The sequence below is a fragment of the Streptomyces sp. 8N706 genome (genome assembly GCF_052245415.1).
Classification (GTDB): Bacteria; Actinomycetota; Actinomycetes; order Streptomycetales; family Streptomycetaceae; genus Streptomyces.
The window spans coordinates 1-57,671 of the sequence record NZ_JBQQBW010000021.1; the positions used below are offsets into that span (position 1 = coordinate 1).

43 protein-coding genes and 1 tRNA gene are annotated in these 57,671 nt (G+C 70.5%); 15 read left to right on the forward strand and 29 right to left on the reverse strand.

The genetic code is table 11. The annotated features are described in order from the left end of the window. The coding region (locus ACTWQE_RS10840; RefSeq protein ID WP_443328653.1) for an ATP-dependent helicase C-terminal domain-containing protein at positions 1 to 701 on the forward strand (701 nt) is incomplete at its 5' end. 218 nt (positions 702 to 919) lie between these two features. On the opposite strand, the gene ACTWQE_RS10845 is transcribed toward ACTWQE_RS10840, so the two are convergent. Together ACTWQE_RS10845 and polA are read right to left on the reverse strand one after the other, a co-directional pair. Further along, positions 920 to 2,680: a lytic transglycosylase gene (locus tag ACTWQE_RS10845; protein WP_443328654.1), complete on the reverse strand. Its 1,761-nt coding sequence runs from the start codon at positions 2,678 to 2,680 to the stop codon at positions 920 to 922. A gap of 689 nt (positions 2,681 to 3,369) precedes the next feature. Next, on the reverse strand, positions 3,370 to 6,102 hold the full coding sequence (polA, locus tag ACTWQE_RS10850; protein ID WP_443328655.1) for a DNA polymerase I: 2,733 nt from the start codon (positions 6,100 to 6,102) through the stop codon (positions 3,370 to 3,372). Positions 6,103 to 6,394: 292 nt separating this feature from the next. Here polA and ACTWQE_RS10855 point away from each other — a divergent pair, with 292 nt between their 5' ends. The 7 genes from ACTWQE_RS10855 (at position 6,395) to ACTWQE_RS10885 (ending at position 16,122) form a co-directional block, all read left to right on the forward strand. Next, positions 6,395 to 8,698, forward strand: coding sequence for an FdhF/YdeP family oxidoreductase (locus ACTWQE_RS10855; protein WP_443328656.1), 2,304 nt, complete (start codon positions 6,395 to 6,397; stop codon positions 8,696 to 8,698). Between the two features lie 56 nt (positions 8,699 to 8,754). Continuing rightward, positions 8,755 to 9,228 carry a PaaI family thioesterase gene (locus tag ACTWQE_RS10860; protein ID WP_443328657.1) on the forward strand — a complete coding sequence of 158 codons (474 nt, stop codon included), beginning with the start codon at positions 8,755 to 8,757 and terminating at the stop codon, positions 9,226 to 9,228. A 993-nt stretch (positions 9,229 to 10,221) separates the two neighbouring features. Next, on the forward strand, positions 10,222 to 11,448 hold the full coding sequence (locus ACTWQE_RS10865) for a branched-chain amino acid ABC transporter substrate-binding protein (protein WP_443328658.1): 1,227 nt from the start codon (positions 10,222 to 10,224) through the stop codon (positions 11,446 to 11,448). Between the two features lie 102 nt (positions 11,449 to 11,550). Beyond that, positions 11,551 to 12,483 carry a branched-chain amino acid ABC transporter permease gene (locus ACTWQE_RS10870; protein WP_443328659.1) on the forward strand — a complete coding sequence of 311 codons (933 nt, stop codon included), beginning with the start codon at positions 11,551 to 11,553 and terminating at the stop codon, positions 12,481 to 12,483. A gap of 5 nt (positions 12,484 to 12,488) precedes the next feature. Next, positions 12,489 to 14,225, forward strand: coding sequence for a branched-chain amino acid ABC transporter permease (locus ACTWQE_RS10875; protein WP_443328660.1), 1,737 nt, complete (start codon positions 12,489 to 12,491; stop codon positions 14,223 to 14,225). Continuing rightward, positions 14,222 to 15,409 carry an ATP-binding cassette domain-containing protein gene (locus ACTWQE_RS10880; RefSeq protein ID WP_443328661.1) on the forward strand — a complete coding sequence of 396 codons (1,188 nt, stop codon included), beginning with the start codon at positions 14,222 to 14,224 and terminating at the stop codon, positions 15,407 to 15,409. Before ACTWQE_RS10875 ends, ACTWQE_RS10880 begins: the two co-directional genes overlap by 4 nt. After that, positions 15,406 to 16,122: an ABC transporter ATP-binding protein gene (locus tag ACTWQE_RS10885; protein ID WP_443328662.1), complete on the forward strand. Its 717-nt coding sequence runs from the start codon at positions 15,406 to 15,408 to the stop codon at positions 16,120 to 16,122. Before ACTWQE_RS10880 ends, ACTWQE_RS10885 begins: the two co-directional genes overlap by 4 nt. Positions 16,123 to 16,207: 85 nt before the next feature. Here the strand turns inward: ACTWQE_RS10885 and ACTWQE_RS10890 are convergent, their stop codons facing one another. Continuing rightward, positions 16,208 to 16,852 (reverse strand): ANTAR domain-containing response regulator, encoded by a 645-nt coding sequence (locus tag ACTWQE_RS10890; RefSeq protein WP_443328663.1) that lies wholly within the window; start codon positions 16,850 to 16,852, stop codon positions 16,208 to 16,210. A 91-nt stretch (positions 16,853 to 16,943) separates the two neighbouring features. On the opposite strand from ACTWQE_RS10890, the gene ACTWQE_RS10895 reads away from it, so the two are divergent. Then, a tRNA-Leu gene (locus ACTWQE_RS10895) sits at positions 16,944 to 17,027 on the forward strand. Between the two features lie 87 nt (positions 17,028 to 17,114). Next, a complete protein-coding gene (locus ACTWQE_RS10900; protein ID WP_443328664.1) occupies positions 17,115 to 17,903 on the forward strand; it encodes a helix-turn-helix domain-containing protein in 789 nt (262 codons plus the stop codon). A gap of 273 nt (positions 17,904 to 18,176) precedes the next feature. Here the strand turns inward: ACTWQE_RS10900 and pyk are convergent, their stop codons facing one another. From pyk to ACTWQE_RS10950, 10 genes are all read right to left on the reverse strand, one after another. Continuing rightward, positions 18,177 to 19,610 (reverse strand): pyruvate kinase, encoded by a 1,434-nt coding sequence (pyk, locus tag ACTWQE_RS10905; RefSeq protein ID WP_443328665.1) that lies wholly within the window; start codon positions 19,608 to 19,610, stop codon positions 18,177 to 18,179. Positions 19,611 to 19,757: 147 nt separating this feature from the next. Beyond that, positions 19,758 to 20,309 carry a GNAT family N-acetyltransferase gene (locus ACTWQE_RS10910; RefSeq protein ID WP_443328666.1) on the reverse strand — a complete coding sequence of 184 codons (552 nt, stop codon included), beginning with the start codon at positions 20,307 to 20,309 and terminating at the stop codon, positions 19,758 to 19,760. After that, positions 20,306 to 22,054 (reverse strand): IucA/IucC family protein, encoded by a 1,749-nt coding sequence (locus ACTWQE_RS10915; RefSeq protein WP_443328667.1) that lies wholly within the window; start codon positions 22,052 to 22,054, stop codon positions 20,306 to 20,308. The genes ACTWQE_RS10910 and ACTWQE_RS10915 overlap by 4 nt, the downstream gene beginning before the upstream one ends. Continuing rightward, a complete protein-coding gene (locus ACTWQE_RS10920; protein WP_443328668.1) occupies positions 22,051 to 23,454 on the reverse strand; it encodes a lysine N(6)-hydroxylase/L-ornithine N(5)-oxygenase family protein in 1,404 nt (467 codons plus the stop codon). The genes ACTWQE_RS10915 and ACTWQE_RS10920 overlap by 4 nt, the downstream gene beginning before the upstream one ends. Positions 23,455 to 23,820: 366 nt before the next feature. Continuing rightward, complete coding sequence (locus ACTWQE_RS10925; RefSeq protein ID WP_443328669.1) at positions 23,821 to 24,522, reverse strand: SIMPL domain-containing protein; 702 nt, start codon at positions 24,520 to 24,522, stop codon at positions 23,821 to 23,823. A 199-nt stretch (positions 24,523 to 24,721) separates the two neighbouring features. Further along, on the reverse strand, positions 24,722 to 26,116 hold the full coding sequence (locus ACTWQE_RS10930) for a lysine N(6)-hydroxylase/L-ornithine N(5)-oxygenase family protein (RefSeq protein ID WP_443328670.1): 1,395 nt from the start codon (positions 26,114 to 26,116) through the stop codon (positions 24,722 to 24,724). Then, positions 26,113 to 27,534, reverse strand: a complete 1,422-nt coding sequence (locus ACTWQE_RS10935) for a pyridoxal phosphate-dependent decarboxylase family protein (protein WP_443328671.1) — start codon at positions 27,532 to 27,534, stop codon at positions 26,113 to 26,115. The genes ACTWQE_RS10930 and ACTWQE_RS10935 overlap by 4 nt, the downstream gene beginning before the upstream one ends. Positions 27,535 to 28,120: 586 nt before the next feature. Further along, positions 28,121 to 30,673, reverse strand: a complete 2,553-nt coding sequence (gene pepN, locus ACTWQE_RS10940) for an aminopeptidase N (protein WP_443328672.1) — start codon at positions 30,671 to 30,673, stop codon at positions 28,121 to 28,123. A gap of 285 nt (positions 30,674 to 30,958) precedes the next feature. Next, complete coding sequence (locus ACTWQE_RS10945) at positions 30,959 to 31,321, reverse strand: chorismate mutase (protein WP_443328673.1); 363 nt, start codon at positions 31,319 to 31,321, stop codon at positions 30,959 to 30,961. A gap of 285 nt (positions 31,322 to 31,606) precedes the next feature. Then, complete coding sequence (locus ACTWQE_RS10950; RefSeq protein WP_443328674.1) at positions 31,607 to 32,407, reverse strand: S1 family peptidase; 801 nt, start codon at positions 32,405 to 32,407, stop codon at positions 31,607 to 31,609. 370 nt (positions 32,408 to 32,777) lie between these two features. On the opposite strand from ACTWQE_RS10950, the gene ACTWQE_RS10955 reads away from it, so the two are divergent. From ACTWQE_RS10955 to ACTWQE_RS10965, 3 genes are all read left to right on the forward strand, one after another. Next, on the forward strand, positions 32,778 to 33,698 hold the full coding sequence (locus tag ACTWQE_RS10955; protein ID WP_443328675.1) for a hypothetical protein: 921 nt from the start codon (positions 32,778 to 32,780) through the stop codon (positions 33,696 to 33,698). Positions 33,699 to 33,858: 160 nt separating this feature from the next. After that, positions 33,859 to 34,332, forward strand: a complete 474-nt coding sequence (locus ACTWQE_RS10960; protein ID WP_443328676.1) for an SRPBCC family protein — start codon at positions 33,859 to 33,861, stop codon at positions 34,330 to 34,332. Beyond that, entirely contained in the window at positions 34,311 to 34,748 is a 438-nt protein-coding gene (locus ACTWQE_RS10965; RefSeq protein ID WP_443328677.1) for a CBS domain-containing protein, read from the forward strand. The genes ACTWQE_RS10960 and ACTWQE_RS10965 overlap by 22 nt, the downstream gene beginning before the upstream one ends. A 215-nt stretch (positions 34,749 to 34,963) precedes the next feature. Here ACTWQE_RS10965 and ACTWQE_RS10970 read toward each other — a convergent pair whose 3' ends face one another. The 14 genes from ACTWQE_RS10970 to clpS all read right to left on the reverse strand — a co-directional run bounded on the left by ACTWQE_RS10970 (position 34,964) and on the right by clpS (position 52,098). Beyond that, positions 34,964 to 36,424 (reverse strand): glutamate synthase subunit beta, encoded by a 1,461-nt coding sequence (locus ACTWQE_RS10970; protein WP_443328678.1) that lies wholly within the window; start codon positions 36,422 to 36,424, stop codon positions 34,964 to 34,966. Beyond that, positions 36,417 to 41,027, reverse strand: coding sequence for a glutamate synthase large subunit (gene gltB, locus ACTWQE_RS10975; RefSeq protein ID WP_443328679.1), 4,611 nt, complete (start codon positions 41,025 to 41,027; stop codon positions 36,417 to 36,419). The genes ACTWQE_RS10970 and gltB overlap by 8 nt, the downstream gene beginning before the upstream one ends. A gap of 296 nt (positions 41,028 to 41,323) precedes the next feature. After that, complete coding sequence (locus ACTWQE_RS10980; RefSeq protein ID WP_443328680.1) at positions 41,324 to 42,055, reverse strand: VIT1/CCC1 transporter family protein; 732 nt, start codon at positions 42,053 to 42,055, stop codon at positions 41,324 to 41,326. A gap of 526 nt (positions 42,056 to 42,581) precedes the next feature. After that, the gene (lgt, locus tag ACTWQE_RS10985; protein WP_443328681.1) at positions 42,582 to 43,739 is read right to left on the reverse strand and encodes a prolipoprotein diacylglyceryl transferase; all 1,158 of its coding nucleotides are present in this window, start codon (positions 43,737 to 43,739) and stop codon (positions 42,582 to 42,584) included. Between the two features lie 79 nt (positions 43,740 to 43,818). Continuing rightward, the gene (locus ACTWQE_RS10990; RefSeq protein WP_443328682.1) at positions 43,819 to 44,616 is read right to left on the reverse strand and encodes a DsbA family protein; all 798 of its coding nucleotides are present in this window, start codon (positions 44,614 to 44,616) and stop codon (positions 43,819 to 43,821) included. Positions 44,617 to 44,697: 81 nt separating this feature from the next. Beyond that, positions 44,698 to 45,501: a tryptophan synthase subunit alpha gene (gene trpA, locus ACTWQE_RS10995; protein WP_443328683.1), complete on the reverse strand. Its 804-nt coding sequence runs from the start codon at positions 45,499 to 45,501 to the stop codon at positions 44,698 to 44,700. A gap of 29 nt (positions 45,502 to 45,530) precedes the next feature. Beyond that, entirely contained in the window at positions 45,531 to 46,796 is a 1,266-nt protein-coding gene (trpB, locus tag ACTWQE_RS11000; protein ID WP_443328684.1) for a tryptophan synthase subunit beta, read from the reverse strand. A 509-nt stretch (positions 46,797 to 47,305) separates the two neighbouring features. Then, positions 47,306 to 48,256 carry a PLP-dependent cysteine synthase family protein gene (locus ACTWQE_RS11005; RefSeq protein WP_443328685.1) on the reverse strand — a complete coding sequence of 317 codons (951 nt, stop codon included), beginning with the start codon at positions 48,254 to 48,256 and terminating at the stop codon, positions 47,306 to 47,308. Then, positions 48,256 to 48,534, reverse strand: coding sequence for a MoaD/ThiS family protein (locus ACTWQE_RS11010; RefSeq protein WP_443328686.1), 279 nt, complete (start codon positions 48,532 to 48,534; stop codon positions 48,256 to 48,258). Before ACTWQE_RS11010 ends, ACTWQE_RS11005 begins: the two co-directional genes overlap by 1 nt. Positions 48,535 to 48,626: 92 nt before the next feature. Then, positions 48,627 to 48,749, reverse strand: a complete 123-nt coding sequence (locus ACTWQE_RS11015; RefSeq protein ID WP_443328687.1) for a putative leader peptide — start codon at positions 48,747 to 48,749, stop codon at positions 48,627 to 48,629. Between the two features lie 129 nt (positions 48,750 to 48,878). Next, positions 48,879 to 49,304, reverse strand: coding sequence for a Mov34/MPN/PAD-1 family protein (locus tag ACTWQE_RS11020; RefSeq protein ID WP_443328688.1), 426 nt, complete (start codon positions 49,302 to 49,304; stop codon positions 48,879 to 48,881). Between the two features lie 81 nt (positions 49,305 to 49,385). Next, positions 49,386 to 50,849 carry an amino acid permease gene (locus tag ACTWQE_RS11025; RefSeq protein WP_443328689.1) on the reverse strand — a complete coding sequence of 488 codons (1,464 nt, stop codon included), beginning with the start codon at positions 50,847 to 50,849 and terminating at the stop codon, positions 49,386 to 49,388. A 329-nt stretch (positions 50,850 to 51,178) separates the two neighbouring features. Then, complete coding sequence (locus tag ACTWQE_RS11030; protein WP_443328690.1) at positions 51,179 to 51,766, reverse strand: DUF2017 domain-containing protein; 588 nt, start codon at positions 51,764 to 51,766, stop codon at positions 51,179 to 51,181. After that, positions 51,766 to 52,098 (reverse strand): ATP-dependent Clp protease adapter ClpS, encoded by a 333-nt coding sequence (gene clpS / locus ACTWQE_RS11035; RefSeq protein ID WP_443328691.1) that lies wholly within the window; start codon positions 52,096 to 52,098, stop codon positions 51,766 to 51,768. Before clpS ends, ACTWQE_RS11030 begins: the two co-directional genes overlap by 1 nt. 154 nt (positions 52,099 to 52,252) lie before the next feature. On the opposite strand from clpS, the gene ACTWQE_RS11040 reads away from it, so the two are divergent. After that, complete coding sequence (locus ACTWQE_RS11040) at positions 52,253 to 53,581, forward strand: nicotinate phosphoribosyltransferase (protein ID WP_443328692.1); 1,329 nt, start codon at positions 52,253 to 52,255, stop codon at positions 53,579 to 53,581. Between the two features lie 338 nt (positions 53,582 to 53,919). Beyond that, the gene (locus tag ACTWQE_RS11045; protein WP_443328693.1) at positions 53,920 to 54,504 is read left to right on the forward strand and encodes a nicotinamidase; all 585 of its coding nucleotides are present in this window, start codon (positions 53,920 to 53,922) and stop codon (positions 54,502 to 54,504) included. 211 nt (positions 54,505 to 54,715) lie between these two features. Here the strand turns inward: ACTWQE_RS11045 and ACTWQE_RS11050 are convergent, their stop codons facing one another. Then, positions 54,716 to 55,108 carry a hypothetical protein gene (locus ACTWQE_RS11050; RefSeq protein WP_443328694.1) on the reverse strand — a complete coding sequence of 131 codons (393 nt, stop codon included), beginning with the start codon at positions 55,106 to 55,108 and terminating at the stop codon, positions 54,716 to 54,718. A gap of 125 nt (positions 55,109 to 55,233) precedes the next feature. After that, a complete protein-coding gene (locus ACTWQE_RS11055) occupies positions 55,234 to 57,642 on the reverse strand; it encodes an immune inhibitor A domain-containing protein (protein WP_443328695.1) in 2,409 nt (802 codons plus the stop codon). Positions 57,643 to 57,671 lie beyond the last annotated feature (29 nt).

Sequence of the window (57,671 nt, forward strand, 5' to 3'; positions counted from 1 at the left end):
GCGATGTCGTGGCCCGGCGCGTGGAGCGGCTCGGCGCGATCGAGCTGCTCGTACGGCCGCTGGGCGCGCCGGACCCCGCTCTGGTACGCGCTGCGCTGCTGGAGGGGCTGCGGCGCGAGGGGCTGGGACTGCTGCGCTGGTCGCGGGAGGCGTCCGAGCTGCGGCAGCGGATGGCGTTTGTGCACCGGGAGTGGGGAGAGCCGTGGCCGGATGTGTCGGAGGCCGTGCTGCTGGATCACCCGGACGAGTGGCTCGGGTGTGAACTCGACCGCGCGCAGAAGCGCCGAGATCTGGAGCGGATCGACGCGGGCAGGGCTCTGGCCCGGCTGCTGCCGTGGGCCACGGGTGACGCCGCCCGGTTCGACGAGCTGGCGCCGGAGCGGATGGAGGTGCCGAGCGGTTCACGGATCCGTATCGACTACGGCGGTGAGCAGCCGGTGCTCGCGGTGAAGCTCCAGGAGGTGTTCGGTCTGCGGGAGACACCGCGTATCGCGGGCGGGCGTGTGCCGTTGCTCGTGCATCTGCTCTCCCCCGCCGGGCGCCCCGCCGCCGTCACCGCCGACCTGGCGTCCTTCTGGCGCGACGGATATCGCTCCGTACGGGCCGAGCTGCGGGGCCGTTACCCCAAGCACCCGTGGCCGGAGGACCCGGCCTCGGCCGAGCCGACGCGCCACACGAAGGCCCGGCTCGAACGGGGCTGATGCCTCGGGGCCCTGGGTCCGGCACAGGGCGCCGTCCGCCGCAGGCAGGGCCCATGGCGGCGACGGCTGCGAAGGCGCCAGATCGGCCTCCCGGGGCAGCAACCTGATGGAGCGTCAGGGCTGAGGCGCCGTAGCAACGGGAGGGCGAGGTGAGAACTCATTTCACCGCTCCCGCGCGCCGACGGCACGAGGAGCGGTGTCCGCGGTGGAAGCCGGGGTTACTGGGCCGGGGGCGCCGGCTCCTCCACGGTCAGCTCGATGTCCAGCGACGTGCCGTCGGCGGTGGTGAGGCGCAGGAGGAAGGTGCCCGTGTGGTCGTCGGTGAAGATCTTCGGCAGCTTCAGCAGACCGTTCGCGTCGGTCGTGAGGGCTTCGAGGGTACGGACCGTCCTGCCGTTCTGGTCCTTGAAGTACGGGCCCTTGTCGTTCTCCACCGGCTGGTCGGAGTCGGAGGTGAGCATGGCAGCGGTGACCGGTACGCCCGCCGCGGACTTCCCCTCGTAGGTCGCCCCGACTTCGACCGGGTCGGCGAAGGCACTGTCGGTGTCCGCCTTCAGCGGCTCGTCGCTCGTCCGGGCGAGAGCGTCGGCCCGCGGGTCCGGCGCGGGAGCGGCCTCGACGGTGGCGGTGAAGTCGGCGGAGCGCAGATCGCGGCCGACGACCGTGGCCCGGACGGTGAACTGACCGGCCTTCTCTCCGGCGAGCAGCTTCGGAGCGAGAGATGTGCCGTCGCTGCCGGTGACGACCGTGGCACGAACGGCCTTGTCGGGGAAGCGCGCCCCGGTCTCGCCGCGGATCTCGTACTGCACGCGTACGCCCGCGACAGGCGTGCCCGCCGCGTCCCTCGCCCGGGCCCGGGGCCGCTCGGTGAACTCCTCGCCCGCCACGGCCCTCAACTCCCGGGCGGCGGCGCGCTCCAGGCCGGTGACCCTGGCGGCCGGGGCGGGCTGGTCCGGGTCCCCCGGCCCGGGCGTGGGCGTGCCGCCTTCGCCGTGCCCTCCGGTCTTCGGCGGCACGGGGCCGGGGCTCCGGCGCGGGCTGTTTTCCTCCTCAGCCGGCGAAGCGCCCGGTGCTCCCTCGCCCTTCCCCTCCCGGTGCCCCTTGCCGCCGTCCCTGGGCCGGTCCTTGTCCTTGCCCGTGTCCTTCGGGACGTCGTCGTCGCCGTCCGTGCCGGTTCCGACGGGGAGTACGCCCGTGCCGTCGGGCACCTCGTGCGTGCCCTTCTTGTAGTACTCGAACCAGGAGAGGACCGTCCGCAGATACTCCCGCGAGTGGTTGTAGCCGAGGATGGCACGGTCGAGGTCCGCCTGGACCGACAGATCGCGGCCGCCCGCGCACAGGTAACGGCCGGCGGCCAGTGCCGCGTCGTAGATGTTGTTCGGGTTCATCTCGCCGTCGCCGTTGCCGTCCGATCGCCAGTTCGCCCAGGTGGACGGGATGAACTGCATCGGGCCGACCGCGCGGTCGTGCGTGGTGTCACCGTCGTACGCGCCGTCGTCGGTGTCCGTGATCCGGGCGAAGCCCTTGCCGTTGAGCTGGGGGCCGAGGATCGGCCTGAGGGTGGTGCCCTCCGTGTCCACCGCACCGCCCCGCGCCTGGCCGGACTCGACCTTGCCGATGGCGGCGAGGAGTTCCCAGGGGAGGTTGCAGCCGGGATTGCTCGACGCGAGGGCGGATTCCGCCTTCTTGTACGCGGCCAGGACTGTGGCCGGGAGGCCCGCCTCCGCGGGGCCCTTGGCGCCGGGGAGATCCGGGGAAGTGCCGGGCTTGCCGGGGCTGTTCAGCGGGGGGAGGTCGGTGTGGTACGGCGAACCGCCGTCGATCGGGGTGTCGTTCGCGGGTTGCGATCCGCCCGCGGAGTGCCGTTCCGAGCCCAGCAGGGCGGGTGCCTGGGACGCGGTCAGCGCCGCCATCGCGACTGCCGTCACGGCTGTCGTGGCGGCTCCCTTGCGTAGCCGCCGGCCGAATTGCGCTGCCATGACATGCCCTCCCCTGGGTTCCCGCCGCGCGGCCAGGGGAGGTCGGGCAGGGATCCGCCCCGCCGGGTGTGCTGCCGTGCGTCCCCGAGCGCCACAACTCAGCTGACACTACGACATCTTGGGACGCCCGGCCATCGGCCCCCCGGCCATGTTTCACCCCAGGTCCGCACATGCGCACCTGACCGCTGTCCCCGGCGGGCTCCGCGCCTGCTGCATCCGGACGTCACCGGTCAGGGGAAGGGAAAGCAGGAGAACGACGGTTCCTGCGGCGGCGGTACGGATCCGCCCCCGCGCGGAACGGACCGGCATCCAGGAGCCGGAAAGGCATGCACCAGCCGGGACGAACCGGCACCCAGGAGCCGGAAAGGCATGCGCCGGGCCGGGCGGACCGCAAGAGGGCAGGCCGGACGCCCCGGCCGGACAGAGCCGACCCGACTCGTAGCCCACCGGACCTGAGCCGGTCCGGGCGGGCCGGGACCGGCCGGAAAAGGATCGGACGCATCAGAAAGGGCCCGAACAGGGCCGGTCCAGGCCGGTCCAGGCCGGATCGACCGGGCCGAGCCGGTCGGGTCGGACGGGTCGGACGGGTCGGACGGGTCGGACGGGTCGGACGGGTCGGACGGGTCGGACGGTTGGGCCGGACTGGTTGGGCCCAGGCCGGACCGGTGGGGTCGGGCCCGGCCGACACGTCAGTGCGCGGCCGACTCCCAGTCCGCCCCGAAACCGACCGACACATCGAGCGGTGCCCGCAGTTCGGCCGCACCGCACATCTCGCGGCGTACGAGCTCTTCCACCCGGGCTCGCTCGCCCGGCGCGACCTCCAGCACGATCTCGTCGTGGACCTGGAGCAGCATCCGGGTGTTCAGCTTCTCCCGGGTCAGGGCCTCGTCCACCCTAAGCATGGCGACCTTCACAATGTCGGCCGCGGTGCCCTGGATCGGGGCGTTGAGCGCCATCCGCTCGGCCATCTCCCGGCGCTGCCGGTTGTCGCTGTTGAGATCGGGCAGGTAGCGGCGCCGGCCCAGGATCGTCTGGGTGTAGCCGGTGGCCCGCGCCTCCTCGACGACCCGCTGCAGATAGTCGCGCACTCCGCCGAAGCGCTCGAAGTAGGTGTCCATCAACTTGCGTGCCTCGTCCGGCGCGATGCTCAGCTGCTGGGAGAGGCCGAACGCCGACAGCCCGTAGGCCAGGCCGTACGACATGGCCTTGATCTTGCGCCGCATCTCCGCGTCGACCTCGGTCTTGCCGACGGAGAACACCTGGGAGGCAACGGTGGTGTGCAGGTCCTCACCGGAGGTGAACGCCTCGATCAGGTCCTCGTCCTCGGAGAGATGCGCCATCACCCGCAGCTCGATCTGGCTGTAGTCGGCGGTGAGCAGGGACTCGAAGCCCTCGCCGACGACGAAGCCGCGACGGATCGCCCGGCCCTCGTCGGTACGGACCGGGATGTTCTGCAGATTCGGGTCCGTGGAGGAGAGCCGGCCGGTCGCCGCCACCGTCTGGTTGAAGCTGGTGTGGATCCGTCCGTCGGGCGCGATCGTCTTGATCAGGCCCTCGACGGTGGAGCGCAGCCGCGCCTGCTCCCGGTGGCGCAGCATGATCACGGGGAGGTCGTGCTCGGTCTGGGTTGCGAGCCAGGCCAGTGCGTCAGCATCCGTGGTGTAACCGGTCTTGGTCTTCTTGGTCTTGGGCAGAGCCAGCTCGCCGAAGAGCACCTCCTGGAGCTGCTTGGGCGAGCCGAGGTTGAACTCATGGCCGACCGCGGCGTGCGCCTCCTTCACGGCCTGCTGCACCGCGCCCGCGAACTGCTGCTCCATGCGGGCCAGCCAGTCGCGGTCCGCGGCGATACCGGCGCGCTCCATCCGGGCCAGCATCGCGGACGTGGGCAGTTCCACCTCGCGCAGCAGCCCGGCCGCGCCGACGTCGGCCAACCTGCCCGTGAACGCCTCGCCGAGGTCCAGGACGGCGCGCGCCTGGGACATCAGCGCGTCCTTCTCGGCCTGCTCATCGGCGCCGAAGGCGAGCTGCCCGCTCTCGTCGGCCGCCGGCGCCAGCTCGCGGCCCAGGTACTCCACCGACAGCGCGTCCAGCGCGAAGGAACGGCGGCCGGGCTTCACGAGATAGGCGGCGAGGGCGGTGTCCATGGTGACGCCGGCCACCTGCCAGCCGTGCTCGGCGAAGACCCGCATCACGCTCTTGGCGTTGTGCAGCACCTTCGGACGGTCCGGGTCGGCGATCCAGGCGGCGAAGGCCTGCTCGTCCGCCTCGTCCAGCTCCGCCGGGTCGAACCAGACCGCCGGTCCGGAGGCCTGCGCCAGCGCGATCTCGCTGACGCTGCCGCTGCCCAGCGCCCAGGCGTCGACCGACGCAAGGCCGAGCGGCTCCGCCCCGTGCCGCTCGAGCCAGGGCGCGAGCTCACCGGCGCCGAGCACCTCGCCGTCCAGCTCCACGCCGGGGGCCGGCGCCGACTCCTCCTCCGCCGCGCCGGGGTCGGCGGCCATCAGCCGGTCACGGAAGTTCTGGTGGCGGAACTCCAACGCGTCCAGCATCACGCCGAGCGCCTCCCGGTCGTACGGTGCGCGCGCCAGCTCCTCCGGAGCCTTCGGCAGGTCCACGGTCCGCACCAGCTCCGTCAGCTGCCGGTTGAGCTTGACCGCCTCCAGATGCTCGCGGAGCTTCTCCCCGACCTTGCCCTTGACCTCGTCGACCCGCTCGACCAGCTGCTGGAACGAACCGAACTGGTTGATCCACTTCGTGGCGGTCTTCTCGCCGACGCCCGGGATGCCGGGGAGGTTGTCCGAGGGGTCGCCGCGCAGCGCCGCGAAGTCCGGGTACTGCCGGGGGCTGAGGCCGTACTTCTCCTCGACCTTCGCCGGGGTGAAACGGGTCAGCTCGGAGACGCCCTTGGTCGGGTAGAGCACGGTGACATGATCGCTGACCAGCTGGAACGAGTCCCGGTCACCGGTGACGATCAGCACCTCGAAGCCCTCGGCCTCAGCCTGTGTGGCAAGGGTGGCGATGACGTCGTCGGCTTCGTAGCCCTCCACCGCGAAGCGGGTGACGCTCATCGCGTCCAGCAGTTCACCGATCAGCTCGACCTGGCCCTTGAACTCGTCCGGTGCCTTGGTGCGGTTCGCCTTGTACTCGGCGAACTCCTCGGAGCGCCAGGTCTTGCGGGAGACGTCGAAGGCGACCGCCAGATGCGTGGGCCGCTCGTCGCGCAGCGTGTTCGCCAGCATCGAGGTGAAGCCGTAGATCGCGTTGGTCGTCTGTCCCGTGGTGGTGCTGAAATTCTCCGCGGGCAGCGCGAAAAATGCCCGGTATGCCAGGGAATGCCCGTCCAGGAGGAGCAGACGGGGCCGGTCCCCCTGCCCGGCGGCGGGAGCTGTTGCTGCGGACTTCTTCGATGCTGTCTGTGCCACGTCCCCGATCCTGCCACGCCCCACTGACAGCGGACGCCCACCGGCCCCGGGAAGCAGTCCCGACCCACGCCGGCGAAGCGCCACTGTCGGTCAGGCGTGGCAGGATCGGCACCGTACCCGCGCACCGGCCGGCGCCGTACGTCCCGGCAGGCCGTCGCCACCGTACGCACCGGCCGGGCCGCAGGCGGCAGGCAGGGCAGCCGGTCGAGGCGGGGACGCAACGGCGGAGCCGGCGGCCCCCGGCGGGACGCGTGCGCGAGGACACGGACGAGAGCACACAGGAGGCAGCGACATGGCAGGCAAGCCGCCCGCAGGCGACCCGGTCCAGGACGCACCCGACGTCACGCTCCCCCAGCGTGCCGCCGCGGGGCTGCCCGCCGTCGGCCACTCGCTGCGCATGGCGCGGCAGCAGATGGGCGTGCGGCGGACCGCCCTCACCCTCCTCAAGGTCAACCAGAAGGACGGCTTCGACTGCCCCGGCTGCGCCTGGCCCGAGCCGGACAAACGCCATACGGCGGAGTTCTGCGAGAACGGGGCGAAGGCCGTCGCCGAGGAGGCGACGCTGCGCCGCGTCACGCCCGGCTTCTTCGCCGAGCACCCCGTCTCGTCCCTCGCCGCCCGCAGCGGCTACTGGCTCGGGCAGCAGGGCCGGATCACCCAGCCGATGTACCTGCCCGAGGGTGCCGACCGCTATGAACCGGTGCCCTGGGAACGGGCGCTCGACATCGTCGCGGAGGAACTGGCCGCCCTGGACTCGCCGGACGAGGCCGTCTTCTACACCTCGGGGCGCACCAGCAACGAGGCCGCCTTCCTCTACCAGCTCTTCGCCCGCGAATTCGGCACCAACAACCTCCCCGACTGCTCCAACATGTGCCATGAGTCCTCGGGCTCCGCGCTCACCGAGACCCTCGGCGTCGGCAAGGGCAGTGTGCTGCTCGAGGATCTCCACCGTGCCGACCTGATCATCGTGGCCGGGCAGAACCCGGGGACGAACCACCCCCGGATGCTGTCGGCGCTGGAGAAGGCCAAGCAGGGCGGTGCGCGCATCATCACCGTCAACCCCCTGCCCGAGGCCGGTATGGAGCGGTTCAGGAACCCGCAGACCTCGCGTGGCCTGGCCGGCGCCGGCACCGCCCTCACCGACCTCTTCCTCCAGATCCGGCTCGGCGGCGACCAGGCCCTCTTCCGCGCCCTCAACCGGCTCGTCCTGGAGACGCCGGGAGCGGTCGACGAGGAGTTCGTACGCGAGCACACCCACGGCTTCGAGGAGTTCGCGGCCGCCGCCCGCGCCCACGACTGGGACGGGACGCTGCGCGCGACCGGCCTCGACCGGGAGGCGATCGACCGGGCGCTCGGCATGGTCCTCGGCTCCCGGCGCATCGTCGTCTGCTGGGCGATGGGCCTCACCCAGCACAAGCACGCCGTGCCCACCATCAAGGAGGTCGTCAACTTCCTCCTGCTGCGCGGGAACATCGGCCGCCCCGGAGCCGGCGTCTGCCCCGTCCGCGGGCACAGCAATGTGCAGGGCGACCGGACCATGGGCATCTTCGAGCGCCCCGCCCCCGCGTTCCTCGACGCCCTGGAGAAGGAGTTCGGCTTCGCTCCGCCGCGCGAACACGGCCTGGACGTCGTACGGTCCATCCGGGCGCTGCGCGACGGCGCGGCCAAGGTGTTCTTCGCGATGGGCGGCAACTTCGTCGCCGCGACGCCCGACACCGAGGTGACCGAGGCGGCGGTGCGCCGGGCCCGGCTCACCGTCCATGTCTCCACCAAGCTCAACCGCTCCCATGTGGTGACCGGCGCGCGGGCCCTCATCCTCCCCACTCTCGGCCGCACCGAGCGCGATCTGCAGGACGGCGGCGAGCAGTTCGTCACCGTCGAGGACTCGATGGGCATGGTCCATGCCTCCCGCGGCCGACTGGAGCCCGCGAGCGGCCATCTGCTCTCCGAACCCGCCATCGTCTGCCGGCTGGCACGGCGGGTCCTGGGCGAGAACAGCCGCACGCCCTGGGAGGAGTTCGAGAAGGACTACGCCCGCATCCGGGACCGCATCTCCCGGGTCGTGCCCGGCTTCGAGGACTTCGAGACCAAGGTGCGCCGCCCCGGCGGCTTCACGCTCCCGCACGCCCCGCGCGACAACCGCCGGTTCCCCACCGCCACCGGCAGGGCCAACTTCACCGCCGCGCCCGTCGAGTACCCGGAGGCGCCCGAGGGACGGCTGCTGCTCCAGACCCTCCGCTCGCACGACCAGTACAACACCACCATCTACGGGCTCGACGACCGTTACCGCGGCATCAGGAACGGCCGCCGCGTCGTGCTCGTCCACCCCGAGGACGCCCGCTCCCTCGGCCTTCCCGACGGCTCGTACACGGATCTGGTCAGCGAGTGGCAGGACGGCAGCGAGCGCCGCGCACCGGGCTTCCGGGTGGTCCACTACCCGACCGCACGCGGCTGCGCCGCCGCCTACTACCCGGAGACCAACGTCCTCGTCCCGCTGGACGCCACCGCCGACACCAGCAACACCCCCGCCAGTAAGTCCTTGGTCGTGCGCCTGGAGAAGACCTCCCCCGAGAGCGGGGTCACAGCGCACTCCTGATAGGACGGTGCACACTACAACGACACTTGCGTCACAGAACGATCGGAGCCCGCGCCATGGGTGAGCAGAGCAGCACGAAGTTCCCGCAGGAGGTCCTCGACCAGTGGACCGGGCTCGGGCTGGACCTTCCCTCGCTGTTCTCCGCCGGGCACCTGGGCGACCGTATGGGGCTGGAGATCCTCGAGGCCGCGCCCGAGCGCGTCGTCGGCACCCTGCCCGTGGAGGGCAACACCCAGCCGTACGGGCTGCTGCACGGTGGCGCGTCCGCGGTCATCGCCGAAACTCTGGGCTCCGTCGGCGCGATGCTGCACGGCGGGCCGGGCAAGCTCGCGGTCGGTGTCGATCTGAACTGCACCCACCACCGCGGCATCCGGTCGGGTCTGGTGACCGGCGTCGCCACACCCGTCCACCGCGGCCGCTCCACCGCCACGTACGAAATCGTCATCACGGACGAGCAGGACAGGCGTATCTGCACGGCCCGGCTGACCTGCCTGCTCCGCGAGGCCCCCCTGGACGGCGCCGCGGGCTGACGGAAAAGCCGGACGGACGGCGCGTGCCCGAGGGGCCGCCGCACCGCCCCGTACGCCACCGCGCGTACGCCGTCGGGTGCCACGGCTACCCGGATCGTACGGCCCGCCGCGCGACCGCACGCTCCCCTCGCCGGCGCCGTTGCCACCCGGGCGGAAGCGGACCGGCATGCCCTCGTGAAGGCTGGGGCCGCGCACCGGGAGGCAGACGGCGGCCGCCGTGGACGGGCGTCCTCTCGCCGCGGGCCCGCTCCGGCCCCTCTTCGCCGGGCCGCACGCCACCGGCGTCCCGGCCCGCACCCCCGGCAGAACTCCGCACCACCCTGGTCCGGTGCCGGGCCGGGTGATGCCCCGTCAACCGCCCTGGCACGGGCCACCCGGGAGCAGAAGGGGCGCTTGACCGTCCAAGTCGGGCATTCCGGACGATGCCCTCGCCGCCGCACCGGCCGTACGCGGCCGGCGCAACACCTCCCCCGCCAGAGGCCCTTACCGACCGCCGGACACGGCAGCGATGCGCCGCCGAAGGCGACGGGACCGGATCAGCGGCGGACGGCGGCGGAACCGGCGGTCGTAACACTCCGTAACATTCGCGCAATGAGGAACGCAGCGCGGCACCTTCATGGCACATACATGCAGTGCCCCCATGTGACACCGTCGGCCACATTCCGGACGCTGTGACCCACGTCACCCCGAACTCCTTAGCGAAGCTGCGGATTCTCGCCTCACAGACCGCTCGGTATGGCAATCAATGGGCGTTTTAAGAGCATTTATTCACTACACCGACGCCCCGTCCTGACCTGGGTCATAACAAGACAGTCACATCATGGCCTGCACCTCTGCCCCCCGCCGCTGCACACGCTTAGAGTCACGGCGAGTCACGGCGCCGCCGGATGTCACACAGCACTTTCACAGTTCAGCCATACAGGACCGGCATACGCCCGGCACGCGACACGGCACCCCTCAGCAGAGGGCGCCGCGCCAGGGAGAGGACACAACGTGCGACAGCGTTCCTTGCTCATCTTCACCACCGCGATCACGGCAGGGGCCCTCACCCTCACCGCTTGTGGCTCGCGCGACGACAAAGGCGGAGGCAGTGGCGGCAAGACCACGGTGGTGATCGGCGTCGACGCTCCGCTGACAGGTTCTCTGTCCGCGCTCGGCCAGGGCATCAAGAACTCGGTGGACCTCGCCGTCAGGACGGCCAACAAGAACAACGAGGTCGACGGAGTCACCTTCAAGGTCGAGGCCCTCGACGACCAGGCCGTGCCGGCCTCCGGTCAGCAGAACGCCACCAAGCTCGTCGGCAACAAGGACGTCCTCGGCGTCGTCGGCCCGCTCAACTCCGGCGTCTCCCAGTCCATGCAGGGCGTCTTCAACAAGGCCAACCTCGCCCAGGTCTCCCCCGCCAACACCAGCCCGGACCTGAGCCAGGGCTCCGACTGGGCCAAGGGCGAGCTCAAGCGCCCGTTCAAGACCTACTTCCGCACGGCCACCACGGACGTCGTCCAGGGCCGCTTCGCCGCGCAGTACTACTACAAGGACGCGAAGAAGAAGAAGGTCTTCGTCATCGATGACAAGCAGACCTACGGCGCCGGCCTCGCCTCGATCTTCGCCAAGGAGTTCAAGCGCCTCGGCGGAAAGGTCGTCGGCACCGACCACCTGACCGTCAAGGAGACCGACTTCTCCAGCGTCGCGGACAAGGTCAAGAACTCCGGCGCCGACTCCGTCTACTACGGCGGCCAGTACCCCGAGGGCGGCCTCCTCTCCGACCAGGTCAAGAAGGCCGGTGCGGAGATCCCCCTGATGGGCGGCGACGGCATCTACGACCCCGAGTTCATCAAGGCCTCCGGCGAGAAGAACGACGGCGACCTCGCCACGTCCGTCGGCTACCCCGTCGAGGAGCTCGACTCCGCCAAGAACTTCATCAAGGACTACGAGGCAGCCGGTTACAAGGACCCGTACGCGGCCTACGGCGGCTACTCCTACGACGCCGGCTGGGCCATCATCCAGGCCGTCAAGGCAGTCGTGGCCGACAACGACGGCAAGCTCCCCAGCGACGCCCGCGCCAAGGTCACCGAAGCACTGAGCAAGGTCTCCTTCGACGGAGTCACCGGCAAGGTCTCCTTCGACCAGTACGGCGACACCACGAACAAGCAGCTCACCGTCTACGAGGTCAAGAAGGGCGCCTGGACAGCCGTCAAGAGCGAGACGTTCAAGGACTGACCTCCGCGATCTCGGCCCACCTCACCTGAACACGACCGCGCGAGGGCGCACACAGCGCCCTCGCGCGGTCTCACATCCGACACGCTCATCGGAGGCCCTGCGGTGCACGAACTGCCGCAACAGCTGGTCAACGGCCTGGCCCTCGGTACCCTCTACGGCCTCATCGCCATCGGGTACACCATGGTCTACGGCATCGTCCAGCTCATCAACTTCGCCCATGGCGAGATCTTCATGATCGGGGGCTTCGGCGCCCTCACCGTCTACATCTGGCTCCCCGCCGGGACCTCGCTGTGGACGGCCATACCCCTCATGCTCATAGGCGGCGCCCTCGCCTCGATCGCCGTCGCCACCGCCGCCGAACGCTTCGCCTACCGCCCGCTCCGCGGCGCACCCAGGCTCGCCCCCCTGATCACCGCGATCGGCCTGTCCATCGCTCTGCAGCAGATCGTCTGGGCGTTCTACCCCGACGCCAAGAAGGCCCGCAGCTTCCCGCAGATCGAAGGCAAGTCGTTCGAGATCCTCGGCAATCTGCACATCCAGCGCGGTGATGTCTTCCTCCTGGTCGCCGCGCCCCTGTGCATGCTCGCCCTCGGCATCTTCGTCTCCAAGAGCCGCACCGGCCGCGCCATGCAGGCCACCGCCCAGGACCCCGACACCGCCAAGCTCATGGGCATCAACACCGACCGCATCATCGTGATGGCCTTCGCCATCGGCGCCGTCTTCGCCGCCGTCGCCGCCGTCGCCCACGGACTCCGCTACGGCCAGGTCCAGTTCGAGATGGGCTTCATCGCCGGACTCAAGGCCTTCACCGCCGCCGTCCTCGGCGGCATCGGCAACATCTACGGCGCCATGCTCGGCGGAGTCGTCCTCGGACTCGCGGAAGCGATGTCCATCCACTACATCCAGGACATCCCCGGGATGGACCAGCTCGGAGGCGGCGCCTGGGCCAACGTCTGGGCATTCGTACTTCTCATCCTCGTGCTGCTGTTCAGGCCACAGGGCCTGCTCGGCGAGCGCGTAGCGGATCGGGCGTGAGACCGATGAGCACCCTGAAGACCACCGAGAACACCCCGGTCATCCCGCTGCCCACCGGCCTCGCACGGACCCTGACCGCGGCCGGAGCCGTACTCGCCCTCGCGTCCACCTTCCTTGCCTGGACCTGGACGGCCGACTTCCCCGGCGACCTCACCGTCACCGGCTACCCCGGCGGCCTCCAAGTCCTCACCCTGACCGGCGCGCTGCTCACCCTGATCTACGCCGTCTCCGGCCACGGCGTACGCGGCCTCGGCTGGCTCAACCCCGCCGGCGGCAGCCACGCCGTCCGCTACTTCGCCCTCGGCACCTTCGGCACCACCTGGTTCACGGTGGCGGCGATCTCCGTCGAGCTCGGCGGCCTCGTCAACCTCGAACCCGGCGCCTACGCCGCGGCCGCCGCCTCGCTCGTCGCCGCCCTCGGCGCACTCGGCCTCCCCTCCGGCGCAAGCACCGGGCGCGCCCTCCCCCCGGCCCGCCCCCTCCCCTCCTGGGCCGAGATCCTGATCATCGTCGCCGGATTCGGCGCGGGGCTCCATGTCTTCACCTACGGCATCGGCACCGAGGACCCCGAGCTCTTCGTCGGCTACATGATCCTCGTCGTCTTCGGAGTCCTCGCCCTCATCAAGGCCGGAGTCCTCGCACGGCTCTCCGCCCTGACCGCCAAGCACCGCTCGGTGACCCTCGGCGCGGCGTTCGCCGCCGCGGCCGTCTTCCCCCTCACCCAGAGCAACGACCAGTACACCCTGGTCGGGGTCAACATCCTCATCTTCGCGACCGTCGCCCTCGGTCTCAACGTCGTCGTCGGCCTCGCCGGACTCCTCGACCTGGGATACGTCGCCTTCCTCGGCGTCGGCGCCTACACCGCCGCCCTCGTCAGCGGATCGACCGCGTCCGTCTTCGACGTCCAGTTCCCCTTCTGGGCCGCCGTCCTCACCGGCGCCGCCGCGTCCCTCGTCTTCGGCGTCGTCATCGGCGCCCCCACCCTGCGACTGCGCGGCGACTACCTCGCCATCGTCACCCTCGGCTTCGGAGAGATCTTCCGCATCGCCATGGGCAACCTCGACGGCGTCTCCGGACCCCAGATCACCAACGGCCCCAACGGCATCCCCAACATTCCCGACCTCGTCGTCCTCGGATACGACTTCGGCGAAACCCACGCCGTCGGCGGCCTCGAAATCCCGCCCTTCGCCAGCTACTTCCTGCTGATGCTCCTCGTCACCGCCCTGGTCGTCCTGGTGTTCAGCCGGGCCGGCAACTCCCGCATCGGACGCGCCTGGGTCGCCATCCGCGAGGACGAGACCGCCGCCACCGCCATGGGCATCAACGGCTTCCCCGTCAAACTCATCGCCTTCGCCCTCGGCGCCACCCTCGCCGGAGTCGCCGGAACCGTGCAGGCACACGTCTCCTACACCGTCGTACCCGAGCAGTACGTCTTCGCCGGGCCCGTCCCGCCCAACTCCGCGTTCCTCCTCGCCGCCGTCATCCTCGGCGGCATGGGAACCATCAGCGGCCCCCTGCTCGGCGCCTCACTCCTCTACCTCATCCCCGCGAAGCTGCAATTCCTCGCCGACTACCAGCTCCTCTTCTTCGGGCTCGCCCTCATCCTGCTGATGCGCTACCGCCCCGAGGGCCTGATCGCCGACCGCAGGAAACAGCTCGAGTTCCACGAGACCGGACAACTCGACGTGCCCGAACAACGCCTGCCCGAAGGGGCCGTCGGCATCACCAAGGCGGAGGCGTGACCGATATGACCACCACCGACACCACCCCGGTCAAGACCCCCGCCGACGGACCCGTGCTCAGCGCGACCGACGTCACGATGCGCTTCGGCGGACTCACCGCCGTACGCTCCGTCGACCTCGAAGTCCGCCCCGGCGAAATAGTCGGCCTCATAGGCCCCAACGGCGCCGGCAAGACGACCTTCTTCAACTGCCTCACCGGGCTCTACATCCCCACCGAAGGCAAGGTCACCTACAAAGGCACCGTCCTCCCACCCAAACCCCACCTCGTCACCAAGGCCGGCGTCGCCCGCACCTTCCAGAACATCCGGCTGTTCGCCAACATGACCGTCCTGGAAAACGTCCTCGTCGGCCGCCACACCCGCACCAAGGAAGGCCTCTGGTCCGCCCTCCTCCGCGGCCCCGGCTTCAAACGAGCCGAAAAGGCCTCCGAGAAGCGGGCCATGGAACTCCTGGAATTCACCGGCCTCGCCGCCAAGAAGGACCACCTCGCCCGCAACCTCCCCTACGGCGAGCAACGCAAGCTGGAAATCGCACGGGCCCTCGCCAGCGACCCCGGCCTGCTGCTCCTCGACGAACCCACCGCGGGCATGAACCCCCAGGAGACCCGGGCCACCGAAGAACTGGTCTTCGCCATCCGCGACCAGGGCACGGCCGTCCTCGTCATCGAGCACGACATGCGCTTCATCTTCAACCTCTGCGACCGGGTCGCCGTACTCGTCCAGGGTCAGAAGCTCGTCGAGGGCACCCCCGAGGTCGTGCAGAGCGACGAGCGCGTCATCGCCGCCTACATCGGAACGCCGTTCGAAGGCGAACCGGGCGCCGAGGAAGCCGCCGAGGTCGAGGCCGCCGAGGAAGCGGCGGAAGCAGCGAGCCCCACCGAGGCCGCGGACGAGGCACGGGCCGAAACCCCGGACAAGGCCTCGTCCGACGCCCCGGGCGAAACCGCGCACGAAACCGCGGCCGACGCCCCGGGCGAGGCGTCGGACGAGGCACCGGTCGAAGCCATGGCCGAGGCCTCGGACGAAACCTCGGACGAAGCCACGGCCGAGGCCACACACGAGGCACCGGACGAGGCACCGGCGGAAACCCCGGACGACGCCACGACCGACACCGCGGACGGCGCCACCTCCGAGGCACCGGACGAGGACCCCAGCACCAACGCCCGTAAGGAGGGCGGCCAGTGACCGCACTGCTCGAAGTCGAGGACCTCCGGGTCGCCTACGGCAAGATCGAAGCCGTCAAGGGCATCTCGTTCAGCGTCGACGCAGGCCAGGTCGTCACCCTCATCGGGACGAACGGCGCAGGCAAGACCACCACGCTGCGCACCCTGTCAGGGCTGCTCAAACCGCTCGGCGGCGCGATCCGCTTCGACGGCAAGCCACTGAGCGGAGTCCCCGCCCACAAGATCGTCGCGCTGGGCCTGGCCCACTCGCCCGAGGGACGCCATATCTTCCCCCGGCTGACGATCGCCGAGAACCTCCAGCTCGGCGCCTTCCTCCGGAAGGACACGGACGGGATCGCCAAGGACATCCAGAAGGCGTACGACCTCTTCCCCATCCTCGGCGAGCGCCGCAACCAGGCGGCGGGCACCCTGTCGGGCGGTGAGCAGCAGATGCTGGCGATGGGCCGGGCGCTGATGTGCCGGCCGAAGCTGCTGATGCTCGACGAACCGTCGATGGGACTCTCGCCGATCATGATGCAGAAGATCATGGCGACGATCTCCGAGCTGAAGTCCCAGGGCACCACGATCCTGCTGGTCGAGCAGAACGCCCAGGCGGCGCTGTCGCTCGCCGACCACGGCCATGTGATGGAGATCGGCAAGATCGTTCTGTCCGGATCGGGCCAGAAGCTGCTCCACGACGAGTCCGTGCGCAAGGCGTACCTCGGCGAGGACTGACGGGCGTCACATCACGGAGAGGGCCCGCACCGTATGCGTATGGTGCGGGCCCCTCCGTGTGTCCTCCGGCTGCGCCGGCGCGGGGCTACTGCCCCTGCTTCTTCTCCTCGGCGTCCTCGATCACGGCCTCGGCCACCTGCTGCATGGACAGCCGCCGGTCCATGGAGGTCTTCTGGATCCACCGGAAGGCGGCGGGTTCCGTCAGCCCGTACTGCGTCTGCAGGATGCTCTTGGCCCGGTCGACGAGCTTGCGGGTCTCCAGGCGCTGCGAGAGGTCGGCGACCTCCTTCTCCAGCGTCCTCAGCTCCGTGAACCGGGACACCGCCATCTCGATGGCGGGCACGACGTCGCTCTTGCTGAAGGGCTTCACGAGGTACGCCATCGCACCGGCGTCCCGCGCCCGCTCCACCAGCTCGCGCTGTGAGAAGGCGGTGAGCATCAGGACCGGGGCGATGCTCTCCTCGGCGATCTTCTCGGCGGCGGAGATGCCGTCGAGGATCGGCATCTTGACGTCGAGGATCACCAGATCGGGCCGGTGCTCGCGGGCCAGCTCGACGGCTTTCGCCCCGTCCCCGGCCTCGCCGACGACGCTGTAGCCCTCCTCCTCGAGCATCTCTTTGAGATCGAGACGGATGAGGGCCTCGTCCTCGGCGATGACGACCCGGGTCGTCAGCGGGGGGACGTGCGACTGCTCGTCGGCGACGGGCTGCTCGGGCTCGGCGGCGCTCACGGGACTCCTCGTTCCAGGCAGGTGGTGCCCCACGAGCCTACCTGCGCGACGGCGGCGGCTCCCACACGGTAAGCTAACCGCGGCGCGACAGGCCGGGTTGGCGCAATTGGTTGACGCGGAGGCCTCAAAAGCCTCTGTCCGAAAGGACGTGTGGGTTCGAATCCCATACCCGGCACTTTTCCTTTTGAAGCGGATTCTCACGTTCTCGTGAAATGCACCGATTCGCTCCACGCGGACACGATGAGTCGCGCAGAGTTATTCCATGCAGACACATGGTACTGAAGTTCGCCAGATGGCCTTGGCCCTTCTCCATTCCGGCGTCAAGAACGCCGACGTCGCACGGCAGCTCCGTGTACCCGTTGGAACCGTCGGCTACTGGCTCCACATCGAACGATCCCGGCGGGGGCAGTGTCCAGGGCGCCATCAACCGAAGTGCCCGCGATGCGACGGCCGCGAACTCGACGAAGCAGCCTACTCGTATCTGCTCGGCCTTTATCTCGGCGATGGGCACATCATCCAGCACTCGGAGCATCGCGCCCCCAGTCTCATGATCGCCTGCAGCGAGACCTGGCCCGGCCTGATGAACGCATGCGAGGAAGCGATGCGCGCGGTCTTTCCGGACAATTCCGTCTGCCGTGTCCGCAAAACCGGCTGTCGCAATGTGAAGGTCTATTCCAAACACTTATGGTGCTTGTTCCCCCAGCACGGCGAGGGCAGGAAGCATGAGCGCAGCATCGCTCTCGAGACCTGGCAGCAAAAGATCGTGGACACGCACCCCTGGGAATTCATCCGCGGTCTCATCCACTCCGACGGGTGCCGGGTGACGAACTGGACGACGCGCCTCGTCGGCGGAGAGCGGAAGCGTTATGAATACCCTCGGTACTTCTTCACCAACAAGTCCGACGACATCCGGGAGCTCTGCACCGACACCCTCACCAGAGTCGGAGTCGAGTGGACCACGCTCCTGCGGAACGGCGTGCCGTGGAACATCTCCGTCGCCAAGCGCGCCTCGGTCGCGCTGATGGACCGGCATATCGGGCCGAAGTACTGATCCGGCCCGGGGGCTCAGGCCCCTGTCCGGCGTCCTTCGAGGACCAGCGCCCACGCCCCCAAATGCCAGGGAGGGGCCGCTGCCGAAGCCCCGGGCAACTCGGACGGCTCCGATCGGTCAGTGTGGGGTTACTCCCCCGGCGACCACTGGTGGGCCCCATGGTCGAAGGCAGGGGGTTGCCGTAGCTCGGGGTGCTCTCCCTGGCATTCGCCGGGGCCCCATCCCGACGGAGTCCGGGCAGTCGCGGCCGGAAAAGATCGCCCGGACAGGGCGCTACCGCTGGTAGTCGTCCTCGCCGATGTGGTGGACGCGGACCAGGTTCGTGGAGCCGGGGACTCCCGGCGGGGAGCCCGCGGTGATCACGACCACGTCGCCCTTCTGGCAGCGGCCGATCTTCAGTAGCTGCTCGTCCACCTGCTGGACCATCTCGTCCGTCGAGTCGACCGTCGGGCCGAGGAAGGTCTCCACACCCCAGGACAGATTGAGCTGGGAGCGGGTCGAGGACTCCGGGGTGAAGGCGAGGACGGGGATCGGAGAGCGGTAGCGGGAGAGACGGCGGACCGTGTCGCCGGACTGGGTGAAGGCGACCAGGAACTTCGCGCCCAGGAAGTCACCCATCTCGGCCGCCGCACGGGCCACCGCGCCGCCCTGGGTGCGGGGCTTGTTGTGCTCGGTGAGGGGCGGGAGGCCTTTGGCAAGCATGTCCTCCTCGGCCGCCGCGACGATACGGCCCATGGTCCTGACCGTCTCGACGGGGTATTTCCCCACGCTGGTCTCGCCCGAGAGCATCACCGCGTCCGTGCCGTCCATGACGGCGTTGGCCACGTCGGAGGCCTCGGCGCGGGTCGGCCGGGAGGCGTCGACCATGGAGTCGAGCATCTGGGTCGCCACGATGACCGGCTTGGCGTTGCGCCGGGCGAGCTTGACCGCGCGCTTCTGGACGACCGGCACCGACTCCAGCGGCATCTCGACGCCGAGGTCGCCGCGGGCGACCATGATGCCGTCGAAGGCGTCGACGATGCCCTGGAGGTTGTCGACCGCCTGAGGCTTCTCGATCTTCGCGAGGACCGGCAGCCGGCGGCCCTCCTCGTCCATGACGCGGTGGACGTCCTCGATGTCCCGGCCGCTGCGGACGAAGGAGAGGGCGATGATGTCCGCGCCGGTGCGCAGCGCCCAGCGCAGGTCCGCGACGTCCTTGTCGGACAGGGCGGGGACGGAGACGGCGACGCCGGGGAGGTTGAGTCCCTTGTGGTCGGAGATGAGGCCGCCTTCGACGACCAGGGTGTTGACGCGGGGGCCGTCGACGTTGGTGACCTCGAGGGTGACGCGTCCGTCGTCGACGAGGATGCGCTCGCCGCGGGTGACGTCGGCGGCGAGGCCTTTGTAGGTGGTGCCGCAGATGTCGCGGTCGCCTTCGGTGTCTTCGACGGTGATGGTGAATTGGTCTCCGCGTTCAAGGAGTACGGGTCCTTCGCGGAAGCTGCCGAGGCGAATCTTCGGGCCTTGAAGGTCGGCGAGGACGCCGACGCTTCGGCCGATGTCCTCGGAGGCCTTGCGCACCCGGTGGTACCGCTCCTCGTGGTCGGCATAGGTGCCATGGCTGAGGTTGAGGCGGGCTACGTCCATTCCGGCTTCGACCAGTGCCTTGATCTGGTCGTACGAGTCGGTGGCTGGGCCCAGGGTGCAGACGATTTTTGCTCGGCGCATGAGTCGAGCCTAAGACTTACTCGCCGGTAGAGAATTGGCTGCGCATGACTACTCAACGGCCTTTACATGAAGCCTTATTGACAAGTGCTGAAAAGTGCATGGGTCCGCTCCGATGAGCGGAATAGCGGTCGGAGCGTCCCGGCGCCGTCATTGGGGGCGCTCACGGACCATGAGGGCGGCGCGTTTGTCGGGAAGGTCGAGTTGTCCATTCATCTGAAATCCCGCGCGCTCGAATGCGCGGACCGATCGGGTATTGCGGATGTCCGGCTCCGCGACGACCCGTCCGACGTAGGGATCGATCCGCAGCTGCCAGTCGGACACGGCGCGCAGCAGTGCCGCGCCGAGCCCGCGGCCACGGTATTCGGAGGGACCGAGGAGCAGATGGACACCGGCGTCGCGCGGTTCGGCCGGGTAGTGGTCGGCGAGCGGATCGAGGTCGGCGCGGTAGAGCTCCCAGTAGCTCATGGGGATGCCGTCGAGGTGTCCGAGGTAGGGGGTGGAGCGGATGCTCGCGATCTGTCCGCGCAGGTAGGAGGCGATGTGTTCGACGGGCCGGGCCATTTCCCAGTAGCGGGCGACGGCGGGGTCGTTCATCCAGGCGTGGACGAGTCCCGCGTCGGTGGCGGGTTCGACGGGGCACAGGGTGAAGGTGCCTGCGGGCAGCTGGGCCTCGGCGACGGCGGTGTGCTGGCGGATCAAGGGGTCGCCTCCGCGATCGGATTGGGGATGTCGACGTAGACGGACTGGGTCTCGAGCGGGCCGGTGAGTTCGTCCATTCCGCGGACGCGGGTGAGCAGGTTGGCCTTGCAGCGGAGGGTGGGGGCGTGGCGCAGGGTGGTGGCGAGGCGCAGCCGTGCGCCGTGGGTGTCGGCGAGGGCGGCCAGGGCGGCGTCGGCGCGGTGGAGCAGGTCGTGCTCGTCGGCGAGGCCCTGGGAGCCGATGGCTCCGATGAGGCCGAGGAGGTTGTTGATGCCGAGGTAGTAGGCGAGGCGTTCGTCGATGACGGCGTCGTCGACGTAGGTGCCGAGGTCGCGGCCGATGCCGGGGGCCCACTGGTGGAGGGCCGGGGTGCGGGCCGGGGAGAAGTAGTAGCCCTGGTTGTCGCGGTAGCGGCCACCGGTGGGCCAGCCGTGTTCGTCGAGGGTGACGAGGGTGTTCTGCTGGTGGGCTTCGAGTCCGAGGCCGTAGGTCGCGTACAGCCACAGGACGGGGGTGATGACGGTGCGGAGGTAGCGGTCGAACCACTCCTGGGCGACGTCGGGTACGGAGCGGCCGGTGCGTCCGGCGAGCCGGTGGACGATGGCGGCCAGCTGGGAGCGGTGGTCGGGCCGGTCGGGGCGTTCGGCGAGGAGTCCGGCGACGCATACGGCGTGGTGGGTGTCCGGGCGGTCGGGGAAGGGGTTGTCGCGGATGACGACGTCGAGACCGGTGGGGCCGTCGGGGGCGTCGACGGCGATCCAGGCGGGGTCGCGGACGATGTCGAAGCCGGGGTGTGCGGTGCGCAGTGCGGCGCCGAGCCCTGCGTCGAGGAGCCGGTGGACGGCGAGTCCGCGGTGGAGTTCGGTCCGGGTGTTCTCGCGGCGGGAGTTGGTGATGCGCAGCCCGAGGGAGAACTTCAGCATGACGGGCGCGTCGGCCCGGTAGAGGGTGCGTACGGAGGAGGTGGGTGACCAGGCGGGGCCCGCGGGTCCGAGGTCGTGCAGCAGTCCGGCGTCGAGGAGGGCGCGTACGGCGGGGCGGTGGACGATGTCCTGGGCTTGCCAGGGGTGGGCGGGGACGAGGGTGGTGCCGGGGGGTGGTGCGAGTGTGTCGCCCGCGAGTTCGCCGAGGAGTTGCTGTGCGGTGCGGTCGAGGGCGGAGTCGCCTCGTACGACGCTGGGGTCGGCGGCGAACCAGTGCAGGGGGAAGGCGCCGCGGAGTTCGGGCGAGTAGCGGGCGGCCTCGGCGTCGGTGAGGCCGTGGCGGCTCTTGGGTGTGGGGTGCAGGGGGTGGCCGGTGAGGAGGGCTTGCTCGGCGGCGAGGAAGTCGGTGGTGCCGGCCGGGTCCCGGGGTTCCTGGGCGCGGGCCCGGATGAATTCCTCGACGCGCTGTACGGAGTCGGTGACGCGGCCGGTGAGGTCGGCGACGGCGGTGGGGTCGCCCGCGGCGGCCTCGGTGGCGAGGAGCGCGGCGACGAGCGTGGCGGGTGCGGGGGTGCCGGTGGGCAGCACGGTGGGGCCGAAGCGGTGCCAGCCCGCGGCGGACCAGTGCAGGACGGCTGTGTGGAGGGCGGTGCCCGCGGCGGGCAGGGGGAGGCGCAGGACCCCGTCGGTGGGGCGGGCGACGCCGGTCTCGCGTATCCAGCAGCGCAGGAGGTTCTGGGTCGCGGCGGTGTCGGCCGCTTCCGCGGGGGTCCGGTGCCGGGGCCTGCCGGACGCGGGACGGTCCTGCGGTGTCGGGGTCATGGGTTCTCTTTCTCTGCGCCGGCCCGGGAGGTGGCCGGCAGGGGGGTGGTCCCGTCCAGGCCGAAGGTGGTGAAGGCGGTGCGCGGGGGCAGCGGGTGGATGTCGCGGCCGGCGATCGCGTTGAGGATGACGGCGGAGCGCCAGGCGGCCAGGCCGAGGTCGGGGGTGCCCACGCCGTGGGTGTGGCGTTCGGCGTTCTGGACGAAGACGGAGCCGCCGAGGGTGCCGTCGTGGACGAGGCGCTGTTCGCGGTCCACCTGGGGGCGGCCGGCGTCGTCCCGTACGAGGTGGTCGTTGAGTTTGGCGAGGAGGCCGTCGAGGGGCCGTTCGCGGTAGCCGGTGGCGAGGACGACGGCGTCGGTGGTGAGACGGCCCGTGGTCTCCTGCTGGGCGTGTTCGAGACCGAGTTCGATACGGCCGCGGGTGGTTTCTGCGGTGCGGACCTCGACGCCCGGGGTGAGGGCGACATCGGGCCAGCCGCCGTGGAGGGTGCGCCGGTAGAGCTCGTCGTGGATGGCGGCGAGGGTGTCGTGGTCGACGCCCTTGTAGAGCTGCCACTGGTGGGGCAGCAGCCGGTCCCGGGTGGCTTCGGGCAGGCCGTGGAAGTAGCGGGTGTAGTCGGGGGTGAACTGCTCCAGGCCGAGCTTGCTGTACTCCATGGGCGCGAAGGCGGGCGTCCGGGCCAGCCAGGTGAGTCCTTCCCGGCCGGCGGGGCGGGCCCGCAGCAGGTCGAGCAGGACTTCGGCGCCGGACTGGCCCGAGCCGACGACGGTCACATGGCGGGCGGCGAGCAGCCGGTCGCGGTGGGGGAGGTAGTCGGCGGAGTGCAGGACGGGGGCCCGGGGGTCGTCGGCGAGGGGGCGGAGCGGGGTGGGGATGTACGGCGCGGTGCCGATGCCCAGCGCGAGGTTGCGGGCGAAGAGCCGGCCGGTCCCCTCCGTGTCGCCGTTCTCGGCGAGGCGGGTGAAGGCGACCTCGAAGGCCTGGCGTCGCGGGTGCCAGCTGACGACGTCGGCGCGGTGGCCGAAGCGGACGGTGGGCAGTGCGGCGCTGGCCCAGCGGAGGTAGGCGTCGTATTCGGTGCGGGGGATGTGGAAGCGCTCGGCGACGTAGAAGGGGAAGAGGCGGCCGCGGCTCTTGAGGTAGCTGAGAAAGGACCAGGGGCTGCTGGGCTCGACGAGGCTCACGAGGTCGGCCAGGAAAGGGACTTGGAGGGTGGCGCCGTCGATCAGCAGGCCGGGGTGCCAGTGGAAGCCGGTGCGCTGTTCGAGGAAGGCGGTGGTCAGTCCTGGTGTGCCGTCGGCCAGGGCGGCGAGCGAGAGGTTGAAGGGGCCGGCGCCGATCCCGAGCAGGTCCAGGGGCGGCTCGTCGGGGGTGGACGGGTGTCCGGGCGACGTCATTCGGGTCCTCCCGTGCGTGGGCTGCTCAGTCCTGCTGACGGAGTGCGTCATGAGCGGGGCTGCCTGAAAGGGCGGGTCTGTGAGGCGTTCCACAGCCGTCACCGCCAGTAAGGGTAGCCTCGCCTTTCTTTACATAGCACCTCACACCATCCAATACGCACAGCGGCCCGGCACTACTCAACTGGCTGGCGGAGCAGCAGGCTTGACGGCGGGTCGACTACGCCCCCGGCGTGGCCGCCGGGGGTACGCCGGACGTGGCCCGTACCCTGCCAGGACGCGGCGCCGCCCGGCACAGCGGCCCCGATGAGCAGGCAACTGCCCTGTCAGATGGGCGCGGTGGGTGTCGGATCGGCGGTCCGGCCGTGTTCAGAGCTGCGGGGGTGACATGGTGAAGCGGGCATTGACGTGGGCGTATACCGTCTGGCGCTGCGGTTCGAGGTCCAGAGGCGGGGCCTCGGCGGCTTCCATCGCGCCTCCGTGGCCTCGTGACCGCATCGAGCCCAGCCCCGGCGGCGCCGGCCGCGCGAGGTTCTCCGCCCCCTCATCGGCGAGTTCGAGCAGGGCCACCAGCCGGGCGCCCAGCGCGGCGGCGTACTCCCGGGCGCGCTGCACCGCTTCCCGTACGGCCTGCTGCCGGGCGTCCCGGTGGGCGGGCGAGTCCGGGCGCAGGGCCCACCAGGGGCCCTGGACGGTGGTGAGTTCGAGGTCCGCGAGACGGGTGGCGAGTTCGCCGAGCGCCGTGAAGTCGGTGAGGGTGGCGGTCACATGGACCCGTCCGTGGTAGGCCCGGATCCGTTCTCCACGGCCCTTGTGGGTCAGCTGGGGCGTGATGACAAAGGCCCCGGTCTCCAGCTTCTCCACCGCTTCGCCGTAGGACTTGACGAGGTCGAGGACCGCGGCGTTGCGCCGGGTGAGGTCCTGGAGCGCCGCCTTCCGGTCCGTGCCGCGGGCGTTGACCGTGATGCCGATCCTGGCGATCTCGGGGTCGACTTCGAGCCGGGCCTCGCCGCGGACCGCGACGCGCGGGCTGTCGGGGGTGCCGTACGGGGTGGGCGTGGGTGTTGTCATACCGCCCACTGTGGCAGGGCGGCCGGACACACATCCGTCACCGAAGGGAAACGGGTTGAAGGTTCCGGGTGCCGATACGGAGGGCACGGGTGCGTGGCGGTCCGGGCACGTGCCCGGATCCGCGCACCGGCGTCCGTCCCCGCCGTGCACCACGGCCCCGGCGGGAGGTCCGCCGTGCACCACGGCCCCGGCGGGAGGTTCAGACCCGGGTACGGACGTGGCGGTCCCGCTGGCCGGGGATCTCCCTGCTCCCCCGTCCCGGTTCGAGACCGAAGGTCGTGAACGCGGTCCGCGACGGGAGCGCGTACACCGTTCTCTCCGTCAGCGAGTTGAGGATGACGGCGCTGCGCCAGGCCATCAGCCCCAGGTCGGGCGCTCCGACGCCATGGGTGTGCCGCTCGGCGTTCTGGACGTACACCGAGCCCTTGACGGTACGGTCCAGCACGAGCCGGTAGTGCTCGTCGATCTGCGGCCGCTCGGCCCCGTCCCGGCTCAGATACCCCTCCAGGGGGCCGAGGACGGTGTCGAGGCGGCTCTCGCGGTAGCCGGTCGCGAGGACGACGCCGTCCGTGGTGAGCCGGCTGCGGGTGCCCTGCTGGCCATGTTCCAGGTGGAGTTCGACCTTGGTGGTCGCGACGCGTCCGGCGGTGCGCACGGTGACACCCGGGGTGAGGACGGTGTCCGGCCAGCCTCCGTGGAGGGTACGCCGGTAGAGCTCGTCGTGGATGGCGGCGAGGGTGTCGTGGTCGACGCCCTTGTAGAGCTGCCACTGCTGCGGCAGGAGCTGGTCGCGCACCGGCTGGGCGAGGCCGTGGAAGAACCGGGTGTAGTCGGGGGTGAACTGCTCCAGGCCGAGCTTGCTGTACTCCATGGGCGCGAAGGCGGGCGTCCGGGCCAGCCAGGTCAGCCGCTCACGGCCGGCGGGCCGGGCCCGCAGCAGGTCGAGGAAGACCTCGGCTCCTGACTGGCCGGAGCCGATCACGGTGAGATGGTCTCCGCCGAGCAGCCGGTCCCGGTGGGCGAGGTAGTCGGAGGAGTGGATGACGGGGACGGCGGGGGCGTCGGCGAGCGGGCGCAGCGGCTCGGGGACATAGGGCTCCGTGCCCACGCCCAGGACGAGGTTGCGGGCGTATCTGCGGCCGAGGGCCTCGGCCTCGCCGTCCGGGCCGAGCTGGGTGAAGTCGACTTCGAAGAGGGCGCGTTCGGGGTCCCACCGGACGGCGTCGACCTGGTGCCCGAAGTACAGTCCGGGCAGCTCCTCGCTGACCCAGCGGCAGTAGGCGTCGTACTCGGCGCGCTGGATGTGGAAGCGCTCGGCGACGTAGAAGGGGAAGAGCCGGTCGCGGGTCCGCAGGTAGTTGAGGAAGGACCAGGGGTTGGCGGGGTCGGCGATGGTGACCAGGTCGGCGAGGAAGGGGACTTGCACGGTGGCGCCCTCGACGAGGAGGCCGGGGTGCCACTGGAAGGCGGGGCGCTGGTCGTAGAAGGCGGCCGTCACGCCGGGGACGCCGTCGGCGAGAGCGGCGAGGGAGAGGTTGCACGGGCCGATGCCGATGCCCACGAGGTCCAGTGGCTGATCGCTATCGGTGGTCATCGCGCGGTACTTCCTTCCACGATCTTGAGCAGCGCTTCCAGGTCCGGCGGCCGGGTGTGCGGATTGAGGACGGTCGCCTTGAACCAGAGCCGTTGGGTGCCGTCGCGGTGGTCCGTGGCGCGGGCGCGGCCGAGGACGGCGCGTCCTTCGGTGAGGAGGTCACGGCGGATGGCGGCCACGCGGTCGTCGTCGGCGCCTTCGGGCCGGAACAGGACGGTGCTGAGCGTCGGCCGCTCGTACAGCACGAACTCGGGGTGGGCCTCGACGAGGTCGGCGAGCCGCTGGGCGGCGGCGCAGGAGTGCTCGACGAGTTCGGCCAGTCCGGTGCGGCCGAGGGCGCGCAGGGTGACCGCGATCTTGAGGACGTCGGGGCGGCGGGTCGTACGGAGGGAGCGGCCGAGGAGGTCGGGGATGCCTGCTTCGGTGTCGTCGTCGGGGTTGAGGTGGTCGGCGCGGTGCTCGAGGGGGGCCAGAACCGCGCTGTCGGGGACCGTGAGGAGGCCCGCGGCGACGGGCTGCCAGCCCAGCTTGTGCAGATCGAGGGTGACGGAGTCGGCGCGCGGCAGGCCGTCGAGGCGGTTGTGGAGGGTGGTGCTGAAGAGGAGCGGACCGCCGTAGGCGGCGTCGACATGGAGGCGGGTGGCGTGGGCGGCGCAGACGTCGGCGAGCTGCGGGAGGGGGTCGATCTCGCCGGTGTCGGTGGTGCCCGCGGTGGCGACGGCAAGGAGGGGGCCGCGCAGTTGGCCGAGGGCGGCGTCGAGGGCGGCGGGGCTGACGAGGCCCGCCGGGGTGGGGATGACGACGGGCCGGGGCAGGCCGAGGAGCCAGGCGGCGCGGTCGATGCTGTGGTGGGCGTTGGCGCCGCAGACGAGTTGCACGGGGCCCTGGTCCTTGCTCAGCTCTCGGGCGAGCAGTACGGCGAGCTGGTTGGCCTCGGTGCCGCCGGTGGTGACGAGCGCGTCGGGCGCGCTGCCGTGCGGGAAGACCTCGGTGGCCAGACCACGGCAGACGAGCCCTTCGAGGGTGGACGCGGCCGCGGCCTGGTCCCAGGAGTCCATGGAGGGGTTGAGGGCCGCGGCGGCGAGTTCGGCGGCCGTGGCGAGGGCGAGCGGCGGGCAGTGGAGATGGGCGGCGCAGTGCGGGTCGGCGGGGTCGGGGGCGCCTTCCGCCACCGCGTGGACGATCGCGCGGAGGGCGGGATGGGCCCCGATGCCGGTCTCGGGGATGAGGGGCTCGGCCGCAGTCTTCATCCGGTGGGCGACGGCCTCGGGGCCGCCGGCGGGGAACGGTCCGCCGCGGGCGGCGGTGCCCGTGGAGAGGGCTTCGAGGACGGTGTCGAGGAGCGGACGCAACTGCCGCGGCCCGTCCGCGCCTCCGGCGAGCGGCGTGGTGGGGGTGCCGTCGGGTGGCATGGGCATGGTCAGTCCTTAGGGAGGTGCGTCGGCCGTCGGCCGCACTACAGTCTGGGCGGGGATGCCCGGTGACACCCGGTCGGCGCCGTGATCGGACCCGAAAGGGGTACAGCGGAGCCGGGCGTGGGCGCCGTACCCCCATGGACTGATAATGGACGACCGGGTGCCTCAGGGCGTCAACACCGTAACTCGCAGGGGCGCGCCACCGAAGGGAAGCCGGGCCATGAGGGCACGGCCCCGGAAGCCTCGGGGGACGGCTGGACCGGGGGTACGGACCGGCTGCGGGCCATGGGCGGGTCGGGCCAGGGGTACGGACCGCGCCGCGGGCCATGGGCGATCCGCTGCGGGGGTACGGACTCGCCGGGGATACGGGCCCCACGGCCCCGACGGACTCGCCCCGGGATACCGGCGACGACCCCCACGGGACGGGCCTCGCCCCGGGATACGGCCAACGGCCCCCGCGGGCACGACACGCCCCGGGTACCGGCGACGGGTACGGGCGGCCCCGCCCGGGGTGCTGGTGGGCTCGCCGGGAGAGCGCGGCCTCCGTGGAGGCGGCTTGCCCGTACTCCGCCGCGCGGGGCCGGTGAGGTCAGTGACCGCCGGCGGTCTCGCGGATCCGTACGGCCCGCCGGAGGTCGTCGAGCTGGTCGACGAGTTTGCGGCGCAGCGCCGGGAGCGGTTCGCCGCTCCGCAGGCACTCCTCCCCCAGGCGCAGGGTCCGTGCGTCCGCCCGGTCCGCGGGAAAGCCGTAGCGCCCGATCACCTCGGCGATGGCGGGGCCGCGGCGTGCTGAGACGGCGACGGCGTCCGGGAAGTAGCGGGGCACGTAATCCGCTACGAGATCGTGCTGTTCGGGGTGCCAGAAGCCCTCGGCGGTGGCGATGACGAGGTAGGTGGAGAGCTCGTCGCCCGCGAACATCGACTTCCAGGCGGCCTCCTTGGCCTCCGGGTCGGGGAGGGCGGCCCGGGAGCGGGCGGCGCCCACCTGCCCGGTGGCGCTGGGGTCCCGGTCCAGTTCGGCCTCGATGTCGGCGGGCGTCGCCCCGCCGAGGACGGCCAGCCTGCCGAGGGCCCGCCAGCGCAGCTCGGGGTCGAGTTCCGGCCCGCCCGGCACCGCGCCGGCCGCCAGCCAGTCGCGGAGCCTGTGGGAGTCGACGGAGCTGTCGATGAAGGTCCGTACGGCGGTGAGCCGCAGGCCGGGCGCCGATCCGTCCTCGGTGAGCCGGAGCAGGTCGCGGCAGATCGCGGTGAGGGTGGAGAGGGCGACCGGCCGTGCGTCGAGCGGCAGGAAGCGGTCGGCGACATGGGTGCGCGCGAAGGCGAGCACGCCGTGGACGATCGCGGTCTCCGTCTCCTGCGGGAGGTGGGCGCGGGCGGTGTCGAGGTAGGCGGCGGGCGGGAGTTCGCCGTCGCGGACCATGTCGCGGGCGGCGTTCCAGAGGACGGCGCGGCTGAGCGGGTCGGGCAGTCCGGACAGGGAGCGGACAACGGTGTCCCACGAGCCGGGATCGAGGCGGACCTTGCTGTATCCGAGGTCGCCGTCGTTGAGGAGGAGCAGGTCGGGGCGGGGCCCGGTGAAGGTGAGGGGGCCGGGGTCGCCGTCCCCGGGGATGTCGAGGTCGAAGCGCTCGCGGAGGGCGAGCTTTCCGGGCTCGGCCGGAGCGTGGACGTACGCGCCCGCGGCGATACGGTGCGGCCGGCCGCCGCTGTGACGTATGGCGAGCCGCCATGCGTCCCCGTCCGTCCCGACCTCGGCGGTGAGGGTGTCGACGCCGGTGGTGCGGAGCCATCGTTCGGCCCATCCGTGGACGTCACGGCCGGAGGCGCGCGCGAGGGAGTCGATGAAGTCGGCGAGCGTCGCGTTGCCGAAGCGGTGCCGGGCGATGTGGTCGTTGATGCCGCCGAGGAAGTCCTTCTCGCCGAGCCAGGCGACCAGTTGGCGCAGGGCGGAGGCCCCCTTGGCGTAGGAGATGCCGTCGAAGTTGAGCAGGGCGGAGGCGGTGTCGGGCACGGCCTCGGGGGCGGGGGCGACCGGGTGGGTCGAGGGGCGCTGGTCGGCGTCGTAGCCCCAGCTCTTGCGCGCGACGCCGAACTCCGTCCAGGTGGTGGTACGGCACCACCGGGGCGCGGTGTGTCCGCCGTTCTCCGCGAGAGCGACCTCGTCGAGCGTCCGGTAGCCCATGTACTCGGCGAAGGACTCGTTCAGCCAGATGTCGTCCCACCAGCGGAGAGTGACCAGGTCGCCGAACCACATATGGGCCATCTCGTGGGCGATGACCATGGCGCGGGTCTGCCGCTCGGTGTCGGTGACGGCGGAGCGGTGGATGAACTCGTCGCGGAAGGTGACGAGTCCGGGGTTCTCCATGGCTCCGGAGTTGAACTCGGGGACGAACGCCTGGTCGTAGGAGTCGAAGGGGTAGGGCTCCGCGAACTTCTCGTGGTAGCGGTCGAAGCAGCGGCGGGTGATGTCGAGGATCTCGTCGGCGTCGGCGTCCATATGGGGACCGAGGGAGCGGCGGGTGTGCAGGCCGAAGGGCAGACCGGCGTGCTCGGTCCGTACGGAGTGCCAGGGGCCGGCGGCGACGGCGACGAGGTAGGTGCTGATGTGCGGGGTGGCGGCGATGTGCCAGCGGCCGTCCTGCCCTTCGGCCCGCTCGGCGATGCCGTTGCCCAGGACGGTCCAGCCGGGGGGCGCGGTGACGGCGAGTTCGAAGACGGCCTTGAGGTCGGGCTGGTCGAAGGCGGCGAAGACCCGTTGGACGTCGTCCAGGAAGCACTGTGTGTAGACGTAGGTCTCGCCGTCGGCGGGGTCGGTGAAGCGGTGCATCCCCTCGCCGGTGCGGGAGTAGCGCATGTCCGCCTCGATACGCAGCTCGTGCTCGCCGGCGGTCAGTGCCGTGAGCGGCAGCCGGTTGCCGTCGAGCGCGGCGGGGTCGAGGTCCTGTCCGTCGAGCACGACCCGGTGCACGGCGGCGGGTTTGATGTCGACGAAGGTGTCTCCGGGTGCGGAGGCGGTGAAGCGGATGACGGCTGTCGAGCCGAACAGTTCGTCGCCGCGCGTCAGGTCGAGGTCGACGGTGTAGCGGTGGACGTCGAGAAGACGAGCTCGGGTCTGCGCCTCGTCGCGTGTCAGTACGGACATGGCTGCCATGCTGCCGTATGCCCTGCCGGCGGCGCAGGGGCCGTGGGGGAGCCGAACACAACGGGTGCGAGGCGCCTTCGGGACCCACGCCGGGTAATCGGCGCCGGGTGTCCGGGACCGGGCTCTCGACACCGCGCCGGGCGAGTGCCGCATCACCTCCGTCGGGCGCGCCGCCGACGTGTTCGAGGCCTCGGACGACAAGGTCCGCCCTTCGAGACGGAGAGGGCGCGCCGCGTCGCCCGCGGGCCCGGACGGTGCGAGTCTCCTGGATCAGTCGCGAGGGGGTCAGTCGCGATCGGAGAGTTGCCCGCCCTTGCCGCTCGCGGCGCCGTTGGCGATCGTCTCGTGGTGGCGGATGACCTCGGCGATGATGAAGTTCAGCAGCTTCTCCGCGAACGCCGGGTCGAGCTTCGCGCTCTCGGCGAGCTCCCGCAGCCGGGCGATCTGGCGGGCCTCCCGGGCCGGGTCGGCCGGCGGGAGCTGGTGGGTGGCCTTGAGGTGGCCGACCTGCTGGGTGCATTTGAAGCGCTCGGCCAGCATATGGACGACCGCCGCGTCGATGTTGTCGATGCTGTTGCGCAGCCGCTCGAGCTCGGCCCGGACGGCCTCGTCGTCGACGGCGGGGGTGGTGACGGACTGATCGGTCATCGAGCGGGTCTCCCGTTACGCATCACTGCGGAGGCACATTGCGTCACGGTAACAGGAGCGCCGCCGGTCAGGGGCACGGACCGGCCACCCGTACGGCACACCCCGGCCACCCGTACGGTACGCATCCCCGCGGACACCGCGGCCCGGCAGCGCCTGGCGCGGGGAGCGGGGCGACGGGGTGCACGACCGGGCGTTCCCGCCCGCCCGCACCCTCGCGCGGGCGGGCGGGAACGCCGGATCACTGCCCGTGCGGCCGCAACGGGGCGGCCGGGCCGGTCGCCGCGGTCAGCCGCCGAGCTGGCCCGCGCCGGCCCTGATGTCGGACGTGAAGCGGCTCACCTGGGTGTAGACGCCGGGCTTGCCCGGACGGGCGCAGCCGTCGCCCCAGCTCACTATGCCGACCTGGATCCAGCCGCCGGTGTCGTCCTTGCGGAACATGGGACCGCCGGAGTCGCCCTGGCAGGTGTCGACCCCGCCCTCCTCCATGAATCCGGCGCAGATCTCCTCGCCCGCCACCAGGTCCGGGTACGCGCTCTTGCAGGTGGCGTCGTCGACGAAGGGCACGGTGGCCTTGAGGAGATACCGTTGCTGGCCGCCGCCTTCGCCGGCCGCACCCCAGCCCGCGACCGTGAAGTCGCCCTTGTCGTACGCGGTGGTCTGCGCAATCGGCAGGGTCGGCAGGTCGATGGGCTGGGCGAGCTTGATCAGCGCCCAGTCCTTGCCCGTGCCGTTGTAGCCGGGCGCCTGGAGGACCCGGGTGGACTTGACCTTGACGGCGCCGGAGTCGCGGAGGTCGACGACGCCCGCGGTGGCGGTGATGCTGGTGTCGGCCCCGGAGCCGTCCACACAGTGGGCCGCTGTGAGGACGATCGTCCGCGTGTAGAGGGCGCCGCCGCAGCCCATGGAGAGGCGCACCATCCAGGGGAACTCGCCCTTGGCTGCGGGCTTGCCGCCGACGACCGGAGGTGCGGCGCCCGGCCCGGGGGCCGGCTGGGCCTGCGCGCTGCCGGGCTGGAGGCTGAGGGCGGCCAGCACGACGGCGCCGGCCGCGGCGGATCTCTTGAGGGTCTTGACGAGGGTCTTCAACGGAAGTCCTTTCGTGGGGGGTTCCTGCACGCTTGGCAGGCCCATGCCAAACCAGAATCCGGAGAAGACCGCCGAAAGAGTTCCGTTGAGCGACGGCAGCGCACCGCAGGGGGTCCGGACCCCAGGGGGTGAGTCCGCAAAAGCGCCTTTGGATTATGTGGAGCGAGTGACATAGGTGACAAGGGTCACCAACAAGCCACTGCCACAGCTGATTTCAGGCCAACCGCGCGCCGGACCCACCGGCGCACCCGGCCCCAGCGACTCGGTGCACCCCCGCCCGGAGCTGCCCCCCACCCGGCGCGCCCCGGCCCGGAGCCACTCGCTCCCGTCGGCACGCCCGGCAAGATCCGGCCGACCGTACAGTTGAGATGTGGGAACGGGCAGCGACGTGGTGCACGGTTATCCGCACATCGAGACCGTGCGGTCGTCCATCACCGCGATCTACAAGCGGCTGTCGTACGACACCGTGCGCAGCTTCCCGGCGAGCGTCCTGCCCGCGGAAGTCGCCTTCGCCGACGCCGACGATCTCTATCTCGGAGTGCAGCGGGTCGCCCGCGCGATGGTGCGGCATCTGCGGCTGCCGGACGCCCGCATGATCGTGAGCTTCCGCGAGATGCACCACGCCGCGAACATCGAACTCACCGCCGGTCCCGAATACTTCATCGAACTGAACAGCCGGTTCAGGACCCACCGCCAGGACATCGGCGCCGCCCTCGCCCACGAGGTGATGCACATCTATCTGCACCGCCTCGACCTGTCCTTCCCCGGCACGCGCGACAACGAGATCCTGACGGACACCGCGACGACCTACCTCGGCGCGGGCTGGCTGCTGCTGGACGCCTTCCGCGAGGACGCCGTGTCCTCACAGAAGCTGGGGTATCTCACACCGGAGGAGTTCGGCTATGTCCTCGCCAAGCGGGCCCTGGCCTTCGGGGACGACCCGGCTCCCTGGTTCACCAGCCCGCAGGCGTACACCGCGTACAACGCCGGGCTGGCACTGGCGCGGCGTGACGGGCAGCAGCCCCCGCTGACCGCCTGCGGCTGGGTCGGGCGCCGCCGGTACGCACGGGACCGCCGGGCGGCCAAGGACGGCCGGCCGCTCCATGATCCGCACGACGGCGGCACACCGGGCACTCCCCCGCCCGTCGGCGGCTACGCCTTCGAGGGGCACGCCCAGCTGCGGGTGACCTTCCCCTGCCCCACCTGCCATCAGCGCATCCGGGTGCCCGTACGAGGAAGGGTGCGGGCGCGCTGCGGGCTGTGCCGTACGGTGCTCGACTGCGACACCTGAGCAGCGGCCCGGCCGTCGGCAGCACCCCATGTGGGCTGGGCGAATACGGCGCGCCGGCAGGAGCGGGCGCGGCCCCGCGAGGCCGCACGGCCCGGCCGGGGCGCCGATTCGCGTCCCCTCCCGGGGCGGAGCAACCTGGAAGGCAGGTTGGAGGTCTCCGATGAGCACGCTCGAAGAGCAGATCGACATCGACGTCCCGGCGAAGGTTGCCTGGGAGTTCCTTCACCGCGTCGAGGACTACCCACGGTTCATGGGCGGGGTACGGGAGGCGCGCACGGCGGGCAGGCACCGGGCGCACCTCGACATCCATGCCGGTGACCGGGTTTACGAGCTCGACGCCGAGATACTCGACCGCGGCCAGGGTCGGTTGATGATGTGGCGCACCATGAACGGCGCGCCACATCTGGCGGGCACGTTCTCCGTCCTGCCGCTCGACCCCCGGCACACCCGGGTCCAGGTCCGGGTGGAGTACGACCCGGACACGGTGAAGGAGGAATTCGGCGGACCGAAGGGATTCGCGCAGGCGAGTGCGATCGAACGACTCGTACGCAACGACCTGCGGCAGTTCAAGGACCTGGCCGAAAACGAGCCCACGGAAGGGAAACACGAGCCATGGCTACGACAGAAACCATGAGGGCCCGCGACGTCATGCATGCCGGCACCCAGTGCGTCGGGGAGAACGAGACACTTCTCGACGCCGCACGGATGATGCGCGACCTGGACGTAGGATGCGTGCCCATCTGCGGTGAGGACGACAGGCTCAAAGGCATGATCACCGACCGCGACATCGTGGTCGGCTGTTGCGCCGAGGGCAAGGACCCGGCGAGGGTGAAGGCCGGCGAGTTCGCCGGGGAGCTGTTCTGGATCGACGCGGACGCCCCGATCACCGAGGCGCTGCAGCTGATGGAGACGCACCAGATCAAGCGCCTCCCGGTGATCGACGTACGGAACGACCACCGTCTGGTCGGAATGATCAGCGAGGCCAACCTCGCCAGGAACATCCCCGACGAGATGCTCGCGGAGTTCGTCGAGCGGGTCTACGCCTACTAGCCAGGGCGTTTCCGGGGCCGCCGGTACGGGCCCGGGCTCCCGACGGGAACCTGGGCCGGTCGGCGCGCGCCGACGGAGGCGGAACGGGGTGCGGCGCCTGCCTCCGGTCGGGGAGTGGCAGGCGCCGCTTTTCCGTCCGTACGCCGTTGTACGGAACAGCTCGGACGACCCGGCCCGGCGATCCGTCGTAAACGGACCGCCGGCCCGGGCGTCGGTCAGACGGTGAGGGACCGGTCCGTCGGCCGGATCGGGGCCGGGAGGGCGCTGTGGCCGGTCAGGAACCGGTCCACGCCCTTCGCCGCCGAGCGGCCCTCGGCGATCGCCCAGACGATCAGCGACTGGCCGCGGCCCGCGTCACCGGCGACATAGACGCCGGGCACATTGGTCGCGAAGTCGGCGTCGCGCGCGATGTTCCCCCGGGCGTCGAGCTCGAGGCCGAACTGCTCGACCAGGCCGTTCTCCCGGTCGGTGCCGGTGAAGCCCATGGCGAGGGTGACCAGCTGGGCCGGGATCTTCCGCTCGGTGCCCGGCTTCTGCTCGAGCTTGCCGTCCTTGAACTCCACCTCGATCATTTGCAGGAACTGCACGTTCCCGTCCTCGTCGCCCTCGAAGTGGGTGGTGGAGACGGAGTAGAGCCGCTCGCCGCCCTCCTCGTGCGCCGAGGTGACCTTGTAGAGCATCGGGAAGGTCGGCCACGGCTGGTTGGCGTTCCGCTCCTCGCCCGGCTTCGCCATGATCTCCAGCTGGGTGACGGAGGCCGCGCCCTGGCGGTGGGCGGTGCCCACGCAGTCCGCGCCGGTGTCGCCACCGCCGATGACGACGACGTGCTTGCCCTCGGCGGTGATCGGCGGTGCGACGAAGTCGCCCTCCTGCACCTTGTTGGAGAGCGGCAGGTACTCCATCGCCTGGTGGATGCCGTTCAGCTCGCGCCCCGGCACCGGCAGATCGCGCGCCGTGGTGGCACCGACGGCGATGACCACGGCGTCGTAGCGCTTGCGCAGCTTCGCGGCGTCGATGTCGCGGCCGATCTCCACCTCCGTACGGAACTTGGTGCCCTCCGCGCGCATCTGCTCGATACGGCGGTTGATGTGGCGCTTCTCCATCTTGAACTCGGGGATGCCGTAGCGCAGCAGGCCGCCGATGCGGTCCGCCCGCTCGTACACGGCGACCGTGTGACCGGCCCGGGTCAGCTGCTGGGCGGCGGCCAGACCGGCCGGCCCGGAGCCGATGACCGCGACGGTCTTGCCCGACAGCCGCTCCGGCGGCTGCGGGGTGACGTTACCGGCCTCCCACGCCTTGTCGATGATGGTGACCTCGACGTTCTTGATGGTCACCGCGGGCTGGTTGATGCCCAGCACGCACGCGGACTCGCACGGAGCCGGGCACAGTCGCCCGGTGAACTCCGGGAAGTTGTTGGTGGCGTGCAGCCGCTCGCTGGCCTCGGACCAGTCCTCGCGGTAGGCGTAGTCGTTCCACTCGGGGATGAGGTTCCCCAGCGGACAGCCGTTGTGGCAGAACGGGATGCCGCAGTCCATGCAGCGGCCGGCCTGCTTGCTGATGATCGGCAGCAGCGAGCCGGGCTGGTAGACCTCGTTCCAGTCCTTGACACGCTCCTCGACGGGCCGGGTCTTGGCGACCTCGCGCCCGGTGGTCAGGAAGCCCTTGGGGTCAGCCATGGGTCGCCGCCTCCATCATCTTCTCGTGGGTCTCGGACTCGGTGAGTCCGGCTCGCTCGGCGGCGTCCTTGGCGGCGAGCACGGCCTTGTAGGTGGCCGGAGTGACCTTGCTGAAGCGGGTCACCGAGGTCTCCCAGTCGGCGAGCAGCTTCTCGGCGACCGTGGAACCGGTCTCCTCCTGGTGGCGCTGCACGACGTCGTGCAGCCACTGCCGGTCGTCGGCGTCCAGCGGCCCGACGGCCGACGCCAGTTCCTTGTTGACGTTGTCGGGGTCCAGATCGATGACGTACGCGAACCCGCCCGACATACCGGCCGCGAAGTTACGGCCCGTCTCCCCGAGGACGACGGCGTTGCCGCCGGTCATGTACTCGCAGCCGTGGTCGCCCACGCCCTCCGAGACGACGGTGGCACCGGAGTTGCGCACGCAGAACCGCTCACCGACGCGGCCGCGGAGGAAGATCTCACCGCCGGTCGCGCCGTACGCGATGGTGTTGCCCGCGATGGTGGAGTACTCGGCGAGGTGGTCGGCGCCCCGGTCCGGGCGGACCACGAGCCGGCCGCCCGAAAGGCCCTTGCCGACGTAGTCGTTGGCGTCGCCCTCCAGCCGCAGGGTGACACCGTGCGGCACGAACGCGCCGAACGACTGGCCCGCGGAGCCGGTGAAGGTGATGTCGACGGTGTCGTCGGGCAGCCCCGCGCCACCGAACTTCTTCGTCACCTCGTGGCCCAGCATGGTGCCCACGGTGCGGTTGATGTTGCGGATGGCCACCTGGGCGCGGACCGGCTCCGCGGCCTCGGCGGAGTCCGCGGTCAGCGCGTCGGCGGCCAGCTTGATCAGCTCGTTGTCGAGCGCCTTCTCCAGACCGTGGTCCTGGGCGACCACCTGGTGGCGCACGGCGCCGGCCGGGAGGTCCGGCACGTGGAGCAGCGGCTCCAGGTCCAGGCCCTGGGCCTTCCAGTGGTTCACGGCCCGCTCGGTGTCGAGGAGTTCGGCGTGGCCGACGGCCTCCTCGACGCTGCGGAAGCCCAGCTCGGCGAGGAGCTCACGGACCTCCTCGGCGATGAACTGGAAGAAGTTCACCACGTACTCGGCCTTGCCGTTGAACCGCTGGCGCAGCACCGGGTTCTGGGTGGCGATACCGACCGGGCAGGTGTCCAGGTGGCAGACGCGCATCATGACGCAGCCGGAGACCACCAGCGGGGCGGTCGCGAAGCCGAACTCCTCGGCACCGAGCAGCGCGGCGATGACCACATCGCGGCCGGTCTTCAGCTGGCCGTCGGTCTGCACGACGATACGGTCGCGCAGCCCGTTGAGCAGCAGGGTCTGCTGGGTCTCGGCCAGGCCGAGCTCCCAGGGGCCGCCCGCGTGCTTCAGCGAGGTGAGCGGCGAGGCGCCCGTACCGCCGTCGTGGCCGGAGATCAGGACGACGTCCGCGTGCGCCTTGGACACACCCGCGGCGACCGTGCCGACGCCGACCTCCGACACCAGCTTGACGTGAATGCGCGCCTGGGGGTTGGCGTTCTTCAGGTCGTGGATGAGCTGGGCGAGGTCCTCGATGGAGTAGATGTCGTGGTGCGGCGGCGGGGAGATGAGGCCCACGCCGGGAGTGGAGTGCCGGGTCTTGGCCACCCACGGGTACACCTTGTGGCCGGGCAGCTGCCCGCCCTCGCCGGGCTTGGCGCCCTGCGCCATCTTGATCTGGATGTCATCGGAGTTGACCAGGTACTCGCTGGTCACACCGAAGCGGCCGGAGGCGACCTGCTTGATCGAGGAGCGGCGCGCCGGGTCGTACAGACGCTCCGGGTCCTCGCCGCCCTCACCGGTGTTGGACTTGCCGCCCAGCTGGTTCATGGCGATGGCGAGCGTCTCGTGCGCCTCCTGAGAGATGGAGCCGTACGACATGGCGCCGGTGGAGAAGCGCTTGACGATCTCACTCACCGGCTCGACCTCGTCGATGGAGATCGGCTGCCGGTCGCTCTTGAACTTGAACAGACCACGGAGCGTCATCAGCCGCTCGGCCTGCTCGTCGATGCGCTGGGTGTACTGCTTGAAGATGTCGTAGCGGCGGGCGCGCGTGGAGTGCTGGAGCCGGAAGACCGTGTCGGGGTCGAAGAGGTGCGGCTCGCCCTCGCGGCGCCACTGGTACTCGCCGCCGATCTCCAGCGTGCGGTGCGCCGGGGCGATCCCGGAGGCCGGGTACGCCTTGGCGTGCCGCTCGGCGACCTCGCGGGCGATGACGTCCAGGCCCGCGCCGCCGATCTTGGTGGCGGTGCCGTGGAAGTAGGTGTCGACGAACGACTCGTCCAGACCGACCGCCTCGAACACCTGTGCACCGCGGTAGGAGGCAACGGTGGAGATGCCCATCTTGGACATCACCTTCAGCACGCCCTTGCCCAGCGCCTTGATGAGGTTGCGGATGGCCGTCTCGGGGTCGGCGCCGGGCAGGAAGGTGCCGGCGCGGACCAGGTCCTCGACCGACTCCATCGCGAGGTACGGGTTGACGGCCGCGGCTCCGTAGCCGATGAGCAGCGCGATGTGGTGCACCTCGCGGACATCGCCGGCCTCGACCAGCAGACCCACACGGGTGCGCTGCTTGGTACGGATGAGGTGGTGGTGCACCGCGGAGGTCAGCAGCAGCGAGGGGATCGGCGCGTGCTCGGCGTCCGAGTGCCGGTCGGAGAGCACGATCAGATGGGCGCCCGCCGCGAGCGCGGAGTCGGCCTCGGCGCAGATCTCCTCGATCCGGGCGGCCAGCGCGTCGCCGCCGCCACTGACCCGGTAGAGACCGGAGAGCGTCACGGCCTTGAAGCCGGGCAGGTCGCCGTCGGCGTTGATGTGGATGAGCTTGGCCAGCTCATCGTTGTCGATCACCGGGAACGGCAGGGTGACGCTGCGGCAGGACGCGGCGTTCGGCTCCAGCAGGTTGCCCTGCGGGCCGAGCGAGGAGATCAGCGAGGTGACGAGCTCCTCGCGGATGGCGTCCAGCGGCGGGTTGGTGACCTGCGCGAACAGCTGGGTGAAGTAGTCGAAGAGCAGCCGGGGCCGCTCGGAGAGGGCGGCGATCGGCGAGTCGGTGCCCATGGAGCCGATCGGCTCGGCGCCGGCCTTGGCCATCGGCGCGAGCAGGACGCGCAGCTCCTCCTCGGTGTAGCCGAAGGTCTGCTGGCGGCGGGTGACCGAGGCGTGGGTGTGCACGATGTGCTCGCGCTCGGGCAGATCGGCGAGCTCGATCAGGCCGGACTCCAGCCAGTCGCCGTACGGCTGCTCGGCCGCGAGCTGCGCCTTGATCTCGTCGTCCTCGATGATGCGGTGCTCGGCGGTGTCGACGAGGAACATCCGGCCGGGCTGGAGGCGGCCCTTGCGGACGACCTTGGCGGGGTCGATGTCCAGGACGCCGACCTCGGAGGAGAGGACGACGAGGCCGTCGTCGGTGACCCAGTAGCGGCCGGGACGCAGACCGTTGCGGTCGAGGACCGCGCCGACCTGGATGCCGTCGGTGAAGGTGACACAGGCGGGGCCGTCCCAGGGCTCCATCATCGTGGAGTGGTACTGGTAGAACGCACGGCGGGCCGGGTCCATGGAGCCGTGGTTCTCCCACGCCTCGGGGACCATCATCAGCACCGAGTGCGGCAGGGACCGGCCGCCGAGGTGCAGGAGCTCCAGGACCTCGTCGAAGGAGGCGGAGTCGGAGGCGTCGGGGGTACAGACCGGGAAGATCCGCTCGAGGTTCTCGCTGCCGAACAGGTCACTGGCCAGCTGCGACTCCCGGGCCCGCATCCAGTTGCGGTTGCCCTGGACCGTGTTGATCTCGCCGTTGTGGGCGACGAAGCGGTACGGGTGGGCCAGCGGCCAGCTCGGGAAGGTGTTGGTGGAGAACCGCGAGTGGACGAGCGCGATGGCGGTCGCGAAGCGGCGGTCGGAGAGGTCCGGGAAGAACGGCTCCAGCTGCCCGGTGGTGAGCATGCCCTTGTAGACGACGGTCCGCGCGGACAGCGACGGGAAGTAGACCCCGGCCTCCCGCTCGGCGCGCTTGCGCAGCACGAAGGCCTTGCGGTCCAGCGCGATGCCGGTGGCGGAGCCGTCCCGGTCCGTCACGAACAGCTGGGAGAAGGCCGGCATGGTGGCGCGGGCGCCGCTGCCGAGCAGCTCGGGGGCGACGGGGACCTCGCGCCAGCCGAGGACGGTGAGGCCCTCCTCGCCGGCGATGGCCTCGATCCGGGCCGCCGCGTCCGCGCCCTCGCGCTCGTCGGCGGGCAGGAACGCGATGCCGACGGCGTAGGCGCCGGCCTCGGGGAGCTCGAAGGAGACGTTCTCGCGCAGAAATGCGTCCGGCACCTGGAGCAGGATGCCGGCACCGTCGCCGGAGTCCGGCTCGGAACCGGTGGCGCCTCGGTGCTCGAGGTTGCGCAGCACGGTCAGAGCCTGCTCCACGAGCTCGTGGCTGGCCTCGCCCGTGAGGGTGGCCACGAAACCGACGCCACAGGCGTCATGCTCGTTGCGCGGGTCGTACATCCCCTGCGGGGCAGGGCGCTCGTCCATGGGTGACCAGGCGGCGGTGCCGTCGGTCACGGACTGCATGGACAGCTGGCGCGGCGAACGCATCGGCTCTCCCGTCGTCGTCGTGGCAGTGTCAGTGCCGAGGGACGACGTTGGCCCTCTGCGCAAAATTTTCGTGCAGATTACATGATGGCCCGCTTCTCAAGAAGCGGATACCGCGTTCCACCATACGGACGCCCCGGATACTGGCGGATAAGGGGGCGTGCACGGACGGGTCGACATCCTCAGCCCCAGGGCGCAACAGGCGACACTGCCCAGAGCGCTTCCAGCTCATGCCCGCTCGTATACGGGCTGAAACCGCCGAGAAACCTGTTCCTTGAGCGGCCCCGTCGTACGGGTGCCTATCCGACCGCGGTGCCGAAGAGCGCACCGAGCCCGAAGGTGACCGCAGCGGCGGTACCGCCCAGTATCAGCTGTCGGAGGCCGCTGTACCACCAGGAGCGGGCCGTGACCCTGGCCACGATGGCTCCACAGGCGAAGAGTCCGAGCAGTGCCAGCATCACCGCAGGCCACAGGGCGGTGGCCCCCAGCAGATAGGGCAGTACGGGCAGCAGCGCGCCCAGGGCGAAGGACCCGAACGAGGATACGGCGGCGACCGTGGGCGAGGGAAGGTCCGAGGGGTCGATTCCCAGTTCCTCGCGGGCGTGGATCTCCAGCGCCTGCTCGGGGTCCTTGGACAGCTGCCGGGCGACCTCGGCGGCGAGCGTGGGCTCGACACCGCGCGAGACGTAGAGCGTGGCCAGCTCCTGCTGCTCGTCCTTGGGGTGGCTGCGCAGCTCGCGCCGCTCGACCTCCAGCTCGGCGAGGACCAGCTCGCGCTGGGAGGCGACGGAGGTGTACTCGCCCGCGGCCATCGAGAAGGCACCGGCGGCGAGACCGGCGAGACCGGTGATGACCAGGGTCTTCGAGGAGACGTCACCGCCTGCGACGCCGGTGATCAGCGCGAGGTTGGAGACCAGTCCGTCCATGGCGCCGAAGACCGCGGGGCGCAGCCAGCCACCGTTCACATCACGGTGGGTGTGGTTGTCGCGGTGGGACTCGTGCAGCGCGGCGGCGTTGTCGATGACGGACATGTGTGGTGGTGCTCCCTTCCCCTGGAGGAGCGGCCGATCGCCCTCCCCCACTGCTCGAAGGTACGCACGAATCACGGTGATCCGCTAGCAAGCAAGGCCGAACTTACCGCTCTGACCTGCGGTTTCTCCTCCACCGTCCAGAGGCCCGGCTCGTGGCCTCCTACGGCGCCGAGGCGCTCGGGAACGCCCGGCAGGCGGCGAACCGGACCGGGCGGGACGGTCCGGTCCCGGTCCCTGTCCCGGTCCCGGGAGAGCACCCGTTCCGCGGTGACGTCCCCGGGGGACACAGACGGGAGGCTCGGCGGCCGCCGCCGTGCCTCTTTCGCGGACGCCTGCGGCCGTGGGCGCGTGGTGTGCACGACACACGTCCGGTACGCGACACACATCCGGTGCACGACACACATCCGGTACGCGACACACATCCGGTACGCGACACACATCCGGTACGCGACACACATCCGGTACGCGACACACATCCGGCCGCCGCCCGCTCTCGCGGGCCGACGGCCGGATGGGTGGGTGTCGGTCAGGACTTCTTCGAGGCCTCCGGCTCGGACCCGGCTTCGGTGCCGGTCTCCTTGGAGGACGCGTTGCCGCCGCCGGAAACAATCGGCCGGTCCTCGTCGGCACCGGCAGGGGCGAGCCGGTCGGCCTCGGCGTCGCCGTCTGCGCCGGACCCGGCGAGCCGGTCCGCATCGGCACCGGCACTGGCACCGGCACCGGCATCGGCATCGGATGCAGCCTCGTCGGGCCCGCCGGACACGGCAGCGGACTTGGCCGGGGCGTTGTTCCGGGCCTCCTCGTCCGGCTCCGAGGTCGCGGCCGCCTCGCCGTCGTCACCGGACTTCTCCGCGCGAGCCGCTTCCGCCGCGGGCTCGACCACGGTCTCCCGGCCGGGACGCCGCCTCGCCGAGACGATCATGTAGGCCACCGCGGCCAGGAAGACGACGACAGAGGTCCAGACGTTGAGCCGGACGCCCAGGATGTGGTGCGCCTCGTCGATCCGCATGTACTCGATCCAGCCGCGCCCCACCGTGTACGCGGCCACATAGAGGGCGAAGGCCCGCCCATGGCCGAGCTTGAAGCGGCGGTCCGCCCACAGGACCAGGAGCGCGACGCCCACGCACCACAGCGACTCGTACAGGAAGGTCGGGTGGTAGGTACCGGCGATCTTGCCGGCGCCGGGGTTGGCGTCGATCTTCAGCGCCCAGGGCAGATCCGTCGGCTTGCCGTAGAGCTCCTGGTTGAACCAGTTGCCCCAGCGGCCGATGGCCTGGGCGAAGGCGACACCGGGGGCGACCGCATCCGCGTACGCCGGGAGCGGGATACCGCGTCGCCGGCAGCCGATCCACGCGCCCACCGCACCGAGGGCGATCGCGCCCCAGATGCCGAGACCGCCTTCCCAGATCTTGAACGCGTCGACCCAGTTCCCGTCCTCGCCGAAGTACGGCTCGTACGTGGTGATCACGTGGTAGAGACGGCCGCCGACGAGCCCGAAGGGCACCGCCCAGACGGCGATGTCGGCGACGGTCCCCGGCAGGCCGCCGCGGGCGACCCAGCGGCGGTTGCCGAGCCAGACGGCGAGGAAGACGCCGAGAATGATGCAGAACGCGTAGCCGCGCAGCGGGATCGGTCCGAGGTGGATCACGCCGGTCGACGGACTGGGAATGAATGCGAGGTCCATGGCGAGAACGACGCTACCGTGCCGGACGGGAACTACGGCAACCCGCCCGGCAACGGCTGCGTAACGGCCGTCCCTTCCGTCACTCCTGCCCCGAGGTCGACTGCCCCTTCTTCGCCGCCTCCTCGACCGCCTTCTTCAACTTCTCGGGCGTCAGCGGGTCCTGCTGGTTGCTGTAGACGTCCTTGCCGTTCAGCAGCACGGTCGGGGTCCCCTGGTGGCCGGAGCTGGTGAAGGCGCTGTTGGCCTTCTTCACCCAGCCGTCGTGGCTCCCGTCGTTCACGCACTTCCGGAAATTGTCGGTGACCAGTCCGGGCACCTTGCCCGCCAGCTCGATCAGATAGTCCTTCTTCGCGAAGGCGTCGTTCTGCTCCGGCGGCTGATTCTGGTAGAGCACATCGTGGTAGGGCTGGAACCTGCCGGCGTCCTGCGCGCACGCCGCGGCGTTCGCCGCGTTGAGCGAGCCCCTGCCGCCCACATTTCCGTCGATGATCGTGGCCAGGTGGTATTCCGTCCTCAGCTGCCCCTTGTCCTGGAGCTCATGGATGGTGTCCCGGAACCCGTTCTCGAACTGGCCGCAGGCCGGGCAGCGGAAGTCCTCGTAGACGGTCAGCTCGGACGGTGCCGTGGGCTTCCCCACCGGGATCGCGAGGCTGTCCTCGCCCTGCGCCCCCGTCGGCGCGACCACCGGCCCCTGGGAGCTCTTGCCGCCGGTCTGGCTCACCGCCACTCCGACCGCCGCGGCGATGCCCAGCACCGCCACACCGGCGGCGCCGACGATCAGTGCCCGCTTGCGCTTCTCCCGGGACTTCTCCCGCTCGCGCTCTTCCTGCAGCCGCTCGCGGGCGCTGCGCTTACCCTCTCGGTTCTTCTCACTCACACCGTTGGAACGAACCGGGGAGGCACGAGCGTGCCTCCCCGGTTCGCATTCCACCCATTTAGGCGATTCTCATAGGCGATCTCAACCGCGGCGGCGTACGCCTTCCGCCAGCTCCGCCGCGAGCGTACGGACCCCGGCCAGCCCCGTCTCCAGGTCCGGCGCGTCCAGCAGCCGCTTGACGAAGGCCGATCCGACGATCACTCCGTCGGCGAACTCGGCCACCTCCGCGGCCTGGGCCCCGTTCGACACGCCCAGCCCCACGCAGACCGGCAGCTCGGTCGTCGCCCGGGTCCGCCGCACCAGGTCCTGGGCCTGCTCGCCCACGGACTCCCGGGTGCCGGTGACACCCATCAGCGACGCCGCGTACACAAAGCCCGTACCCACCGCGGTGATCCTGGCGAGCCGATCATCACGGCTGCTGGGCGCCACCACGAAGACCGTCGCCAGGCCGTGCTGCTCCGCCGCCTTCCGCCACACCTCGGACTCCTCGACCGGCAGGTCGGGCAGGATGCAGCCCGCGCCCCCCGCCTCGGCCAGCTCGGCGGCGAAGCGCTCGGCGCCGTAGCGGTCGACGGGGTTCCAGTACGTCATGCACAGCACGGGTGCCCCCGTCGCGGCGTGCGCCTCACGCACCGTACGGAGCACATCGGCGATCCGTACGCCGCCCCGCAGGGCGATGTCGTCGGCGGTCTGGATGACCGGTCCGTCCAGCACCGGGTCGCTGTGCGGCAGCCCGACCTCCACGATGTCGCAGCCGCCCTCGATCATCGCGGTGACGGCCCGGACACCGGCGTCGACGGTCGGGAAGCCGGCCGGCAGATAGCCGACGAGCGCGGAGCGGCCCTCCTCCTTCGCCCGGGACAGCACGGATCCCAGCACGTCCATGTTTCCGGCGTTTCCGGCCTTTCCGGCCATCACTCGGTCCCCTCGGTCTCGTCGGCCTCAACCTCATCGGTCGGGTCGTACAGCCCGAAGTACCGGGCAGCGGTGTCCATGTCCTTGTCGCCGCGTCCGGAGAGGTTGACGAGCACCAGCCCCTCCGGCCCCAGCTCGCGGCCGAGCTCGAGGGCGCCGTGCAGGGCGTGCGCGCTCTCGATCGCCGGGATGATGCCCTCGGTCTCCGACAGCAGCCGCAGCGCCTGCATCGCCTGGTCGTCCGTGACCGGCCGGTACTCCGCCCGGCCCGCGTCCTTCAGATAGGAGTGCTCAGGGCCGATGCCCGGGTAGTCCAGGCCCGCCGAGATCGAGTACGGCTCGGTGATCTGCCCCTCGTCGTCCTGCAGCACGTAGGACCGCGAACCGTGCAGGATCCCCGGCTCTCCCACGCTCAGCGTCGCGGCGTGCTCGCCGGAGTCGACACCGTGCCCCGCGGCCTCCAGCCCCACCAGCCGGACACTCTCGTCCGGGATGAAGGCGTGGAAGAGACCGATGGCGTTGGAGCCACCGCCCACGCAGGCCGCCACGGCGTCCGGCAGCCGGCCGGTGCGCTCCAGGAGCTGCCGCCGCGCCTCGACGCCGATCACCCGGTGGAAGTCCCGGACCATGGCGGGGAACGGGTGCGGGCCCGCGACGGTGCCGAACAGATAGTGGGTCCGGTCGACATTCGCGACCCAGTCCCGGAACGCCTCGTTGATCGCGTCCTTCAGCGTCCGGCTGCCGGACTTCACGGCGACGACATCGGCGCCGAGCATCCGCATCCGGGCCACGTTGAGGGCCTGCCGCTGGGTGTCGATCTCGCCCATGTAGATCACACACTCGAGCCCGAACAGCGCACACGCCGTCGCCGTGGCCACACCGTGCTGCCCGGCACCGGTCTCCGCGATGACCCGGGTCTTGCCCATGCGCTTGGTGAGCAGCGCCTGCCCGAGCACGTTGTTGATCTTGTGTGAACCGGTGTGGTTCAGGTCCTCGCGCTTGAGGAAGATCCTGGCTCCCCCTGCGTGCTCGGCGAACCGCGACACCTCGGTCAGTGCGCTGGGCCGGCCGGTGTAGTGGACGAGCAGGTCCTCCAGCTCGGCCGCGAAGGCCGGGTCGGCCTTCGCCTTCTCGTACTCGGCGGCGACTTCGTCCACCGCGGCGACGAGCGCCTCGGGGATGAACTTGCCACCGAACGCGCCGAAATAGCCCTCGGCACTCGGAATGCGGCCCTCGGGGTCCGGAATGAAGAAGTCAGAAGACATCCGACGTACTCCTCAGAAGGGGCTCACGCCCCAGAAGTCTCGATATGCGAACAACGGTACGCGAAGGCAACTGCGCTCTCGCCGACCCGCGACCCCCACCGGATCACAGGCAGAACCGAAGCAGATCGCGTATGGGGCCGCCGGGCAGAACCGAGGCCGGTCGCGTCCCGGTGCCACCGGCGGGAGGGGACGGGGTCGTAGGGGTGGGGGTTCTGGAAACTTCCGTGTATTTGTGGGCCGCCAGGCCCGTAAATAGACGTTCCAGGACCCCCACCCCGGGAGGACCCGCCCCCGCACCAGGCACAGACGGAACTCATGGCCCCAGGCTCGCCGTGAACGGTCCCGGACCCAGCGGACCCCGCCCCGGCATCGACAGGAACATCGAGCCGGCGGGCGTCCCCGGCCGAGCTGCAGAAGCGGGCAGTGGCACAGGCATCGCGGGCGCGGAAACCCGCCCGGACGGGCCGGACCGGACCGGATCCCGCCCGCCCCGGCCCGTCCGGCGAGGACTAAGCCCAGAGCTGCCCGTGCAGCGCCTCCACCGCGGCCTCTGTCGACTCCGCCGTGTAGACCCCCGTCGACAGGTACTTCCAGCCGCCGTCCGCCACGACGAAGACGATGTCGGCCGACTCTCCCGCCTTGACCGCCTTGCGGCCGACGCCGATCGCCGCGTGGAGTGCCGCACCCGTCGAGACGCCCGCGAAGATGCCCTCCTGCTGGAGGAGTTCGCGCGTTCGCCGTACCGCGTCCTCCGACCCCACCGAGTACCGCGTGGTGAGGACGGACTCGTCGTAGAGCTCGGGAACGAAGCCCTCGTCCAGGTTCCGCAGCCCGTACACGAGATCGTCATAGCGCGGCTCGGCGGCGACGATCTTGATGTGCGGGACCTTCTCCCGGAGGAATCGGCCGACGCCCATGAGGGTGCCGGTGGTGCCGAGGCCCGCCACGAAGTGGGTGACGGTGGGCAGGTCCTCGAAGATCTCGGGCCCGGTGGTGGCGTAGTGCGCGCCCGCGTTGTCCGGGTTGCCGTACTGGTAGAGCATCACCCAGTCCGGATGCTCGGCGGAGAGCTCCTTGGCGACCCGTACGGCCGTGTTGGAGCCACCGGCCGCCGGGGAGGAAATGATCTCCGCGCCCCACATGGCGAGCAGCTCGCGACGCTCCGAGGAGGTGTTCTCGGGCATGACGCAGACGATGCGGTAGCCCTTGAGCCGCGCCGCCATCGCCAGCGAGATGCCCGTGTTCCCCGAGGTCGGCTCGAGGATGGTGCAGCCGGGGGTCAACCGGCCGTCCTTCTCGGCCTGTTCGATCATGTGCAGGGCAGGCCGGTCCTTGACGGAACCGGTCGGATTGCGGTCCTCCAGCTTCGCCCAGATCCGGACGTCCGCCGACGGGGACAGCCTCGGCAGGCGGACCAGCGGTGTGTTGCCGACCGCCGCCAGCGGAGAGTCGTACCGCATCAGCGCATGCCACCCGCGACAGCCGGAAGGATGGTGATGCTGTCGCCGTCGGACAGCTTGGTGGAGATGCCGTCCAGGAAGCGGACGTCCTCGTCGTTGAGGTAGACGTTCACGAAGCGGCGCAGCTCGCCTCCGTCGACCAGGCGCTCACGGACGCCGGGGTGCCGCGACTCGAGGTCGGCGAAGAGCTCCTCGATGGTGGTGCCGCTGCCCTCGACGGCCTTCTGTCCGTCGGTGTAACTGCGGAGGATGGTCGGAATGCGGACCTCGATGGCCATGGGGTGGGCTCCTGTCGGAATGAAGCGGAGGGCGCTCGGCGTCCTACGCCGGCGGCAGAGAGAGGGGTGGGCGTACGCCGCAGCCGGGTGGATCAGGCGATGCGGCAGACAGCGCGGGACGGACACATCGCGCTGGCCAGGCGGCACAGATCGACGTGCAGCCGCGCCACGAGCAGCATGCCCGGCGCCTTGTCGCTCACGTCGTGGAGAACCATGGGGTCATCGTATCGATTCCCCGTCCGAGCTCCGAGATGCAATCCCATGATCCGGACGCGGCTTTGGACACGGCCCCCCGCACAGGGACGAGCCGGGGGCAAGCAGGCGTGCTCAGCGCCGCGAAGGGCTCAGTACGCTGTGACGACCTTCACTTCTTCCTCGGTGACCTCGCCGTCCACGATCCGGAAGGAGCGGAACTCCACGGGCCCCTCCTCGGTGCCGGTCTCGGCGGTCGACACAAGGACGTAGTGGGCACCGGGCTCATTGGCGTAGGAGATATCCGTACGGGAGGGGTACGCCTCCGTGGCCGTGTGCGAGTGGTAGATCACCACCGGTTCCTCGTCCCGGTCGTCCATCTCGCGGTACAGCTTCAGCAGGTCGCTCGAGTCGAACTCGTAGAACGTGGGCGACCGGGCGGCGTTGAGCATCGGGACGAAGCGCTCGGGGCGGTCGGACCCGGCCGGGCCGGCGACCACGCCGCACGCCTCGTCGGGGTGGTCGGCGCGGGCGTGCGCGACGATCCGGTCGTACAGGTCCTGGGAGATGGTGAGCATGGCACGAGGATAAGCAGTCGGCCCCCGGAGGAGATCCGGGGGCCGACTGATGAGACATCCGGCGCTATGCGGCTGCTGCGATTACTTCGAGGTGTTGGAGGCGAGCGGGCGGTCCTCCGGCTGCGACACCGCGAGGTTCTTGTCACGCGCCTTCAGCAGCTGCCAGCCGACGGCCAGGGCGATCGCCCAGCCGGCACCGACGTACAGCGACACCCGGGCGTCCTTGTCGTACGCGATCATGCCGGTGACGAAGATCAGGAAGGCCAGCGCGACCCAGCTGAAGGTGGCACCGCCGGGCGCCGGGAAGGACGAGGCCTCGAGACGGCCCGCCTTCACCGCGCGCCGGTAGAGGATATGGCTGACGAGGATCATCATCCAGGTCCAGATGCCCGCCGCGGTCGCCACCGAGGTGACGTAGGCGAAGGCCTTCTCCGGGACGACGTAGTTGAGGACCACGCCGATGCCCATCAGAACGACGGAGACGGTGATGCCGACCGCCGGGGTCTTCCGGGAGTTGAGCTTGCCGAAGGCCTTCGGGGCCTCGCTGTTGGCGGCGAGATCGCGCAGCATACGACCGGTGGAGTACATGCCGGAGTTGCAGGACGACAGCGCCGCGGTGAGCACGACGAAGTTGACGATGCCGCCGGCGAGCGGGATGCCGATCTCGCTGAAGGCGTGGACGAAGGGGCTCTGACCTTCGGAGAACTCGGTCCACTTGACGACGGCGAGGATGACCGTCAGGGCTCCGACGTAGAAGACGATGATGCGCCAGGGCAGGGTGTTGATCGCCTTGGGGAGGGTCTTCTCCGGGTTCTCGCTCTCGCCCGCGGTGACGCCGACGAGCTCGACGGCGAGGTAGGCGAACATGACGCCCTGCAGCGTCATCAGGCTGGAGCCGATGCCCTCGGGGAAGATGCCGCCGTGGGCCCAGAGGTTGCTGGTGCTCGCGGTGTCACCGGCCTCGGAGAAGCCGAGGGTGAGCACGCCGAGTCCGATGACGATCATGCCGATGATCGCGGTGACCTTGACCATCGAGAACCAGAACTCGACCTCGCCGAAGATCTTGACCGAGATCAGGTTGACGCCGAACAGCACCACGAGGAAGACCAGGGCACTGATCCACTGCGGGATCTCGGGGAACCAGAAGTGGATATAGATGGCGGCGGCGGTGAGTTCGGCCATGCCGGTCACCACCCACATCAGCCAGTACGTCCAGCCGGTCACATAGCCGAAGAACGGGCCGAGGAACTCGCGGGCGTACTCCGCGAAGCTGCCGGACACCGGCCGGTAGAGGAGCAGCTCACCGAGTGCTCGCATGATGAAGAAGATGACGACGCCCGCGAGGGCGTACATGAGGATGATGCTGGGGCCGGCCTTGGCGATGTTCGCCCCGGCACCCATGAAGAGACCGACGCCGATGGCGCCACCAATGGCGATCATCTGGACCTGGCGACTGCCCAGTCCGCGCTCGTAGCCCTCTTCGGAAGCTCCGGGTCCTGCGGTGCCCGCCTCAGCGGTACGGTTCGCGACCTGCTCAGAGGTCATGGATGGTGCGCCTTTCTCCATTCCGACCCGGTCTCCCCGGATCGGGTTCCGATCCCCCGGCTGGAGTCCTGTGTGCCGACGGTCGGCCGGCTCAGCGCTCCCGTCGCGCCATGGGTGGCGGCGCGGACGGCAGGTCGTGAAGATTTATCACGCCGACAGCACCGGTCCGCCCGGCCGGATGTGGAACACGCCACAAGGAAAGGCGGACAAAGTTCACCGGACGGGTGAAGAGCCCTGGGATCGGTGACGCGATCGTTATGCGGATTTGAGTGTCCGTTGAGCGAACGCGCGGCAACACGTGGGAAAAGGAAAGGAGAGGCGGAGAAGGCTCAGGAAAGCAGCGTCTCGACGAGCGACTCCTGGAGTCCGCCCAGCCAGAGGTACGCCATCACCATCGGCTTGCGCGGGTCGGAGTCCGGCAGGCGGTAGAGCTCGTCGCTGTCCTCGTCCGTCACCTCGAGGCGGGCCCCTATGGCCAGCCGGAGGTCGTTGAGGGCTCCGAGCCACTGCCGCGACTCGTCCGGGCCGAGCTTGAGCACGGCACCGCCGTCACCGGCCACGGTGAGGGCGTCGAGGGAACGGATGACGGCGACGGCGTCATCACGCTTGCGGGCCCGCAGGTCGTTCTCCGTGTAGCGCCGGAACTCCGAGGAGAGGGCGCGCGCCTCGTCGTCCGGCTTCGCGTCCGGACCGCCGTACGCGTCGGGGAAGAGCCGGGCCAGCGCCGGGTCGGCGGGCGGCTCGCTGGGCCCCTCGGCGAACAGCGTGGCGAGCGGGTCCTCGCCTTCGACCGGCAGGTCGCCGGGGCCCACGAGCTCCAGCAACTGCACCGCCAGGCTACGGAGGATGGAGATCTCGACCTCGTCGAGCGCGACAGCGGCCCCTCCGCCGGGGACGGCTTCGAAGAGTCCGGACATCAGCGGTCCTGCTGGAGAGTCGCCCACAGGCCGTAGCCATGCATGGCCTGTACGTCGCGCTCCATCTCTTCGCGCGTGCCGCTGGAGACGATCGCGCGGCCTTTGTGGTGCACATCGAGCATCAGCTTGTGGGCCTTGTCCTTGGAGTAGCCGAAGTACGTCTGAAAGACATACGTCACATAGGTCATGAGGTTGACCGGATCATTGTGGACGAGAGTCACCCACGGGACATCGGGTTCGGGCACGACGTTCGGTGCCTCGCTCGACTCGGGGCGTTCGATCTCGACGGGTGCGACGCTCACGCGTCCATGCTGCCACCCGGCGTAGGGCATCGCACACATGGGCCCGCGTGGCGGCCGGTGCCGCGTGCTGCCGACCGGTCGCGCGGTTCCGCCTCGGTGCCGCATGGGGCCGCCGCCCCGCGTGCTGCCGACCGGCCCCAGAGAAATCGTCAAAGTGACGAGTAATGGGAGTAGCATCTCTGCCATGAACACAGCGGAACTGGGCCTGCCGGTGGCCGTGCCGTCGACTGCGCTCTTCACCGACCAGTACGAACTGACGATGCTGCAGGCTGCGCTGAGAGGAGGGACCGCGGACCGGCGTTCGGTCTTCGAGGTCTTCACCCGCCGCCTGCCCGAGGGCCGGCGCTACGGCGTCCTGGCGGGCACCGGCCGGGTTCTGGACGCGGTCGAGAACTTCCGCTTCGACGAGGCGGTCCTGGACTTCCTGCGCGACCGGCAGCTGATCGACGACGCGACGCTGGAGTGGCTCGCCGGGTACCGCTTCCGGGGCGACATCTGGGGCTACCCGGAGGGCGACGTCTACTTCCCCGGTTCACCACTGATGAGAGTCGAGGGGACCTTCGCCGAGGCCGTGCTGCTGGAGACGGTGATCCTCTCGATCCTCAACCACGACTCGGCGGTGGCCGCGGCGGCCTCCCGGATGTCCGTGGCCGCCGGATCGCGCCAACTGATCGAGATGGGCGCCCGCCGCACTCATGAGCTGGCCGCGGTCGCCGCCAGCCGCGCGGCGTACCTCGGCGGATTCCACTCCACCTCCGACCTCGCCGCAGGCTTCCGCTACGGCATCCCGACGGTCGGCACCAGCGCCCACGCCTTCACCCTGCTGCACGACAGCGAGCGGGACGCCTTCACGGTCCAGATCGCCTCGCTGGGGCGCGGCACCACGCTGCTGGTCGACACCTACGACGTGGCCGAGGCCGTACGCATGGCCGTGGAGCTCGCCGGGCCGGAGCTCGGGGCCGTACGGATCGACTCGGGCGATCTGCTGCTGGTGGCCCACCGGGTGCGCCAGCAGCTGGACGACCTGGGCGCCAAGGACACCAAGATCGTGGTGACCAGCGATCTCGACGAGTACGCGATCGCCTCGCTCGCCGTGGCGCCGGTGAACGCCTACGGGGTCGGCACCCAGCTGGTGACCGGCAGCGGCCACCCGACCTGCTCCATGGTCTACAAGCTGGTCGCCCGCGCGGAGTCCACGGCGCCGGAGGCCCCGCTGGTCCCGGTGGCCAAGAAGTCGCTGGGCGGAAAGACCTCGATCGGCGGCCGCAAGTGGGCCGCCCGGCGCCTGGACGCGGACGGCGTGGCCGAGGCGGAGGTCATCGGCACCGGGGAGATCCCGCCGGAGCTGGCCGACCAGCAGCTGTTGGTGGAACTCGTCCGGGAGGGCCGGGTCCTCGCCCGCGAGTCCCTGGACACGGTCCGCGAGCGGCACGCCGAGGCACGGGCCTCACTGCCGCTGTCCGCGATGCAACTGTCGCGGGGCGAGCCGGTGCTCCCGACGGAGTACGTATGACGGGCCCGCCGCCGCGCGTCTCCCCCGGGCCGGCCCCGCACCCGGCCGCCCGGCGCCCGGCCCGCGCCCGGACGGCGAGGTGCGGGCCCACCGGCGGGTGGGGTCGCCCGTCACGCCTGCCGCTCCCCGTCGGCAGGCCGGCCGAGGTCCGGTTGCCGACGGGGGCTCCACGGGAGGCCCGGGGCGCACGCCCTAGCAGGCGGAGGCCCTCTCCCACAAGGGCCGCCAAGTCTCTACTCTCGGGAATCGGGGCAGTCCGGACCTTCCGCGGCGGCCCGATACCCGGCCCCGCGAGGGGCCCGTCCGCCCCGCCGTTCACCAGCCGAAGGGCACGCGCCATGCACCGGGCACTCATCGTCGTCGACGTTCAGAACGACTTCTGTGAAGGCGGCAGCCTCGCGGTGACGGGCGGCGCCGACGTCGCCGCCGCGATCACCGACCTGGTCGGGGAGTCCACAGCCGGATACCGCCATATCGTCGCGTCACGCGACTTCCACATCGCACCGGGCGACCACTTCTCCGAGCAGCCGGACTACGTGCGCTCCTGGCCGGTGCACTGCCTCGCGGGCACCGAGGGCAGCGGGTTCCATCCCAACTTCGCGCCCGCCGTCGCCTCGGGGGCCGTCGACGCGGTCTTCGACAAGGGGGCCTACACGTCGGCGTACAGCGGCTTCGAGGGCACCGACGAGAACGGCACCTCGCTCGCCGACTGGCTGCGGGCCCGCCGGGTCAGCGAGGTGGACGTGGTCGGCCTCGCGACCGACCACTGCGTACGGGTCACCAGCCTGGACGCCGTCCGCGAGGGCTTTGTCACGGGTGTCCTGCTCGACCTGACCGCGGGCGTCTCGGAACACACCACGGAGCGGGCTCTCGCCGAGATGCGGGAGGCGGGCGTGGAGCTCACCGGAAAACCCATCGTCTGAGCGCGGGTCCACCCCGAGGGCACCATCCCGCGGGCCCGCCCTCGGGATGGACCCACGGAAACGCCACGCCCGCCCTCACCCCGCTGCACGATCGCCCGGTCGGCAGGGCCCCGCCGACCGCTCTCCGGGCGACAGCGGGTCCGCCCGGGCACGGCCCGTGGTCCGGTTCCGGGAGTCCGGGGCTGCGGGGCAGGGCCGCCTCGCCGCCCTGCTACGGCGTCGTGGTGGAGCGCTCCGCCGGGAGGCCCGGCCAGGTCGGTCCGGCCTCGGGGGCCTTGGCCTGGGCCGGGGGCCGCAGGAGCGCGCGGATGGGGTGCCAGGACTCCGTGTCGTCGTGCGGCGCGGCCCGCCAGACCAGCCCATCGGGGTGGTGCAGCACGGCTGTGACCTCGTCCGGAGTGGGCGGCTCGGTGTTGCCCCGCAGGTAGACCGCGCGCAGCCCCAGGTTGCGCAGCCGCGTCAGTGCCCGCGCCCGGTTCACGGCGTGCACGAGCACCCGGACCCGTACGGCCTCACCGCAGGCACCCTCGCCGCGGGGGCGGGGCAGGGACAGCGCGACGACCACACTACCCCCCGGTAGCTTGATGAATCCTCCACCTGGCATGCCTTCAGAAACTCCCCCGTGAGACGTGGCGTCAATAAGAACTGTGCCAGAGCATCTAAACGCGAATCGGCCGCCGCCCGCTAGTGGGCGACGGCCGATGCCGCTCTGACCTGGCTTTATAACGATTACTTCGTCGAGGGTCCGACCTTCACCGTCATCGTCGACCCGTTCCGGGCCTCCTTGACGATCTTGATACGGGTGTTGGTGTCAGGAACGACCACCCCCGCCGTCGGGTTCGACCGGAACCAGTAGGTTCCCTTCCGGTCATCGAAGACGGAGACGCCCTTCTTCGACTTGATCTTGGTGGCCTTGCCCTCCTTGTGGAGCGTGATGCCGTCCGTGCCGTAGCGGCTGAAGGGCGAGTCGTACGCCTGGATGCGGTTGCGCACCAGCGTGCCGTCCGCCCACTTCTCCGGCTCGGCGTGAGCGTCCACCGGAAGGATCAGACCCTTGCCCGGGTGGACGCTGACGTTGTTGTCCGACTGGGAGGTGTCCCACAGCCACACCATCAGACCGTTCTGGTACGGGTAGTGCTCCACCCAGTTCGGGCGGGCCGTGGCCCAACCGAAGTTGTACGGACCGACCTTGAGGGTCTTGTCGTACGACACGTACTGACGGTTCTCCGCGATGTAGTACTGCGGGTACTGCTGGGTGAAGGACTCGCCGATGCGCGAGAAGCCCTTCGCCGTCCAGCCGTTGTCGTCACCCTCGGCGCCGTCCGTGAACAGCGCCGCGCCGTCGGCCACGACGCTGACCGCATCCGCCGCGAAGCCCTTCTGCGCCGCGCCGCCGTCCGTCCGGTAGCGGAACCGGATGTCGATCTTCTTGCCCGCATAGGCGTCCAGCGGGTAGACGAGGCTCTTGTACGCGCCGGAGGTCCCGGTCAGCGCCGGCTTGTCACCGCCGTCGCGCGGGATGGCCCTGCCGTCCGCCGTGCCGTCCACCGGCGTCCAGTCGGCGCCGCCGTCCGTCGACACCTCGGCGTAGAGGTAGTCGTAGTCCTCCTCGATGTCCCACCAGCCCTTGAGCTCCAGGGAGGCCTTGGACTTGCCCGTGAGGTCCACGGAACGGGTCAGGGTGTTCTTCAGGTCGTTGCCCATGTCGCTCCACCACTGCTTCGAGCCCTCGGCGGGCTTGACCACGGTGGTGGTCTCGGGCTTGGCGGGCAGCTCGACGACGAGCGCCTGCTTGTCACGCGTGTTGTACTCGGCGACGCCCAGCTTGTGCGTGGACGCGGTGGCGGCCTTGGCCTTGCCGTAGTTGAGCCAGCCGAGCTGCAGCTTGTCCCAGGCCGTGAAGTCGCCGGGCAGATCGCCGATCTCGTTCCTGCCGGTGCCCAGCCAGGAGCCGTTGGACATCAGTGACCAGAAGGCCACGGACGACTCGCCCTTGCCGGTGGTGTCGTAGTGGTCCGGCAGCCCCAGGTCGTGGCCGTACTCGTGGGCGAAGACGCCGAGGCCGCCGTTCTCCGGCTGCATGGTGTAGTCGCCGACCCAGATGCCGGTGTCACCGATCTGCGTGCCGCCGGACTTGTTGCTGCCCGGACCGGTCCTGCCCGCGTCGGTGCCGTACGCGTACCAGCGGTGCGCCCACAGCGCGGTCTCGCCCTGGACCCCGCCGCCCGCCGACTCGTCCTCGCCGGCGTGGACGATCTGGAAGTGGTCGATATAGCCGTCGGACTCGTTGAAGTCGCCGTCGCCGTCGAAGTCGTAGCGGTCCCAGAGGTCGTACTCGGCCAGCTGCGCCTTGATCTGCGCGGGGGTCTTCCCGGCGGCCTTCTGGTCGGCGGCCCACTGGTTGACTCCGTCGCGCACCGCGTCCCAGACGTTGGCGCAGTTGGTCTCACCGCAGTAGTTGGAACCGTACCGGGCCTCGTTCCACTCGACCTTCACCCAGTCGGCGACCTCGCCGTCGACCGAATAGCGGCCCGAGGACTGCTTCTCGTAGAACTTCTTCAGCGACTCCTTCTTCTTGCCCTTCGAGAAGTAGAGGTCCTGGAAGTGCCGCCGGTTGTAGTCCTTGCGCCAGGCCGTGCTGTTGTCCTCCGCACGGTCCGGCTCGGCTATCCGGTTGTGCAGCGGCCCGGGCTCGCCGCCGTACTTCTTCACGGGCGGCTCCGGCCCGTCCGGGCCGTCCGGGTCGTACGTCGTGGTGTTGTCGACCTTGTCGCCGAACTCCACCAGGACGGTGAAGATCTTGTCGGTCTTCTCGCGGGCCAGCTCGACGTACTTGCCCCTGCCGAGCTTGACCACCCGCGAGGCGCCGCGCTTCTCCGCCTTCGCGTCTCCGGCCAGTACCTGCTGGAGCGCTTCCTCGCGCTGTGCTTGCCGACTCCTGCTGAACGGGCCTTCCAGGTCGTGTTCGACCTGGCCTTTCGCCGGCGCCGGGTCATGGCGCTCGACTCCGGCGGTCGGCCGGTCACCTGCCTGCCCGTCCTCGGCCTGCGCGGCACCGGCCGACAAGGCGGCCGCTCCGATCGCTGCGACCGCGGTTACCAGGGCGGCGGATCTGATGGTCCTCCGATGGCTGCTCACGTGGGCGCTGCCCTCCCGAGTGTTTCCCC

Excerpts from the sequence above, each read along its gene's own strand:
- ACTWQE_RS10845 (WP_443328654.1), bottom strand. The coding sequence starts at position 2,680 with ATGGCAGCGCAATTCGGCCGGCGGCTACGCAAGGGAGCCGCCACGACA.
- ACTWQE_RS10855 (WP_443328656.1), top strand. The coding sequence starts at position 6,395 with ATGGCAGGCAAGCCGCCCGCAGGCGACCCGGTCCAGGACGCACCCGAC.
- ACTWQE_RS10860 (WP_443328657.1), top strand. The coding sequence starts at position 8,755 with ATGGGTGAGCAGAGCAGCACGAAGTTCCCGCAGGAGGTCCTCGACCAG.
- ACTWQE_RS10875 (WP_443328660.1), top strand. The coding sequence starts at position 12,489 with ATGAGCACCCTGAAGACCACCGAGAACACCCCGGTCATCCCGCTGCCC.
- ACTWQE_RS10900 (WP_443328664.1), top strand. The coding sequence starts at position 17,115 with ATGCAGACACATGGTACTGAAGTTCGCCAGATGGCCTTGGCCCTTCTC.
- pyk (WP_443328665.1), bottom strand. The coding sequence starts at position 19,610 with ATGCGCCGAGCAAAAATCGTCTGCACCCTGGGCCCAGCCACCGACTCG.
- ACTWQE_RS10915 (WP_443328667.1), bottom strand. The coding sequence starts at position 22,054 with ATGACCCCGACACCGCAGGACCGTCCCGCGTCCGGCAGGCCCCGGCAC.
- ACTWQE_RS10920 (WP_443328668.1), bottom strand. The coding sequence starts at position 23,454 with ATGACGTCGCCCGGACACCCGTCCACCCCCGACGAGCCGCCCCTGGAC.
- ACTWQE_RS10925 (WP_443328669.1), bottom strand. The coding sequence starts at position 24,522 with ATGACAACACCCACGCCCACCCCGTACGGCACCCCCGACAGCCCGCGC.
- ACTWQE_RS10930 (WP_443328670.1), bottom strand. The coding sequence starts at position 26,116 with ATGACCACCGATAGCGATCAGCCACTGGACCTCGTGGGCATCGGCATC.
- ACTWQE_RS10935 (WP_443328671.1), bottom strand. The coding sequence starts at position 27,534 with ATGCCCATGCCACCCGACGGCACCCCCACCACGCCGCTCGCCGGAGGC.
- pepN (WP_443328672.1), bottom strand. The coding sequence starts at position 30,673 with ATGTCCGTACTGACACGCGACGAGGCGCAGACCCGAGCTCGTCTTCTC.
- ACTWQE_RS10945 (WP_443328673.1), bottom strand. The coding sequence starts at position 31,321 with ATGACCGATCAGTCCGTCACCACCCCCGCCGTCGACGACGAGGCCGTC.
- ACTWQE_RS10960 (WP_443328676.1), top strand. The coding sequence starts at position 33,859 with ATGAGCACGCTCGAAGAGCAGATCGACATCGACGTCCCGGCGAAGGTT.
- ACTWQE_RS10965 (WP_443328677.1), top strand. The coding sequence starts at position 34,311 with ATGGCTACGACAGAAACCATGAGGGCCCGCGACGTCATGCATGCCGGC.
- ACTWQE_RS10970 (WP_443328678.1), bottom strand. The coding sequence starts at position 36,424 with ATGGCTGACCCCAAGGGCTTCCTGACCACCGGGCGCGAGGTCGCCAAG.
- gltB (WP_443328679.1), bottom strand. The coding sequence starts at position 41,027 with ATGCGTTCGCCGCGCCAGCTGTCCATGCAGTCCGTGACCGACGGCACC.
- ACTWQE_RS10980 (WP_443328680.1), bottom strand. The coding sequence starts at position 42,055 with ATGTCCGTCATCGACAACGCCGCCGCGCTGCACGAGTCCCACCGCGAC.
- lgt (WP_443328681.1), bottom strand. The coding sequence starts at position 43,739 with ATGGACCTCGCATTCATTCCCAGTCCGTCGACCGGCGTGATCCACCTC.
- trpA (WP_443328683.1), bottom strand. The coding sequence starts at position 45,501 with ATGGACGTGCTGGGATCCGTGCTGTCCCGGGCGAAGGAGGAGGGCCGC.
- trpB (WP_443328684.1), bottom strand. The coding sequence starts at position 46,796 with ATGTCTTCTGACTTCTTCATTCCGGACCCCGAGGGCCGCATTCCGAGT.
- ACTWQE_RS11005 (WP_443328685.1), bottom strand. The coding sequence starts at position 48,256 with ATGCGGTACGACTCTCCGCTGGCGGCGGTCGGCAACACACCGCTGGTC.
- ACTWQE_RS11010 (WP_443328686.1), bottom strand. The coding sequence starts at position 48,534 with ATGGCCATCGAGGTCCGCATTCCGACCATCCTCCGCAGTTACACCGAC.
- ACTWQE_RS11015 (WP_443328687.1), bottom strand. The coding sequence starts at position 48,749 with ATGGTTCTCCACGACGTGAGCGACAAGGCGCCGGGCATGCTGCTCGTG.
- ACTWQE_RS11020 (WP_443328688.1), bottom strand. The coding sequence starts at position 49,304 with ATGCTCACCATCTCCCAGGACCTGTACGACCGGATCGTCGCGCACGCC.
- ACTWQE_RS11025 (WP_443328689.1), bottom strand. The coding sequence starts at position 50,849 with ATGACCTCTGAGCAGGTCGCGAACCGTACCGCTGAGGCGGGCACCGCA.
- ACTWQE_RS11030 (WP_443328690.1), bottom strand. The coding sequence starts at position 51,766 with ATGTCCGGACTCTTCGAAGCCGTCCCCGGCGGAGGGGCCGCTGTCGCG.
- clpS (WP_443328691.1), bottom strand. The coding sequence starts at position 52,098 with ATGCCCTACGCCGGGTGGCAGCATGGACGCGTGAGCGTCGCACCCGTC.
- ACTWQE_RS11040 (WP_443328692.1), top strand. The coding sequence starts at position 52,253 with ATGAACACAGCGGAACTGGGCCTGCCGGTGGCCGTGCCGTCGACTGCG.
- ACTWQE_RS11045 (WP_443328693.1), top strand. The coding sequence starts at position 53,920 with ATGCACCGGGCACTCATCGTCGTCGACGTTCAGAACGACTTCTGTGAA.
- ACTWQE_RS11050 (WP_443328694.1), bottom strand. The coding sequence starts at position 55,108 with ATGCCAGGTGGAGGATTCATCAAGCTACCGGGGGGTAGTGTGGTCGTC.